This is a genomic window from Paenibacillus dokdonensis (assembly GCF_004916975.1).
GTDB lineage: Bacteria > Bacillota > Bacilli > Paenibacillales > Paenibacillaceae > Paenibacillus_AQ > Paenibacillus_AQ dokdonensis.
Window position 1 is genome coordinate 56,945 of sequence record NZ_STGQ01000004.1, and the last position, 57,671, is coordinate 114,615.

Here is a 57,671-nt window from a genome sequence, read left to right on the forward strand (position 1 = left end):
CATTCCCCAGCCGGTAACCGAAGTCACCGATTCGGCAGGCAGCAGCTCTAGCTCCTCCTCCTCGGCCTTTCTGACGATCGCTTTTGCCAAAGGATGCTCCGACAGCTGTTCCACAGAAGCGATGACAGCAAGCAGTTCCTTACGGTCGTATCCATTTGCGGCGATAATGTCTGTTACCTGCGGCTCGCCAGCAGTCAGGGTGCCTGTTTTATCAAACGCAACGACTGAGGTCAATGCCATATTTTCCATATGGGCACCGCCTTTAAACAAGATGCCGCGACGTGCCCGGTTAGAGATTGCCGACAACAAAGCAGGCATGATAGAGGCAACGAGTGCGCAAGGTGAAGCCACAACCAGAAACACCATGGCTTTATAAAAAGAGGTGCCAAAGCTCCAGCCAAGCACGAACGGAACAGCAAAGATAATGACCAAGGTAACTGCAACTACGATTTTGGCATATATCGCTTCAAAGCGCTTCATGAACCGCTCTGATTGTGGAACCTCATTCTCTGCCTCTTCTACCAAACGGATAATTTTCGCAAACACCGTAGCATCTGATGTTTGCGATACTTCGATATACAGTACACCTTCCCCATTCAATGTACCGGCAAATACTTCATCCCCCTGAGATTTGTCCATAGGCACAGACTCCCCGGTAATCGAGGATTGGTTCACGGCAGAAAATCCTTTATGAATAATCCCATCCGCCGGGATCAGTTCGCCTGGCTTAACCAGAATCAAGTCGCTGACCTTCAGTTCATCTATGGAAACCAGCGCCATTTTGCCATCTTCAATCCGGAGCGCAAGTTCTGGCTTAAGGGCCATCAAGGAGGAGATGTCTTTTTTGCTCCGCTCCATGGTATAGCTTTCAAGCGCGCCGCTCAGCGCAAAGATAAAGATCAGCATCGCCCCTTCATTCCAGTAGCCGATACTGGCAGCACCCAGCGCGGCAGCTACCATGAGCAGATTCACGTCCAGCTCCCGCTCTTTGATGAGTGTCTCCATTCCCTCCTTGGCTTTAAGCCATCCCCCAGCCGCATAGGACAGAATGTACAGCACGACCGAAATCGCGGCTGAGGCGTAGCCTGCAGCCCAGCCTCCAAGCATAAGCACACCACTCAGTATGGCTGCCTGCATTTCAGGATTGCGCAGCATCCCCTGGATATCGAAACGTCTCTTGCGATTAGGATTCGGTTCTTTTAGACTGCCGGAAGCAGGACCTTGTTTTGCGATTTGGGCTGAGATCTTTTGAATATTTTCCATATGGTTCACCTTCCTAATTGAGAATGAAAAGCATTATTAGTACCCTTAAAACAGCACATGCTGCTCCAGATTAGCCGGAGCAGCATGTTTTAATGAAGGACGTGTCCACGTCCAATTGAGAATGATAATCATTTTTGCATCAATACAATTGTTTTTCCTTAGTGCAACTTTATGCTAATATTATATGCCGGGCTGCATGAATTGTAAACTTGTTTTTTACGCTTACACACAAAAAAACCTGAATACGAAAGATGCAGTTCAAGGCATCCCTCATATTCAGGCAATTGAACACCAACAAATGAAGTCCGGTGCATAACTCATGTTCAGGTCTATGTAAAATTCTATCCTTCACAATAATATCTATTCGCTCCGTCCGCTTCTTCCTGCAGCTCCAACTGCGCCGCGGCCAAGCGGAATGCGGCTATACCCTCGGATAGCATGCTGACCTCATTCACATCCATTCGGTACAGTTCCGGCAGATCAGCCGCATTTTGCAATCCTGATAAACGAAGCGGGATATGCGGCCTAACTTTTCGTATGGATTCTACCTTTGTTTCTAAGCTCCCGATCATACTCTCAGACCATGAATGGCCGGAATGGCTGAGTGGACTGCTGTCCAATACGATCAGATCTGCGTACCGGGCCAGGTCCGTGGCCACTCCCTCACTAACATCGGCTCTCATCAATGCACCGATCCTATAAGTTACCGCCCGGCGCTGATGACATAATGTTTCCTCGGCTACCCGCTCAATCAATTCATATGCATGAGTCCATTCCTCTGTATCCGCAGGATACGGGATCAGAATTTCCAAACGGTTCTCCATTCCCTGACGATAACAAGCCAGTGCCGCACGGAATAAAGCTTCAAGCTGAATATCACGCAAATCCAGAAGATACACTTCTTCCAGTGGATTTTCTGGAGTCAGATCAGCACCAGACACCAAAGCAACACCCAGCACCCCTTCATCAAGATGATGAAGCATCGTTTCGATATGCCCTTTCCACCGGTATAACAACCGTTCCCTCAATACTATACTTGGATGCTGCACGCCGCTGTGATCGGAAGAGTACTGCAGAGCCCATTCTTCAAAGATTTCTTTGAGATGTCCGTTTCTGAGCCAATGATCCTCACGAAGCAGCAGCAAGCCTGTCGTCCCTGTCAAGCAGTCTGATTGTTCCAGCGGATAAGCCACATTTTCGGCAAAAATCTTCAAACTGCGCACCTCATCGCTCCATTTCAATAAGCGCTCCGGCGCTCCCCGATCCATTTGTTCCCTTGAAAAAGGTCCGGACTCCCGCAAAATGGCACCGATTGAAAAGGGATCCGCCGCGAGAATCGCCTCTTCCTTTGTCATGGATCCAATCAGGGTCAGCTCCACAAGCGAAGCGATTTCCGGCAAGGAGCATGCCCGTGCCTGCCCTTCATCCTGCAACGACTTCCTCTCATCCCGCTGATTTACCGGATAAAACGTTTCCACAAAAGCAGACATAGAGCAGGAGCCGCTTTGGCAGCAGTTCTTCTGACACCGATCACTCTTCATTTTTGGCTGTCCACCCTCTTTTCCCGGAAAAAGTGAGCCCGTTGGCATCGAGCCCTACCATACAGAATATTAGCTCCAGGTGAGAAATATACAGAATTTGCGCGGTAGTTGGCCTTTTTCTCTTAAATTCAGACCTTACGTACACCGCGAACAAATCGAAATAAGAGTTCCCGTGAACCTGCTTATCTACTAAAAAGAAAAAAACCGCTCAACAGAGCGGTTCCTTGGCTTCACTTATTTATATATTATTGCTGGCTGGCTGTAATCGCCTGCTCCAGATCATACAAAATATCATCGATAGCTTCCGTACCGATGGACAAGCGCAGCATTTCCGGATTGACACCGGCTGCAATCTGCTCTTCTTCGGACAGCTGTTGATGCGTTGTGCTCGCCGGGTGGATGATGAGAGACTTGGAATCGCCTACGTTGGCGAGGTGGGAGAACAGCTTAACATTCTCGATGACTTTGCGTCCCGCTTCTTTTCCGCCCTTGATACCAAACGTCAAGATCGCACCCTGTCCCTTAGGCAGATATTTCTGTGCCAGCTCATAAGATGGATGACTCGGAAGCCCTGCATAGCTTACCCATTCGACCGCATCGTGGCTTTCCAGATACTGCGCAACCTTAAGGGCATTTGAACTGTGACGATCCATGCGTAGATGCAATGTTTCAAGACCCTGCAGCAGCATCCATGAGTTGAATGGAGAAATCGTGGCACCCATGTCACGAAGCAGCTGTACGCGTGCTTTGATAATATAAGCCATTGGTCCAACAGCTTCCGTATATACGACGCCATGGTAGCTTGGATCCGGTTCAGTCAGTCCCGGGAATTTACCGCTCTTTGCCCAGTCAAATTTACCGCCGTCCACAATCACGCCGCCAATGGATGTACCATGGCCGCCGATGAATTTGGTAGCCGAATGCACGACAACATCCGCGCCATGCTCAATCGGACGCAGCAGATACGGGCTTGGGAAGGTATTATCCAGGATCAGCGGAACACCATGCTCATGAGCTATATTGGCAACAGCCTCAATATCCAGCACATCCCCTTTAGGGTTACCAATCGTTTCGGCATACAGCGCTTTGGTATTCTCGTTGATTGCTGCGCGGAAGTTCTCCGGATCGCTTGCATCGACGAAATGCACTTTAATGCCGAGCTTTGCCAGTGTTGTAGAGAACAGGTTATACGTGCCGCCATACAGTGTGGAGGATGATACGATCTCATCACCTGCACCAGCGATATTCAGTACGGAGAAGGTGATCGCCGCCTGTCCGGATGAAGTCGCCAATGCGCCAACCCCGCCTTCCAGTGCAGCCACGCGCTGCTCAAACACATCGGTTGTCGGATTCATCAAGCGTGTATAAATATTGCCGAATTCCTTAAGCGCAAACAAATTGGCTGCATGATCAGTATCTTTGAAGCCGTATGAAGTCGTTTGATACAGCGGCACTGCGCGTGAAAGCGTCGTTGGATCAATTTCCTGACCCGCATGCACGGCTAAGGTTTCAAATGATAATGGGCGTTCGTTGGACATGGGTAAATCCTCCCTTTTCTCGCATGTAAAAATAGTCGCTAGCGCGCGATTTTTTTCATATTTTCTCATACTTCCCAGCGTTTGAAAAGGTAAAAAATGATAATTCCTATTAATTTAATATGATTTAGGCAGTCAGCCAATTCCCAGCAGGTCGGATACCAGTGATAACACCAGCAGTCCAGCCATAATTATACTCGTCCAAAGGGCACGGCCTGATCGTGAATTCCCCGCTGCGCTGCCCAAACCAGCTTTAGCCCGTATCTGTAAAGAGCGGTAGTACATCACAGCGCCCGCGGCAATGAGAAGAATCTCTAGCAATATACTGATATAAGGCCATTTCCATAGTCCGAAACCCAGTAACGGCAAATGCCCAAGGTTCCCCGGTAATATGGGTAGATCACTGCGGTGTACCAAGAAATCAAGCAGCCAATGGCTAAACACCAGCGTGCCCATCACAACCCCACTCCGTTTACCCCAGAACTTCCAGGCGAACACACTGGCAAGAAGGGAAATAAGCAATGCTCCGGCCAAGGAATGCGTATAATCCGCATGAATAACCGATGCGCCGTATCCTCCTTCCCCCACGGGAACGATCGTTTCAACTCCGGTCAGAAGCAGAGGCACAAAAATGACATCCAGCAGCTGCGTACCAAGCATTAAAGCCCACAGCGGTGTCTCAGGCTGTCTGGATTTCACGGCAGCGGCGAGACCAAAATGTCCTGCAAACATCGTTATTCCCCCTCTTTCCGGATTGCCTGTGGAATTCGCGAATCAAGCCAACCACAGACTCCCGAGAATAAAATCACCAGTACGATAAAGCTCATATGGAGCAACTCCTTTACGGATCCGTTATCCGATTGATTTTTTCTCCCGAAAACCAAGCAGCAGAACCTCAAATGCTTCATCAAAGGTATCAGCCAGACGCCGCAACAGCTCCTCTGCCGTCTCCTCGGAATATTGATAGGTTCCCACAACACCGTGAAGCATGTAAAAATAAATACGGGTGCTGGCAAGCAGGCGCTCACTTCCATCCTGTAAGCCCGTGCAATTCCTTACTGCCTGCATCAACTGAGCGAACAGCAAATTTCTGATCTGGTTAATCTCCATTTCCGGAGCGGCTTCATCCACACGAACGGATTTAATCTCAAAAAATATTCTGTACATATTTCGGTTCAGCAGACAAAACCGGATAAACAGCTGACTGATGTGTTTTAAAATCGAATCCGGTTCCCCTTCTTCCAGCAGCAGATCCCCGATCGTCTGTTTTAATTCCAGTAATGAAGGCATGGAAAGCTGGTTCAGCAGGGCCTCCTTATCCTCAAAATAAATGTAAATCGTCGTGTGGGAACAATTTGCCTCCTTGGCAATCTCGCGCATGGTTACTGCATCATATCCTCTGGCTGCAAACAGCTGGCCGGCAGCGTTCAATATATCCCGCTTGGTGTCCTCCGAACGAACATGTTTTTTTCTAGGCATTAGGTCAGAAATTCCTTTCTTGTTCGTCGCTTATTTTAAATAACCACTGGTTACTTATGATTATGGATATAATATAACCAATGGTTATTTATTAGTCAATACCTTTTCAGCCTAAAATTGTAAATGATTTTCGCGCAAAAAAAACAGCCGCATAAACGGCTGCCCTAAAAAAGAATCCTGAGAGTATTGAGAGAGTTGCTGATGCCGAATTATACAAAAATTTGCATAATTCTATCAATTGATAAGTAGTAGCTTAATTTATATAAGCTAACCTTTCAAAAGTGCAGAGAAAAGCATAGCTCTTTCTTCCTAACATTGTCAAGCGCGCGCTCGTACAAACGAAGGAAAAAAACTTATTTTACCGCTTCACGCAACGAATAGCAGCGTTTATCGTATACTATTATTGACGATCGATTGTTTACCAACTACCATGTCACTATACGAGGCTTATTTGAATTAATGGGTTACTTTACGTTAACAATCATTCCGTTATATGCAGGAGGGTGATTTAGCTTGCATTCTTCATCCAAAGAACTAGCTAACCGATATTGTGAACTTATGGATAGGCTGCCGCGTCTTATTGACTATACGGGTATTGTCCGGCAGATGAAGCTAAGCACTACTGAAGCGTTCATTCTGCAATATCTGCAAAATAACGGCAGTCAGCGCGGCACCGACATCGTGAAGGTGACGGGTCTAACAACAAGCGCTATAACGCAAATTTGCGACAAACTGGTACAAGAAGAACTGATTGAACGCAACCGCTCTGAAGCAGACCGGCGCTATGTGAACATTACGATTACGGGTAAAGGCTCGCATGTTCTTAAACAATTGTCCGATATGAGCTCGGAACGTATTGTTGAAACGGTGGATCAATTTACAAATGAAGAGACGGACGAGCTGCTTGAGACCATTCGCCAATTGGGCGAATTGATCGAATACCAGCGGAAACACCGCGAATAAATCCCGTACCGCCCTCTCATCCGCTCAGCGGACATTGTTCTCGGATTTCCGAATATACGGCTACCCGGCAGCGGGAGCGCTAAATCATGAAAAAGAACAACATTGTAGCCAGCCTTTAGGGCAGCAACAAGGTTGTTCTTTTTGTCATATATCAGAGGATCCGGCTGCCGAATAAGGAGCCGATTAGCTCCACAGCCAGCTTCGACGTCTGATTATTCCGGTCCAGGAGCGGATTCACCTCTACAAACTCGGCAGAAGTAATCCGTCCGGATTCACTCAGGAGCTCAAGTGAAAGATGTGCCTCTCGATAGCTGAGTCCGCCTCTGACAGGCGTCCCCGTACCTGGTGCCTCAATCGGATCAACGCTGTCGATGTCAAAGCTGAGATGTACCCCATCGGTACCGTTACCAGCGATTCGAAGTGCTTCAAGCACCACCTTCTCAATACCGAGACGGTCAATTTCATGCATAGTAAAGCAGGTCAGCCCGGTGGAACGGATCAGTGCTTTCTCATCCCGATCCAAATCCCTGGCTCCAATAATCACACAGTTTTCCGGTTTTAGGGGTATTGCACCTTCCACGATCTGCCTGAGCTTGATATGGGAAAGTCCCAAACCGACCGCAAGGGAAATGCCATGCATGTTCCCTGATGGACTTGTCAATTCCGTATTCAAATCCGAGTGCGCATCGACCCAAATCACGCCCATATTGCTGTAATGCCGCGTTAATCCGGCCAAAGACCCCATCGCAATACTGTGATCTCCACCCAGAACCAGCGGAATATGTCCGGCAGCCACGGTCTCGTAGACAGCCTCTCCAAGCTGGCCGGACACAGCCAATACTTCCTCGAAATGCTTCATTTTGGTTCCTGCCGGGGAATGGACACCATCTGGAAGGCGGATGCATTGATCCGCCTCAACTTCATATCCAAGACCCTGCAGCTTTTTCACCAGGCCGAATTTCAACATGCTATCCGGACCGTTCTCGCTTCCGGGCCGCCCTGCGCCTAACCCAAACGGTACCCGGATGATTGAAATGGATTGCTGAACCATTCTTCTTCAAGCCTCCCCTTGACTGGCAAACACCTCTTCAATCCGGCTCAGAGCAAAGTCCAGCTCTTCTTCCGTGATGACCAGAGGCGGCGCCAGCCGAATGGTCGTCTCATGCGTTTCCTTACACAGAAGTCCGATCCTTGCCAGTGCTTCGCAGTATGGCCTTGCGGGCACGGAGAGCTGGATCCCGATCAACAGGCCGCGTCCACGGACTGAAACAATATCGGGATGCGTGATGGATGTAAGCTTTTTCATAAAATAACGTCCAAGCTCCTCGGACCGCTCCACCAGTCTTTCCTCTTCCATGACATCCAGTGCCGCCAGCGCCACTGCACAGGCCAACGGATTACCCCCGAAGGTGGAGCCATGCGAGCCTGGTTCGAAAACATTCATGATTGCATCATCCGCGGCAACCGCCGAAATTGGAATCACACCGCCTCCAAGCGCCTTGCCCAGGATGTACACATCCGGCACCACAGCCTCCCAATCACAGGCGAATTTTTTGCCCGTACGTCCGAAGCCCGTCTGGATCTCATCAGCAATAAACAGCACGCCCTGCTGGCGGCAAAGCTCATATGCCTCGGATAAAAATCGCTCCGGAGGTATGATAATCCCTGCTTCTCCCTGCACCGGCTCCACCAGAAAAGCAGCCGTATCCGGCGTAATTGCGGCCCGGAGTGCTTCAAGATCACCATATGGAACACTTTTGAATCCCGGCGTAAACGGACCGAAATCCTGTTTGTATGCCGCTTCCGTTGAGAAAGACGTAATGGTTAATGTCCGTCCATGAAAATTGCCATCGCAGACAATGATCTCCGCTCGATTCTCCTCCACTCCTTTGATCCGGTAAGCCCAGCGTCTCGCCATTTTCAGTGCAGTTTCCACCGCTTCCGCCCCGGAATTCATCGCAAGAATTTTGTCTTTTCCGGCAAATTCCGCAAGCCTTCGCACAAACTGTGCAAGCGTCTCACTATGAAACGCTCTTGAGGTCAGCGTCACTTTCTCCGCCTGCTCTTTCAGCGCCTGTATGATCTTGGGGTGCCGGTGACCGTGATTCAACGCGGAATATGCGCTCAGCATATCAAGATAACGACGGCCTCCCGCATCCTCGACCCATACCCCTTCAGCCCTCTCGATGACAATCGGGAGCGGAAGGTAATTACTCGCGCTGTACCTCTCCATCATTTGCAGGACTTGTTCCGTTGTGGCCATAGCTGCACATCCCATCATGTAAACTTTTCACCCTGCTACGTTCCTATCTTATTGGCGAAAACCTCATTTCATGATTTGTGAATTTTTGTACATAAAAAACAGCAAAAAAAACACCGTCTTCCTCCGCTTGCCGCATGAAGAAGATCGGTGCTCTTTGATTCAAACACTACAAACGGGAATTCACCCCGCCAATAGATTATTTTTTGGACTCCAGCGTTTCCAGATACTCGGATATCTCTGACGGTGTCTTCGCGAATTTGCTGTGCAGATGGGCCAGCTTCTCACCGTTCTTGTATACCAGAAGACTCGGAATTCCGCGCACATCGTTTTTGCTGGTGATATCCTCGAACTGCTCCACATCCATGGCATAGAATTCTTTATCCGAATGCTTCGCCATGATGTCTGGCAGAAATTTGTCCAGCGTCTTGCAGTCCGGACACCAGGTTGCGTCATATTTAATGACGGTTAGTCCGTCTCGGTTGATCAAATCCTCGTATTGCTTTTCCGTTTGAATACGTTCCATCTCTGTTATCCCCTTTACCCGTCGTCTTTGGCGGCTTCCTAGAGAAGCTTGGGTTTCGGGATGCAATGACATGCATCACACCCGAACCGTTATCTTATTTTAGCCGTTTATGACATGGTTTGCAAAAGGATTACATGGAATGCATTTCATGACCGGAAGATGGCGGTTCGCCTGCGGAAGGACTGTGGCCCAACCAGGCGGCAACGCACAAGATGACTACCGGAAGCACTATATAAATCATCCAGAAGGATGTACGGACAGGTGCCGCTGGTAAAGCGCTCCTTTTTTCTTTGACTGAGCTCACAGCCGCCACCGGCTCCCCTTCCCGATGCTTGCGATCATGTATCAGGTAGATGACCAGCGCAGTTACCGCAATAAACATGGCATCCATGATGAACAGCATGACATCCCACTGCCGCTTCGGGATCATCTCTCCCAGCATCGCGCCATGCACGCCACCCATGATTCCTCCACCAATCCCTTCTACAACGGCCAGCAGACTCAAGGGTCTGCCGATCAGATAGCCGATCAGGAAGCAAAAGAGGATTGATATCCCAGTGGACACCACCAGGCTCTGCGCAAACAGCATGCCGAGAATGACGCCAATCGTCAAATTCGACATGAGCCCTGTCGTCATCGCCACTACCATACCTGTCATATTCGTCAAAATATGACGGTTAAGTTGAACGAACATAATGCATAGCACCGTATAAATGAAGACAATCAATATACTTATGTTCAACAGCATTCGCATGGCCCCTTTCGCCCGGGTGCTGCAGTTAAACCTCCAAGACTGCTTTCCATAACTGTCTGCTGCAACTGCGGCGCCTTCCCTTCCGCTCTCTGAAGCTTATTCAGCAGATCTTATCTTTATGCTGATAACTCGTAAAAGCATAAAAGGAAAGCCCCGCTTTTTTATGCGGCCGCTCTCCTCATTTCATACGTTACGGATATATTTTCTCCCCGTTTTCGAGCATGCGGATGAACTCATCCACTTTTCTTTTGCGGGTCTCAGGCTTCTTCGCGTTTTTGATCCGGAACGTGATCGCAAATTTGTTTTGGCTGTTCAAGGTCTCATAAAATGCCTTCGCGTCCGGATGCTCGGCAAAGGCGGCCTCCAATTCCTCCGGCAGCGTGCTACGGCTTTGAGATTCATACGCCGCTTCCCAGCGACCGTTGTTTCTGGCCGTCTCGACCGCCTGAAGGCCCGCAGGCTTCATCCGCCCTTCCTCCGTCAAACGCTGGACCTTTTCCCGGTTCACCTGTGACCAGATACTGTCTTTCCCTCGGGGTCCAAAGCGCTGAATCCAGCTTTTTTCATCCAGCTTTTCCTTGCGGCTGTCAATCCAGCCGTAGCAAATCGCGCTGTCCAGCGCTTCGTCATAGCTCACGGAATCAAACCCCGAATTCTTCTTGGCAATCTGCAGCCTGACCCCCTTCGAAAGATGATGGTTCTGATCCAGCCAAGCCTCCCAGTCAGACTGACTCTCACATAACAGCAGCGGCCATTCCGCTTGTCCTTCTGCTTTCTTCATCCTCACACGACTCCCTTCCTTATGTACAGTTCTACCTTTTTCCGCTCCCATCCATACTAATTACCATTTTAATCCGTATATATTATCGCCTTCAAGACTTTTAAGGATAAAAACAAAGAAAAGAGCCTCCGCCACTCGATCCGAATAGCGGGACTCTCTTTTGAATGTTCGCCCGTTGCCAGCGAAAAATCTATTTTTCAAAAACGATGCTGTAGAACGCTTCCGTCCACGGCTGCCGACTTAGCACCTTAAAACCCATTCCCTCCAAAACACGCGTCATTTCGCTGGAGGAAATACGATGGTTCTGTGGCGGTCCACTCTCGGTTTCCCATTCGATGCACAGCGCACGACCACCCTTTTTCAAGACACGCTGGATTTCCCGGAGTCCTTGCTCCGGCGGATCCACTTCATGAAGCACCATGGAACAGATGACGGCATCCACCTTCTCATCCTCCATCGGGATATGCTCCGCTTCGCCCTCGATGATCTCGATACGGCTGTTCTTCTGCTCTTCCATGCGGCTTTTTAAATATTCCAGCATTGCGGACTGGGCATCCAGCGCGTACACGATGCCGCTGGTTCTCTCCACAGCCGGAAAGGTAAAGTATCCTCCGCCTGCTCCCACATCCAGAATATCCTCACTACCTGTTAAACCGAGCAGATCCAGAAGCTGCTCCGGCGGAAGATTTTTTCTTCGCTCGGGGTTGTCCAGCTTGGCAATCCGTGCCGGGTCAAAACGTTTATCGTTCATCGATTCTTCCTCCTCATCGGTACATGCTGTGCAGACCATTTCATTCTAGCATTCCTGCTAAAAGGGGGGCAAACCAGCGAGCAATTATCCATTAGTCATCAGCTCGTTGTATAGCCTTACGGTCTCCACTTCCGGTTTTGTTTCCAGCTCAGTCCCGATGAGAGTAACAAAGCTCTGGTACTCGCTGGCGACCGCCGCTTGATTCCCCTGCGCATGATAAACCTTCATAATGCTCTGGCATATTTCATCCGAGTAAGGCTCTTTCATCTTTAATGAAACCAGCCGCTGCAATGCCTGGCGTTCTCTTCCTATCTGCGTCTCATAAGCCGCCGCTGCGATTGAGCAGCGGATATATCTGCGCAGCAGTTCTTCCCGCACGGGCTTGGCCCAAAAATAATCATGCTCCTCCAGGTAATCCCCCTGATATAGGTTCAACGTCTGTTCCAGCCGCTGCCACTCCTGTTCCGTGGTTACCTGTTCGATTTGGCTGCTGTGCATGAACAGGTCCACGTCTGTTGTAAATCCGTTCCGCAGCAAGCGGTAGCTGTCATGTGCGAATTCAATTAGAGCCTTAACGCCCCATTGTTTCAGCATCTTCCGTACCTGATAAACAGAGGTATGCAGCTGTGTCGTTGCCTTATCCAGTTTAAGCTGAGGCCACAGCGTTTCCAGAATAACATCCTTCGTTACCCACCGGTCCTGCTGGTGAAGTAAAAAAGCGAACAATTCCTGCGCTTTTTGCGTTCTCCATTTCAGCAAGCTGCCTGCCGCAACGTTGTCGTCAAGCAATAAACGCTTGAAACATATGACCATCGATTCTACAGGGACCTGCACACCCGCCTGCTCCTGCGTTATTTTCAGCTGTGATTCGATACGGCTTACCGTCTTGGCGAATCTCGCCGGATCGACGGGTTTTAACAAATAATCCAGGGCATTAAGCTCAAAAGCCTCAATTGCATAATGGTTGTATGCCGTCACGAACACGATCTGAAGATCCGGAATCATCGCCATCAGCTTTTCTCCTGCTTCCAAACCGTTCATGCCCGGCATTTCAATATCCAAGAAAACGACATCTGTCTGGTTCTCCGCCACATGCTCCAGACCCGATCCAATACGAGTGAATTTACCGCTTATCTCCAGCCGTCCATCCGCATGAATCAACCTTTCCAGCTGAAGAAGTGCCGGGTTTTCATCGTCAATCAGAACAGCCTTCAATACGTTTTGCACCCCTTCATAATGATTTGCCTCCAAGCTCCCCTTTTGGTACGTCAAAGCGAACTGTTGTCCCTCTGCCAGGGCTGCTCTCAACGATCAAACCTTTTCCGTACAACGTAAGCATCCGCGTGTGTATATTACGGAGACCGACACCGCTTTCCGGTGAATCTGCTGCAAGCAGCTTCCATGCCAGCTCCTGATCCATGCCCACACCATTATCCGACACGGAAATGCATATCTTGCTATCGTCCTCCTGTATAGAAATCCGTACTGTTCCTCCCGCTTCCTGCTGCATGATACCATGCCGTACCGCATTCTCGACGATCGGTTGTATGCTTAGCTGAGGAATGAATCCGCTCAGTTCCGCCTCAATCTCATAAACAATCTCCAGTCTTTCATCAAAGCGCGCCTTTTCGAGGGTCAGGTAGGAATGAACCAATGCAAGCTCCTTATATATGGTCGTCAGCTGCTCCCGATTCTGAAAGTCAAAGCTGCTCCGCAAATAATGACTGAGCTCAAGGAGCAGGCTGGTCGTTTTTTCCGGATCATCGGGAAGCAGGGAAATAATCGTATTCATCGCATTAAACAGAAAATGCGGCTTGATTTGCGCCTGCAAAAACGCCATTTCAGCCGAAATGGTCCGGCGCACCGATTTGCGAAGCTCAATCAAATTCCGAACCCGGGCCCGCAGCTCGTCTGCATCGACCGGCTTTCGCAGAAAATCATTGGCTCCTGCCTGAAGGCCAATCCGTACATCCTCCGGCAATCCGCGCGCCGTCAGAATCAGAACGGGCATTTCAAACGGCGAAAATTGCTGCCTCACGGCTCTGCACAGCTCGATTCCGGACATTCCCGGCATCATCCAGTCCGTAATCACCAGATCTATGGACTGGCCGGAACGAATCTGTTCCAGGGCATCAGCGCCATTATCTACAAAGATCAGCCTGCAGTTCTCCACGGATAGAAGCCCCCGCAACGCCTGTAAATTGACCGGATCGTCATCCACCAGCAGCACGGTTGTGCTCGTTTCTTGCTTCAGATCATCCGCATTAACGTATTCTTCATCTATTCCATTATCGGATAATTCCTTCCGAATACTTACACCCGGCTCTCTCTCTCCGCTACTAACAGTATCCGAAACAGGGAGCGTAAAGTGGAACGCTGAGCCGCTTCCCGGCTCGGATTCCACCCAAATCGACCCACCGCCAAGCTCTACCAGCTTCTTGGATATGCTGAGGCCAAGTCCCGTGCCGTTGTACTCTCTCTCAGAAGTTGCACCGACCTGCTCATATGATTTGAATATATCCTGCAGTCGCTCAGATGCAATCCCAATGCCCGTGTCGGTCACTGTCACCTGAACGATGTTTCCGCTGCCAAGCGTCTTGGCATCAATTCGGATGACACCCGCAGACGTGAACTTCACAGCATTTCCAAGCAAATTATATAGAATTTGCCGCAGACGCTCTTCATCCATGTCCAGCAAAGGAAGATCCTCCGGCCAATGCTCCTCGAACCGGATAGGTTTGTTCCCCGCGATATGCAGCGTAATTTCCATCACCGACCGGGTGACGGCTTTGAGATCCACCGGTTGGCGGTTGAGCTGAATTTCTCCGTTTTTTAGCTTGCTGAAGTCCAGAATGTCGTTGATCAGAACGGACAGTCGCCTTCCTGTAGCCACGATCATGGACAAATCTTTGGCCTGCTTCCTGTTTAGCTGTCCCGAGGCGCCTTCCACCAATGATTGAGCAATATTCACAATTCCGTGCAGCGGCGTCCGAAGCTCATGCGAGGTATTGGCCATGAATTCGTCCTTTAGACCATCCAACGTCTGCAGCTTATGCGACAGCGCCTCCACCTCCGTGAACGCCCTGGAAAAACGGCGTGATAGCAGCATCGCTTGGGTGAGAACGAACAGAATCAATTCGTACGGCACAAGATTGAGACTGGTATACAAGCCCATCAGGGAAAGCACGTTGACCACGATAACGAGGATGATACTCAGCATTCCGACCAGCATCAGTCCCGCATCCTCGGACCCCCTCTTCATCCCCCGGATCATGGCAAATGCGATATAGCCGACTGCCGTCAGCGAGTATACGATTAAAATCGGGCTTATCTTTGAAAAAATAAGCGGCGGAAGGAAAACCGACATAAGAACGGCGATGAGCGTAGCGGCGTCGCAGATGCGCAGAACCAGCCGCGGGATGCTTCCCGGCACCGCCAAGGCGACATATCGGAGCAAAAAGAAATAAATGAGCGCCGAAGAAAACAACTGCGTTTTCAAAAACCATTCATAGTCCATCGAAGGCCATAAGTTGCCGAGCAGCTTTTCCCCGTGCATCAATACGTATATCAGGGCAGACAGGCAAAAAAGTCCGAGATACAGCATGGAAGGTTCTTTTTTGTGAAGCCTGTTTAATACCAGCAGGTACAGCGCCGGGATCAAAAAGCCTGCGCCAGACATCAAATCGACGAACATATCCAGCTCCCGGCTCCTCATGATCGATGCCTTATCGCCGAACACGATCGGGGTGAAAATGCCTCCGGATGCGTACGAATGATTGGAGACCTGGACGATGATTTCCGCTTCATTTCCGGTCACGCTCGCAAATCCGGCATAGGGGATGTTGTCGGGCTCTTCTTGGCCGGCGCTTGCGCCAGGGTTTCCGCTTGCACCGGCCTCCTGTCCGTTCAAAAATATCCGGTTGGCCGTCCGGATATTGCCGGAGCGGATTCCGTAGATGGCATTCTCCCCATCCTTCAAACGGATCCGCAGGCGGAACGTGGCATACCCTTCAGCGGTATCCCGCTGGTCTTCATTGATATAGTCATTCCAGCTTCCCGGCAAATCCACCATTTCCGTCATTTGCGGAAGCTGCCATTCGGCCGAAGTGCCAGACGGATGAAAGTCCTCGGGAGTCAGCAGCTGGCTACGGTAAAACTCCCATTCTCCGGTCAGTTGAACGGTTCCATTTTGGGCAAAGTCCCAGGCACTCAGGTCCATTTGGCCTTGGATCGCATCCGGTTCCTCACCAAAGTTAAGAAACCATCGAGTCATCACATAGATCGGCACAATGATCACGAGGAAAATTCCCGTCAGGATGATCAGACCTTGTTTTTTCATATATAACCCCTTTAATTAAGCCATTTACGGCATAAATGGTTAGTAGCATAAAATGGTAAGCACTTGCTGTTATATAATGGAACCATGCGCGTGTCAATACAGTAATAAAAAAAGACCCTCAGAGGGTCCCTTTCATTCGAGAGTTGAAGGCTGATGATGACGTTATGACTGCTTGGCTGGTGCTCTTACGATTACATCTCGGAATCCTGATTCTCCTGCTGCTCCTGGCAATCAAAGCATTCAAGCGTCTGATCCTCCTGCACAGTCCCGTTCAAAAACCCGTTCTCACAATAAATCGTTTTGCCGCAGCTGCGGCAGCTGCCAATATACTCCTGCATGACATGCCTCCTGTTCATTTTCGAGGTAAGTACATAGTTATGAGTCAACTCTATGGTAACAGGATCATATGGAAGCACAAGTAAAAAACGGGTAGTCTCCCAAATTGGAAAACCACCCGTTTTTCAGCCTGTTCCATTATTCAGTATGCATGCAGACTATCGTCTTCTGACTCGTCCGAAAATAAGCGATACGATGAACAGAATAAGGAAAATAAAGAACAGTACCTTAGCAATTCCGACTGCAGCGGACACGATTCCAAAGAATCCGAAAATCCCCGCCACGACAGCGATAATCAAAAATAATATGGCCCAACCTAACATATTAATCACCCTTCTCTTCACGTCGTATTGTTTGATACTTACTTGTAACCGATCTGCTGCCGCTTGAACCTCGATTGAAAAAATTGCAAAAAAGTTTCATGACGGAGCATCAAACTACTTATGTGCTATTTTATTTTAAATATATCCGTACCTCAGATCTTCATTCTTGTAAATACTTCCATTTCATCTTATTGTGAATATATGGAGGGATGATGCATGAATGTAAATACCAGACCCGCGGCCCCGACAGGTGAAAATCCTTATACTGCCGCCGAAATGGAACATACGGAACTGAAGCCGAATTACCGTGTTGATCTTCGTTCGCACACTTCCCGGGAATACCAGAAGTTTATTTCCTTGAATCCGGTGAATGACTGGTCTCTTCTATCCTGGAAGGATGTCGGCAAGCCCTATGAAGTCAAACGCATAGCTCATGACCGTAAAATATGGGAGCAGGAGCATGATGCCACCATGGATACCCATACGGCTTGGACACACTTCAATCAGTCCTTTCACCAGTGGTTTATCAAAGACGTACCCGCCGAGATGGACAAAGAAAAGGATGAATTTTTCAAGGGATTGAAAGCGTTTAACTTCCATCAAATTCGTGAGGGACTGGGTGATGTCGTCCGCATTCATCTATGGAACTATGTGCACCGCATTCAAGATGGTGTATGGGATCCGCGGGGCAAACGGGCTTTATTCGAGGGGCTGGATGTACAAAAGCCGCGGATTTTATTCCTTGGCGCAGCCGAGGGCTATGAAGCGATGCAGCTTGCAGCCATGTATCCGGGAGCGGAAGTGGTTATGGTGGACTATGATGAATACTGTCTTACCACACGCTTCGCAGAATTCCCGGAAGCTTATCCCTTTCTCGGGGAAAATCCTCGAACCAACAGCCCGCAAGTATACTACAAACAAGATTTCAACATTGAGTATGTGGTCAGTGATATTCGCAAGCTCCCATATGGCCGGGAATTCGATATTGTTCTGTCCGTCGGGCTGCTGGAGCATTTTCCCGATGAAATCAAACCCGAGGTTGTCGACTGGCATCGGCGTTTTCTGAAACCCGGAGGCTATGCCATCATGACGACTCCAAGAAACCAGCTGAGATCCCGGCTTTTCTACCAAATCATGGCCGATGTGATGAACCATACGTACCGCGAATTGATGACGGTTCAGCAGATGGGGCTGTACATTTACGAGAACGGTTTTGATATCCACAGGCATGGATACATCAAGGTTCATAACGGCGTCGTGGCTAGGTTGCGTTGAGTTTAGACTTATTACAGCAGCGGCCCTTACATCGACTGTCCGGCATCCACCGTGATGATTTGCCCGGTTAGGGCCTCCTGCTCCAATACGCTACAAATCATATGGGCAATATCTGCAGGTAATGCGGTCTCTCCCAGCAAAAGGCTGCCCGCCAGCTGCTCCATCTGCTGCTCACGTCCTTCCCACCAGCGGGTCAGCACCGCTCCGGGGGCAACGCAGTTGACACGGATATGCGGCGCGAGGGATCTCGCCAGGGAACGGGTCAGCCCGTGGACGGCCGCTTTGGAAACTGCATACGGCAGCGATGAGCCGGAGCCCGTGATTCCGGCAATGCTGCCGATGTTAACAATTGCTCCTTGCTTTTGCTTGAGCATATAAGGTGCGACGGCTCTTGCAGCATAAAACATGCCCTTAACATTCGTTTGAAACAGTTCATCCCAAGCGTCATCCGTAATGGCATCCAGATCATCCATCGGAATATGGCGGGTTACACTGGCATTGTTGACCAGCAGATCGATGCTTCCCCATTCGCGCGCAATTGTATCTACCATGGTCAGCACCTCCTGCTCCCGGGATACATTCGCTTGAATTGCAAGCGAATGTCCGCCTTGGATTTGAATCATCCGGACCGTTTCCTCGGCCTCATCCACCGATCGTGAATAATTAACGGCAACTGCCGCCCCACGCTCTGCTAAAGCCAGCGATACCGCCCTACCTATTCCTGTGCCTCCGCCTGTAACCAACACTCTTTTATCCCGCAATTCCATATGCAATTTCTCTCCTCTTCTATTTTCGGGTTTGGCAAAGTCCTATCATTTGAGTTCTCTTTCCTCCGCAGCCAGCTGCGCAATCCCGTTGCCAAAGGACCAGTTTTCCTGCATGTTTTCCATCAAAATGATCATGACATCCTGGGGCCGGACACCTGCCTTCTCTTCAAGCAGCTCCGCGATTCGGGCATATAACGCCTTTTTTTTCCGCGTGGTGCGTCCTTCCTTCATCGTGATTTGAATAAATATTTGCTGCTCCGTTCTGAATATATTCATGTATTTCTTATCGTATAAAAGCTCTCCAGATGCATGCGTGGTGATCACCTGAAAATAATCGTCCTCAGGCACATCTATGGTTTCCACCATAGCCTGGTGAATGGAACGGCTGAGAATAGACAGTTCTTCCTGCGACTTTCCATGATGCAGATCTATACGTACAAATGGCATCGGGCATAACGCCTCCCTGTTTTTTTTGCCGGCAATGCCATTGTATCTGGTCTATGTCTATCTGTATAATTGAATTATCTGAATGCTTTATTCACATTTATTGAACCACAGGAGGATACATGGATCTTAAAGCGGTCAAAACCTTTCACCGGATCGTTGCCCTCGGAGGCTTCAACCGGGCAGCGGAAGAGCTCAACTACGCACAGTCTACCGTCACTATGCAGGTACAGAAGCTTGAAACTGAGCTTGGCATGCGCCTGATCGAGCGGGAAAAAACCTTTCAACTGACGGAAGCTGGACGCCTTTTCCTTGAACAGAGCGCCCATATCGTCAGAGATATTGAACAACTGCAGGACACCATGACAGAGCTTGCAGCCGGGGAAGCCGGGCATATCCGTCTTGGCGTTGTCGAACCGATCGCCAGCTACCGGCTGCCGGCCATCCTCGCCGATTTCCTGCGTGTTTACCCCAATATCCGTGTATCTATTAGCATTGCGAGTTCCCCTGTATTGATTCAACAGCTTCAGCATGGTGAACTCGATATGGCCATTTGCTCCCCGCCGCTGCTGGGAACGGGATTATACTTTGAACCGCTGCTTACAGAGCATTTTGCCGTGCTGCTGCCTGAGAGTCATCCTTTGACCCGTAAGACAACCATTACCATTCAGGATTTACGGAGTCACCGGCTGCTTATCACGGCGGCAGACTGCCCGTACCGCCGGAAGCTGGAGATGATTCTGCAGGAGCCAGGCGGGTCTCCACTAGATACCCTGGAGATCGGCAGCATGTCTGCTTTAAAATTCTATGTCCAGAGCGGAGTAGGCTCGGCTCTCGTTCCATTGTCGGTCCTTCGGCCTGAACCAGTTGGTACCGTCATCCGCCCTTTAGCAGGTAATGAGGTCGATATGACCTGCGGCTTATTGTGCAGAGAACCCGATTACCCGCCCAGACTTGCGGCAGGCAAGCTGTATGCCATTTTAAAAGAGAATCTGCCGGACTGCAGCCAGCATACGGCTGGCACCATGTAGATACAATACGAAGAAGCCCAAGGCCAATACGGCCTCGGGCTCTTTATTTTCCCTATTCCTACGCAGTCTGCAAACAGAACTCAAAAAAATGGAATGTGATGGAAAACCCCGATTCAAAGCAAAAAAACCGGATGTGGCTTGCCACTCCGGCGGATTCATTTTATTTGATCTCACGAATAACCTGCTCGATTCCTTTGCGGATGTCCGGTTCTTTCACACTGGATACCGTCAATCGCAGGATATGGTCCCTCTCAAAATGCGGCAGGTAGCAAGCATTCGCCGTTTCAATCCGGATGTGTTTTTTCTCCAGCCGTTTGATGATTGATCCCGCATTCACGCCATCATGCAGTTTCAAAAACGTATGCACGCCAAGCTGACCCGAAGCCTGGTAGATAAAAGGCTTGTCTGCTGCGTCATCCCTATTCTTTACGATGCATTCATGCAGCAGTGCGGATCTCTCACCATAGCAGGAACGCAGCCTTTTGCGGTGACGCTCAAACATGCCGCTTTTCAAATACAGCTCCAGCGCAGCCTGGGACAGCATCGAGCTGTCAATGTCCATCAGTCTTTTGAACTGGAGGAATGTCTCCCGCAGGACATCCGGCAGGACAGCCACCCCGACCCGGAGACCCGGGAATATAATTTTGGAATAGCTTTTCAGGTATATCACATGGCCGGAGCGATCATAAGCATATATCGGATCTTCCTTTGCATCCTGCTCCAGATCAGCCATATAATCATCCTCCACGATGTACACATCATACTTAGCCGCGAGTAAGGCAATGGCCTTTTTCTGAGAGCGGTCGAGAGAAGTTCCCAAGGGATTATGGAATCGGGGTACCGTGTAGAACCACTTGATCTCCCCTGTTTTGAAAATCCGCTCCAGCTCCTCCAAATCTATGCCGTCAGCCGTGCGGTGAAGTCCTTCTGCTTCAATGCCGTACACCTTCAAATAATCCACCAAAAGATGATATCCCGGCTGCTCGATTAATACACGCTGCCTGCCGTTTGGAAAAGGAATCTGGGCTAACACGCTGAGCGCCTGCTGCACACCCGAAGTAATAAAGATCTGCCGGGAATCTGCAAAAACCTGGTATGATGCCAGCTGCCGCTGCATTTCGCGTATGAGTGACGGAAGGCCCTGCGGCGTACCGTAGATAAACAGATCGTTGCGGTACATATCGATCGCTTTATTGATACAATGCTGAAAATCCAGATACGGAAAAATATCCGGATCCGGCGCGGATACGGTGAAATCGATCCAGTGAGCACCCTCTTCTTGGCGCTGGACGCTCCGCTTCATAACATAATATCCGCTTTTCGGCGATGCATAGATCAGATGCTTCTCCTTAAGGTCCTCCAACGCCCGGATGACGGTGCTTTTGCTGCAATCATACCGGGACGCCAAAGCCCTGATGGATGGCAGTTTGTCTCCCTCCCGGCAGCTTTCGCCAGCAATCTGCATTTCCAAGTCATTGATGATATCGTCATACTTAAACATGCCCTCATACGCCTCCTTCCGCTTCATCTGTACCGGTACAGATCAACATTCCTTTTATTGTAGCACAGATGCTTCCGGCTTAGAATAAAGAAAACGTTGCTCGATGCATGTTCAAAAAACAAGCTCTAATAGCAGAAATTTTTCTTGCGATGATAGGACCGGTCCTTCCACAGCGCGCAAACTTAGGGAGGTCATTGTATGAAATTCACACTTAATCAAAAAGCCATTACGGCAGTGGTCATCAATGCGATCATCGTTGGCTTTTCACCGATATTCGTCAAACAGTCGCTCATCTTTGCCGATCCGCTGGATTCACTGGCTCACCGCTTTACGTTTTCCTTTCTCGCAGCTTCCTTGTTTGCCTTTCCGGGATGGGCCCATCTGAAGGCCATGCGAAAAGAAATCTTCACCGTCATTCCGCTGGCACTCCTGAATCCATCGCTCTTTTTCACTCTGCAGGCATTCGGTCTGCTGCATGCCTCCTCAGCGGTTGCAGGTATTGTACAGGCAACGGTTCCCGTCTTCACGATGATTCTCGCAGCTCTTTTCCTGAAGGAGAACGCCAGCATGGGTCAGCGGCTCTTCACCCTTCTGTCCGTATCTGGAGTCATATTGGTATTCGCCGTTCCCGGCGTAGGCTCTTCGTCCACCAGCTTACTGGGTGTCACGCTGATTCTCCTATCCGCCTTGTCTCTGGCTGGATACACAACCTTGGCCCGTAAGCTCACGCGGATTATGCGTCCCAAGGATTTGACCTATATGATGATTCTATTCGGTTTTGTCGTCTTCAACATCATAGCACTCTGCAAGCATGGCTATACGGGCACGGTTGGCTCCTATTTCACGCCTCTGCAAGAGCCTGCTTTTATCATGGATATGGTCTTTCTGGGTGTGCTATCCTTCCTGTTGACCTCCTTTTTATCCAATTATGCACTGTCGATCCTCGAAGCCTCGAAGGTCAGCGTATTTGCAGGTTTGTCCACTGTGGTAACCATTGCCGGCGGCGTGCTGCTGCTGAATGAACAGCTGGGCTGGTACCACTGGGCCGGAGCAGCCATGATTGCGGCCGGGGTCACAGGCGTTAATCTTTCAAGCAAAAAGCTCCCGGCGGTCAAAACGCAGGAGTCTGTGAAAGCTTGATAAACATGGAAGCACAAATAAAGCCCCGGTGCCTACCGGGGCTTCTTGGTTTCAAGTTATCGTCTTTTAACGAAGCACTTCCTCTTCCTCTTCCTCTTCAGCAGCTTCACCCCATGAATTTCAAGATGAACAGAGGCATTCGCGTCATCCAGCATAATCCTCTACTCCCGGCTGCTGAAATTCACCAGAAACACATATACGTTCTCTCCATCCGTACGCCTTTGTGCCGTCGCTCCTTGGTATCCCAAACTCCTTGTACTCCAGCCTCCTGAATCCATTGTCCGTTAAAATCCAGGTAGAGCGGCTCCTTCGCCCGGGCAGCCAAATAGTACGCTTTGCCTCTGCCCAGATTATGGAGCGTAAGCGCAGCGGGTCCCGCATAAAAATCATCCGTTTTCGGCTCTTCTTTTACAACAGCTCTCCTTTTCTCTTCAAAAAAACATACAGCAGCAAGCTGGTGAAGGCGCATATGATCGCGCACAGCCCGATAAACGCATACCCTGCCTGCAGACCGCGTAACAAGCCCAGCTGGGAATCTGCCATGTAAAATCTTTTGACTCCGTCGGTAATAACACCGATCAGATAGTTTCCGATGACACTGCCTATTCCCATCATGGTAACGATAAAGGTGATGGCCGTATCGCTTTCATTGGGATACCGTTTTGCAATGACAGCCATAACCGTCGGATAGATTGGCGCGATTCCAATCCCTGCCAGTGCGAAGAAAATAGCTCCCTGTTCTCCGGATACAATCGCAATGCCCGTGCAAATGCCTGAAAATCCCGACAGGATGATCAGGGAGAGCGTAAAGCCAATTCTATCCGTAATCGGCCCAAGCAGCAGCCGTGCAAGCGAAAAGCATAAAAAGAAAATGGACAGCATCCCTGAAGCTGCGGTCGTATTCCAGTGGTAAGCCTTCTCCAGGAAATTGACCAGCCATCCGCCTACCGACATCTCCGATACAACGCCAAAAGACAGAATCAGGACAATCAGCCACAAGCCGCGGTCCCGGATCAGGGAAGACAGCGGTGCCCGATGTTCAGCTGCTGTCTCATCTCCGGCAAATCGGCTGAAGAACGCCGGGAACATCGGTATCACCGCCAAGGCGAGCATAATCAGATACATCTCGCGCCAATCCACCGTGTGACCGAATAAGGTAACGCTCATTAGTCCCGAGGCGATAATCGGGGCCACGGTTGAGCTGAGTCCGTAGAAAAAATGTGCCAGATTCATCATCGTTCCCGTGTTCCTCACGAATATCCGGGCGCCCAGAATCGCGAGCGCGATCTCCAGCATCCCGTTACCGATATACATCAAAAAGTAAGAGGCCGAAAACAGCGAATAGCTCTTCGATAGATAGATCAATATTCCGGAAATCACCATACCGCCAAAAGCCATCAGACTGACGCTTTTAATGCCGAGCTTGCGGGTCAGAAAGGCGGTGAAGGAGCAGGCGAGGAGATAACCCAGGGAGTTCAGGGACAGCAGTGTCCCGAGCTGCATCTCATCGATGCCAAAATCCGCCTGGATCCTTGGAATGGCCGGGCCCTTAATATTTTCCGAGAAACCGAAAATGATGAATCCAATGAAAACCGTTGCCAATTGTAAAGCGTAATTGCGGTTTAATCTTCTTTTAGGCTGCACTTGAAGGCTCATCTCATGGTCCCCTTGCTATGTAATTACAGCACCGCCACAGCCCGGTCGCAGCCGCAGTAAACCTACCGCCAAACCAAACAGCAGTGGAGGTACTGATTGTCCTTTATCTCCTATACGTATTCCGAGCTGGGAAGGATTATCCAACCCACTCACTACGCAAGGTAAAGAGATCTTTCAAAGCATCTGTCGACAGTTCCGTAATCCAGCTCTCCGAGCTCGAGATAACGTTATCGCTGAGCTGCTGCTTGCTCTCCAGCATTTCATCAATGCGCTCCTCGAGGGTACCTAGGGATATGAACTTATGCACCTGAACGTCTTTGGTCTGACCCATACGGTAAGCGCGGTCTGTCGCCTGGTTCTCCACGGCCGGATTCCACCAGCGGTCGAAGTGAAAGACATGGTTAGCAGCAGTCAGGTTCAGACCGACACCTCCGGCCTTAATCGACAATATAAACACGTTAGGCTGCTCGGCGGGAGTCAGTGTTTGGGACTGGAACTGATCAATCATCCGGTCGCGAGCGGACTTGGAGGTACTTCCGTTCAGATACAATACAGGCTCCTGAAGCTCCTGCCGGAGCACATGCTGCAGCATCTCCCCCATGCCGATATACTGCGTGAAAATAAGGCAGCGCTCCCCTTCTTCACGCAGCTCTCTCACCATCGCCAGCAGCCGTTCAAGCTTGGAAGATCGGTTGATCAATGTTTCGATATCCATGGATTCATCGGGATCCTCATGATTCACGAAGGGCTCTCTTGTTAAGAGCAGCGGATGGTCGCAAAGCTGCTTTAGATGGGTCAGCGCAGCCAAAATGGCTCCCTTACGTTCTATGCCTTCAAGCTTTTGCACCCGGTTCATCAAATCGTTCACGGTCTGATCATAGAGAGCGCCCTGTTCGGTTGTAAGATGAATATAGGTTTTCATCTCGTTTTTATCCGGCAGGTCGAGCTGGATGGCCGGGTCCTTCTTCTTGCGGCGCAGCATAAACGGCTTGACCAGCTTCTGCAGATGAACCGTACGCTGTTCATCATGCTCTTTCTCAATCGCCTGGATGAAACGGATGTTAAAGGTTCGCAAGCTCCCCAAATATCCCGGGTTCATGAAATCATAGAGGGACCACAGCTCCGAAAGCCGATTCTCTATAGGCGTTCCTGTAAGTGTGATACGATGTCTCGCAGGGAAGCTCCGGACGGCAGACGATTGCTTCGTCTGGGCGTTTTTAATATTTTGGGCTTCATCCAGACACAGTGATTCCCATGTGAACTCTTTCAGCAAGTCCTGGTCCAGCGTAGCCGTGGCGTAAGAGGTTAGGATGACATCCGCCTGCCGGATTTCTTCACGAAAGGCTTTTTCACTGGAACGTCTGCTTCCGTAATGCAGCATTACATTCAAAGATGGAGCAAAGCGGCTCAGCTCCTTCTGCCAGTTCCCTAGAACCGATGTAGGACAAATCAGCAATGAAGGCTGCCTGTGAGCCGCATCTGTAGAGGATTCCTTCAAATGCAGTAAATAGGTGATGAACTGCACAGTCTTCCCGAGCCCCATGTCATCGGCCAGACAAGCTCCTAACCCAAACCGCCGTAAAAAGGCCAGCCAGGAATAACCATCGTATTGATAAGGACGCAGTTCAGCTTTCAGTCCGGCTGGAACTGGCAGCTTCGGCCATTCCGACTGCTGGCCGAGCTGACTGATGAGCTTCACAAGATGCTCATTCAGTTCAACCTCGAGCTCAATTCGCGTTGAAGCATCCTGCGGCTGATCCGGCTCTCCATCGCGATCAGGCTCGTCGGCTCTCCCCTGAAGGTGGAGATGGAGGACATCCTGAAAGGATAACCCCTCTGTGCTGTCGACCCCTGCCATCATTTGTCCAATCTGCTTAAGCAAAGCAGGATCGAGCGAAATCCATTCTCCCCGGAAACGAACTAACCGTTCATTGCGGGCGACCAGCTCGTTAAATTCACTTTCTGTGAGCTGGGTCTCTCCGATCGCAATGCGCCAGTCGAACTGGATGATGGAATCAAGGCCGAACATCGAACCGCCGCTGCTCTTGCTGTTCTCGCTCCCCTCGCCGGAGCGGACCTTAGCGCGAAGCTTCGGCTTCTTGCGGCTGGCGGCTTCCCACCAAGCCGGCAGCAGTACTTGCCAACCGGCCTCGAGCAAACGGCGGCTGTCCGTCGTCAAAAACTGCCATGCGGCTGCGTCCGTCAGCGGCTTGCTGAGCATATCATCGCTGCGCTCAGCCAAGCTTGCCCCCGGTAAGCTAGCCCGCAAATGTTCCGCCCACCCGGCTGAGCGATCATGCACATGAGACGACCATGTATCCGGCCATACGCCGGATGCCTGTCCGTCTTCGCCAAGCCGGATTGGAACCAATGCAGCGGGATCCAGCTTATCCTGCAGGACAAGCTTGAGGCGCCACACAGGCTCGTCGTCATCCGGCTCCAATAGCTGCAGAAGCGGACGGAAAGGCGCTGTGTCTGCCTTCCAGCCAATAGAAATGAGCCATGCCTGCTCATTGAACCCGGCCATGGCACTGTCTTTAGCGAAGAGCATGGGATATTCTCTCCGCAAATCAGACGCCGTCACCTCCATTCCATAACACTCGTGAAATACGGTAGATGAGAAGGCAGCACGTAACCCCTCAGTAAATTCAGGGCCGCTGCGGCTGATTTCCTTCCTTGCTTGGGCGTCCAATACCGATTCATCCCAAGTCCACTGTAATCTTCCTGCTTGGAAGGCGGAGAAGCTCGGGATGAATCTCTTCTCATCCGTACAAGCAGCAAGAACCGGGGCGAGACGCAGCAGTGATTCCGCCCCTTCATCCCATTGCCACTCGATATGGTCCAGCAGCTTCCGCTCTGCAAAGAATGGAATGACCTGCTCGGCAGGCAGCACCACAAGCTGGGTCTCTTGCACTTGCTGGATCTCAAGCTCCGTTCCATAGAAGGATGCTTCATGCCATGCGAACAACCGTTGTTTCAAATCCAGTCCGGTTACATCATGCTGCGCCAGGGTCGATCCGTAAATAAGCGCATCCCCATATGCGCTCAAACGGATGTGGATCGTAATGGTATCTGTGTATGGGCTCATATGATCAGTTTTCCCTTCCGAAGCTCCTCCTGCAATGCTCGCAGCCGGCTGTGACGGCTGGCAAACACGGTGATAAACTGCTCCCACCGTTCTTCCCGCTTCATTTTTTTGTATAATTTGGATAAACGCTTGAGCAATTTAACGGCTGCTTTATAGCTCGATCTATTTTTCAGAAGAATATACCGTTCTACCGCCTGATGATAGAAGGGCAGCAGCAGCTCAGGTGCATTCTTCTCGATAGGCTGAAGTACGCTGACACGAAATTCCAAAGGTTCTTTTCCGGTGCTGAGCTGAACATCCATCCATTGCTGCCATTTTCCATAGCTAAGCAGCGTCTCTTCATAAATATCCTTGGAATAGGGCAGCATGCCGGCAAGCGTCTCCCACATCTGTTCCTCGGACTGCGGAAGCTGCTGAACAGCCGTTGTCCAGTATTCCATATAATCGTGGAAAATGCCCTTTCGGTGACTGGTTAACATCGGACCGATATGGACAAGCCATTCCTGAAGCCGGGACCATTCTCCCGCAACTGACAGAGTCTCTAAGTATGAAATGAGATAACCCGGAGGGATGATCGAGGCTTTGTCGGCCGTCTTCAACCATGACCAGGCCTGCTCGTCTTCCGCCATAAGAAAATAGATCCTGCTCTGGGCTAACATCCAGGGAAGCTTGGACAAGGTGTCTCCCAGCTCCTCCTCGGCAGATTGCAGCTTCCTTATTTCCTCTGTGTACATCCCGGTATCCTTCAGGTTCGGGTGAATCCATTTTAGCCAGAGCTGATCATAGGCCTCCGATAAATAACTGAAATTCTTCGGTTCCGTCAGCATCTGCCTGCGCAGATAGGTTAACGTCTTAGTGACACGCGGCCAAAGCTCGGGTTCTGTTGTGATATTAAGTCCGCTTTCAAATATATGTCGCATAGCTTCCTTTAGCTCATCTGCAGCAACCTGGGTGTGATATCCCATATACGTGTTGTTGGAATGTACAGAATGCTGTGCCGGTTTGACCAGCTTAATGATCATAAACAGGTGAGCATGAAGATCATACAACTGCTCCATGACAGGGGAAAGCGGAGGCTTTACAGCATATATGGCAGCTATAGCTTTCTTGGCATATTGTGAATTTGGACTGCTGAATTCGAGCGGAGTGATGCACAGCTTAAACAGACCATGCCATTCGGCAATGCTAAGAGAGGGAATCTGGCTTGCCTTTTCTTGTAATGCGTTGGCAGCTTCTCCTCTGTGCTCAGAAACTGCGGAATCCTGGCTTATCGTTTTCGCAGGCTGCTTAAGCATGGCTGTAGCATGAGCATTCACAATCGCATGTACGAATCGTCCCTGCTTGCTGACGTGATCGAGCAAGACGGCGATCATATGCTTGCAATGGCTTTTCACCGGGCAAGTGCAGTGGCTTTCAGATAAACGATCGAGCTTGAGAGCAACCCGATAGTCTTCACTGCCTTCGACTAAAGCTTCGATAAGCGTATCTGTCATCTTGATGGGATGGACAAACCCCTGCTTATAATATTGAAATCCGCGTTTAATCGTCAGATCGCTGAATTGTTCTCCAACGGTCTGTATAAGCTGCTGCCACTCTATATCATCTATCATATCGTTTGGATTCATTATTCTATCGTCTCCTAGTGGAGTGAAGTTTAGTAGTTGTCTATCTAATCTATCATATCCGATTTCACGAATAAATAATAAGAACGCATGAAAACGAAAAGGAATAGCCTCATGAAAAAGAACCCCTGTATGTACCCTTTTTAAGGGCGGGGCTCTTTTACCTGTTTCATCGATATCACTTAGATTAGATACTTTTAATCTCCAGACTTTACCTCATGCCATGCCTTCTTGGGTCTTGTCTCCGGATATCCATGCTCCTTACGGTATTCTTTTCGGGCATCCGTAAAATCAAACCAGCTCTTCTTGCTGTCCGGATGATTCGCATGATGAACCATACACCAGAGGGCGTCCTCCAGGCAGGGATCTTCCCAGAAACCAAAATGGGTCTCCAATTGTTCAAGCAGATCCGGACCGTTCAATGGCTTCAGTTCATCAAGTGAACCATATCCCAAAGCAGCTACCCGTTCCGCAATCCGCGGCCCAATGGAAGGAATCGCTTGGAACTGGGCTAATGCATGCAAATATCCCGCACGCTCCGCTGACGATCCAAGAATGCCCGCCAAATCGGCAGTGTCCAGCTCCGCGACCGTATTCAGCTTGATTTTATAAGACCGCAAATTCATCTTCTCTTCCGAGGATAGGGGAAGCTTGGGGGCTGGCCGTTTGCTCATCTTACATCCCTCCGGAAATAGTCTTCGAAAACCCCTATTCAAAATAGGAAAAGCCAGAGAAACAGCATCATGTCATGATGCCGGTCTTCCTCCAGCTCTAGCTTGGCCTTACTTGCTTCACTTTTAAACCCGGGCAGCGCTTATAGCGAATGCTTCAGAAACCAGTCGTACAGTTCTTTGTTGTCGTACGTTTCAGTCCATGAATTATGATTGGCTTCCGGGTACACCGTCAGCAGCACATCTCCGCCGGCTGCCTGAATAGCCTCAACCATGTCTTCCGATTCCGATAACGGCACAACATCATCCTTGGCCCCATGAAAAGCCCAGATAGGCGTTTCCTTCAATGCATCGGCATTCTTCGGATTACCGCCCCCGCATACAGGTACCGCAGCCGCAAATCGGCCCGGATACTCGGCAGCCAGCTGCCAAGTGCCATAACCCCCCATGCTTAATCCCGTTAAATAAACACGGGCCGGATCGGTATTGTAACCTGCCATAACCTCATCAAGTGCAGCCATTACAGCATCCTTCTCCCCGTTCCAGTCCGAATGATCGGGACATTGAGGAGATATGGCGATGAATGGAAATGCAGGATCATGCTCCGCTATATGGGGAACACCGTGGACCTTTACCAGCTCCACGTTGCTGCCGCGCTCTCCTGAACCATGAAGGAACAGGATTACAGGCCATTTTTGATCTAAATTCTGATCATATCCTTCCGGAAGATGGAGCAGATAGTCCAGCGTTACCTTTTTTGTGATTTCCTTGTCCAGCTTGCAGGCTTGTTGACTCAATGGGATTCCCCGCTTTCATTATCAAATGTACACGCGCACCTGACCGGCAGCCCGTCTTTATATCCAATCGATCTTCCACTTATTACGCCAATGGATGGCCCATTTCCTGCTTGGCGGCAGCATTTTATGAACCGGAAGTTCGGAATAACTAAGGCCACCCAGGTGGGTGGCCTCTTCTACACTTGCAGCTTATGCTTTTAATTTAAATACACGAACTTCCTTCTCCAAATCATCAGCCATGCTTTGCAGCATCGTAGCAGATCCGGCAATTTCCTGCATGGAAGCCATCTGTTCCTCGGATGAAGCGGCCACGCTTTGGGAATGGCCCGATGCGTTTCTGCCGATCCGGGCAAGCTCATCAAGGGAAGCCGCGATCTGCTCACTTCCTGCGGACATCTGCTCGGCTGAGGCGGATACCTCATGTACCTGCTCATTCACATTTTGCAGGGAGACGACGATTTCGCCGAATGCTTCCCCAGCTTTTTGAACCGATTCGGAGCCCTGTGCGACCTGATGCATACTCGCATTCATGGCGGTCGAGGCACGGCTTACATAAGAGGCGATTTCATTCAGCATGCTGGAAATTTGCTCTGATGATTCCCCTGACAGCTCAGCCAGCTTCCGTACTTCCTGGGCTACGACCGCAAATCCTCTGCCATGCTCGCCAACTCTGGCCGCCTCGATGGAAGCATTGAGTGCTAACAGATTGGTCTGACCAGCGATATTTGAAATGATGGCTACGATTTTCTCGATTTCCTGGGAACGATTCTCCAATTCTTCCAGAATACTCACGGTATCTGATACCGTCGAATGAATGCTCTCCATTTCCTCTACAGACTGACGCACGACATGATTGCCTGCCTCCGCATTTTTGGCAACCTCTTGGGCATGCTCGGACAGACGCGAGGAATATTCTGCGATCCGCTGTATGCCAACCGTCATCTCCTCCATCGCCACCTGACTTTCAACCGCAGACTGCATTTGTGTCTCTGAGCCTTGGGCAACCTCTTGAATCGAACGGGTAATTTCTTCTGTCGCTCTTGAGGTCTGATCTGCGCTCGCTGCCAGCGCCTTGGAGGATTGCGTCACCTTATCGGAGGTCTGCTGGACATTCTCGATTAAATGACGAATATTTGCAATCATCGTATTGAAATTGGCTGACAAAATACCGACCTCATCCTTACTTTTAACAGGAGCCTCTACGGAAAGATCCCCTTCTGCAACCTTGATACTTAATTGGGTTAAATGAGCAATTGGACGTAAAGTGAACCGAACCATAAAGATAATAAGCAGGATGAATATTATCACAACTCCCGAGCCGATAATACTGGTTCTAAGGATCATAGGGCCCCTCTGCTCAAGAATTTTGGAATAATCGTAATCCACACCAAAAATAGCGACTGCTTTTCCATTGCTATCCTTGATCATGCTGACTATGCTTATCCATTTCCCGTAATCATCCGTATAAACCTTCGAGGTTGCATAACCGCTCTTCACCATTTCTGCCAGCGCGTCCGCGAAGGCTCCCTTAGCTTCATAGAGGCTACCTGGATTCCGTCCCGAATCATACAGCTCTTGGTTGCCGAGAATAAGTTTCAATTTTGTGATGTCTTCGTCGGTCTCCATATCAGGTTTATAAATGTAACTGTTCGTAATGTTTTGATTATTATTCATGCTATCGAGCTTGTTCTGCACCTGCTGAATCCGCTCATCCTTCATTTCATCACCTGAACCAAGCAGAGCTTTTGCCTTTTCAATGGAAGGAATGTCATCGACAATGATGGTATGCAGCATCCATTCCGTATTAGAAAGCTCCTCTAGCTGCTGTTTTTTCATCTCCGACTGATTCAGCATCGTCACGATGCACTCCAATAAGAAAAACATCCCCGCCAAGATAATGCTTGTCTTGAAGATTAAACTGTTTCTTCTTTTCATGATAACCACCCTATACTTTATAAAGTTCATTGCCGTTATTTCAGGGCGCTTTTTGTGTTCACAAACTTGTACATTGACAAATCAGCGGTTTCTGATATTCCAGCACTGTTATGAAAGATATATCGACATTTTAGGTCTTTTGTATGAGATTAATTATTTGAGCATTTTGCATAATTCCGTTTTTGTTAGAAAGGCAGCAAAATCTAATTGCATCCGGGGAATTGTAGTGGCTCAATTCTAAAAATGGGCAGACCTGCAGAATTTCAGCGTTTGCAAATTTTTAAGCTGCGTTTTGGTTCTTTCTAGTGGTAGCAGAAAGAGCGGATACAAGCAGGACGATGGCATTCAGATACTGGTGAGTCGTTACTTTCTGAATGCCCCAGACATGCATGTCATCTGCAGTAAGATAGGTTTTCATTCTGGAGTTGCATCGTTCCACGCTGGTACGTTCGTTGTAAAGCTCCTTCCAGCGTTTGGTATCCCGATGCGGGCTGCTAGATCGCCGAAGATCGTCCTTTGCATCTACTTTGACGACCATGCCATAGTTGGAAGGCGAACAGGCGGACATTCCTAACGGGCAATCAACTTTACCCGTGGCGTGAGGACATCGGAACTTCAAGTAATCACCGTCAGCACCCCAATAAGTCATCGCGAATCCCATCGAGCAACAAGGCGTTCCGTTTGATGTCATCCCAGCAGGAGGTTCTTTCTCTCCTCGGGGGTTGAGGGGAATAATGGCTTGCGCCTTCACGTTTCGAGCGGCTTCGTAAACTTTCATTTGGTCGTAGCCCGCATCGAGCATAAAGAATCGCGCCTTTGTTTTGACAGCCGCCTTTTCAATCAAACCCGGTGCCATTTCCCCGTCATTGACATGCGCTGGCGTGACTTCCAGTGCGAGCGGCAATTCGCTTTTTGTATCCACAGCCAAATGGAGCTTGTAACCGAACCAAGTCACCTTGTTTCCGAAGGAGTCAAATTTCGCACCCCAATTCGCATTGCCGGTCTGCTCGCTTTTTCGTTTGGGCTGCTTCTTTTCGAAAGCATGGATGACGGCGCTATCGATTGCAACGTGGCTGCCATCAATAATGCCGTCTTGCTGACAGCGTTTGACCAGATCTTCGAAGAGTTGCTTAGCCAGGTTTTTCTTAGTCAGCTCGCTGAAGACTCGGCTTAACGTCGAGATGGAAGGGACTTCGCGATCTAGCGGAAGTCCACACTGATAGCGAAATCGAAGATCGGTATCCAAACGATGATGCAAGCCCGTAAAAGTTTGAATATGCTCAAGTGGTGCGGCTAAGAGTGCACGTAAAATCCCTTCTCTACAATGACCATCAGCACCTCGGGGTGAACAACTTCTCAGTTGTTTGGCGTAAGGACGAAGATCCAAGACGCCAAAGAAGATTGGCAATCGATCTTTTGAATTCATTTTTAGCATATCTTCAAAGGAAAATAGACTTTCTTGTAGAATATACAAGGTGACTTCCTCCGTTCTTGGGGTTTTTGGTTTGGTCACCGAAAAACTTCTCCAAGTTGGGGTGAAGTCCCTTTTTTATGCTTAGAAATCCTTGTGTATCAAGGGATCAAGTTTATGCAAAACACTCATTTACAAAATGCGCAAAAAAAAGCCGAACCCCATGTAAAAGACTACATATCAGGTCCACCCTTTATTAAAAAGCATTATAATAATCCGTCACTCTCAAAACGGAACACCTTCGCGTCGCCAAAATGCGGCAAATCCTCATCCGTTTCCTTATAGCGGCTTAATGCATATCTCTCCAGCGTCTTTCTCCAGAACATCTGTGTGCGAGCATTGTCCTCTGTCGTGAACAGCATCCATTTGCCCGGGAACCGGTTAAAAATAGCCGCAGCCGCCTTTTCTCCCACTCCCTTGTTTCGAAAGGGCCTCGTAATAAAAAATTCATTCAGCATGTACTCGCTGTCATCCACCAGATAAGGCGGAGTAGCGACCAGACCAAATCCTGCCGGCAGGCCGTCCACCCGGATCAAGAAAGGAAATAGAATGTTTTCTTTTTGCCACCATATATCGAATAGAGTCTGCTGGTCCTGCAATGTCCGGTAATCGTCAGAATCTTCAAAAACGCCAAGCTTATTCGGAAGCATCTTCCGTATTTCAGCCAGATCATATAAATATAATGGATATAGATTATAGATGATGAATTTGTCATCTAATGCGCATAATTCGACGGTTATGTTCATGGTTACTCTCCCTTTAATCTATCCTGATTATAGAAGTATGGGACCCGTGAGGGATATACCTGAAACACTACCTAATCGAACACTGCACTAGAAAAACCCGCAAGATCTTCAAGATCTGCGGGCCGCGGTTTTATCCTTTTGAATACACAATTTTCTTGATCGTATCATATGCCAAACCAAACTGGGAAGTGAGCTGCTCGATCGACTGTCCACTGGCGAATTGCAGGCGGATATCGGCATTTCTGCTCCGCAATGCATCCCGGCTACCGGAGAGCTCTCCCCAAGCTTTTCGTGAGCCTTTCATGGTGGGGATATAAATCCAGTCACCTTGCACATACTGCTGTAGTTCGTTCAACAGCCGCTTTGGAAAAACAGCTTCAGCATTCATATATTTCACTTTGCCCTGCTCCTTAAACATATAATGAAGAATTTAAGGCAGCAAAGTCTCTATGATACAACGCGTTCTAGCCTTGCATTGCAGGAAGGGGCGGTTCGTGAGTTGCTGGACTCCATACAAGTAACCGCCGCTGTCTGTCATACAGACTTTGCATGGAGCTTCCCCTGAAACTGTTCGCATATTGCATGCTATGATCCCTCCCGCTTCATTAAGATTAATTACAATGTACTATATAAAAGAATTTCCTTCCAGCTTCCGGTACCATGGCAAACGGCTTAGCGGAGCGTCGACATCCAGTGTGCATGGACCTTCAGCGATGCTGTCATCATCACCCTTCCATACACCCGGCGGAATGATGATACTGCGGTTTACGGCTCCCTTTTGCAGGACAGGCGCGACCAAGATATGCTCACCCAGCATAAATTGATCATTCATATGCTCATAGCCCATATCCGGAAATGAATAGGCTAGATGCCGCATCATCGGCTCTCCATCCTCCGCGGCCTGTTTGGCAAGATCCAGGATTTCACTTCCTAACCGGCTGTGCAGATTGGCGGCATCAACGCAGTAACGCAGATGCTCTGCATCCAGCACGCGCCACGGTGCAGCCGAGAATTGCATCATCGGGAACAGCGCCGCACATTGTGCCGAACGGACGAACAACTCCTGGTCCAGGGCATCCGAATGCTGCTGAAAATGCATATATTCCCCGCCACCGATCATATCGGGACATGTAAACGGATGTCCGAGCAATCCTTGAGCAAGGGCATCCGGGATTAACGATGACAAGCCGTTGCCGTCCCATGCATGCAGCTTGTCCTTAAGCCGCTGGGCCAGCGCCTGCCCACCCAGCTTCCAGCAGGCCCGGTACTCATTCAGCGTATAATTCAAGCCGATACGCGCCCATGCTTCGCATTGTCCATGGGGACTGGAAGGAGCAGCGGTCTGGTCGCCGTCTTGATAAAATTCAATATCCCCAGCATCCAGCTTGAAGCCGTCCACGCCGTATTCCGTTCGAAGAAAATCCAGCTGTTCGCCAAACCATCTGACGGTCCCCTCATGGGTGCCATCCAGCACAGCGCTGTATCCGTTCCACCAGGGACGGATGGCTATTTCCCCATGCTTGTCTTTCAGCAGATATCCCTTGCCGGAAAGCTCGCGAAAGGTTCTGGAATCCGGGCTGACAAATGGGCATACCCACAGCATGACCTTGAAGCCCATTTCATGCAGCTGATCAACCATGCCCTTCGGATCCGGAAATCTGCCTGAATGAAAACGCCAGGTTCCATACGGCTCATGCCAGTTATCATCAATCATGATTACCCCCGGAGGCATGCCCTGATCCAGAACAGCCTTGGCATAAGCCAGCACCTTCTCCGCCGTTGGTTCATACAGAAGCTCGATCCATAAATTATATTGGGGCGCCGTGAACAGCAGCTCATCCGGATAGGCTCTCGATGCCGGAAAGTGACGGCTGGCAGCCTGCCGGAAAGCTTCGCGAAGATTTTCAAAGCCCTCTGCCACTGTAACTTTTGATTTACCATTTGATATGGCCAAATCCTCTGCCGAGAATGAAAAAGCAAACGGTTCTTCCGACCACACATATCTGCCTTTACTGGACAGCAGCAGCGGTGCAGCCTGATTCATGCCCAGCGTCTCGATTAGATCTGCTTCAAAAGCGTCCATTCCGTAAGGCATGCTCATGCCGTCCGCGGCACGGCCACCCCACCAGCGCTCACCCGACAGCAGCGGGATGACATATTTGTCTTCCATGTTTCTCTCTCCTTCACAGGTACACTTTATGCTAATATTATCCTTTTACAGATCCGGCCGCTATGCCTTTGATAATATATTTCTGCATGATGATATAGAAAATAAGCAAAGGTGCAACACCCAGCACCATCATCGGGAAGAAGGCAGTCCAATTCGTGGAAAACTGTCCGATATTCCGGTACACCTCCTGCAGAATGACGGCCTTATCCCTCGTTTGCAGGAACAAGAGCGGCCCCATAAAATCATTCCAGAAGGTTAAAGAATTGAGAATGGCCGCAGAAGCAATGACAGGCTGCATCAGCGGAAGCACGATCCGGAAGAAGGATCCGATGACGCCCGCCCCGTCGATAGAAGCCGACTCCTCCACCTCCAACGGCAGCGACTTCACAAAGTTAATAAATAAGAAGACATTAAATGGGATCGTGACCGATATATTCACAACAATGACCGCCCACAGCGTATTCATCAGATGGAGTGTACTGATGAGCTTATACAAGGGAATGAGCGCAATTTGAAAAGGAACCACTAAACCGGCAATGATCGCCAAGAACAGAAGCTTACTTAGCCAATTCCTAGATCGGGCAAAACCATACGCCGCCATGCAGGGCAGCAGCGTGCACCCGATCAGAGAGAAGAAAGTGATGATAAAATTATTCATGAACACTTTTGGGTAACGCATCATGTTCCATGCTTCCGCATAATTGCCGAAGGTCCAGTGATGCGGTAGACCCAGCGGGCTTGCTACCGCTTCCTCCGGTGTTTTCAAGGTGGTAACCAGCAAATAATAAATAGGAAGAGCCACAATAACAGCAATGATGATCAGGCACAATTCCAGCATATAAGGTGTTTTGTCTTTTTTCGCAGCCACCTTAAGACACCTCCCATCGCTTCATCAGACGCAGCTGCAGAAACGTTACCACCATAACAAATAACGAGAATAGCACGCCAAGGGCAGATGCATAACCAAGCTGGCTGTCTGTAAATGCGCGTTGGAGCAGTACGGTGACAATGCTTTCTGTTGCATGACCTGGACCTCCTGAAGTCATAGAGAAAATGATATCAAATACCTTCAGACCACCAATCATACTCAGCACCGTGTTAATGGTAATGGAAGGTACAAGCAGCGGCAGAGTAATGTTCCAGAATGTTTTCCATCCATTTGCACCGTCGATATGAGCAGCCTCGAACAGCTCTTTGGAAATGCCCTGCAAATTCGCAAGGTAGATAACCATCGCCCATCCGGTCCACTGCCATACTTGGGTAAGGATCACGGAGTATAGTGCAAGCTTGGGTTCCCCAAGCCAATTGACGGACCCAAGGCCAATCTGAGTCAGCATTTGGTTGAGCGGTCCGTAATCCAGAGATGACATAATATATGACCACAAGAAGCCAACCACCAAAGGACTAAGCACTGCCGGAGCAAAAAATACCATTCGCAGCAGATTTTTCGAACGCAGGTTTTTGTCGAGCGCCACGGCAAGTGGCACCGCCAGGGCATTTTGTACAATCGTCATAATTACGGCATAAATAATAGAGTTTTTAATCCCTGTCAGGACTACGTCGTCATGGAAAAGCTGTTTGTAATTTTCCAGACCAATAAAGTGAACGCTGCGCTTAAGGAGCGACCAATCCGTAAAGCTGTGTGCGAAGGTAGATACCACTGGGTACAGATAGAAGATCAGATAAAACAGCAGCGCAGGCACGATCAGAAGTAAAAAGGCAAATTCCCGTTTTCGTATCATGTTGTTTTCATTCCTTTCTCGTGTAAAAAAATAAGGGATATCCCGGAGCTTATTTCCCGAGATATCCCCGCCTTCATCGGTTTAGTTGCCCTTCAAGGACTTGCGCTGCTGCTCTGCTTTATCATCCAGCACCTTCAGTGCATCATCGACCGATTTCGCTCCGGTCAGCACTTCCTGAAGCGATTTGCCATAATCCTCGGCAATAGCTCCGAACGGCCATGTAATCCATGGCGCATAGACATGCCCTTCCTTGAAAGCTGCTGCGGAATCCTCATACTCTGGCGGCAGCTGGACATCGACACCCTTCAGGAAGGAGCTTCCGAAATTGTCCTTAATTAAGGCCTGCTGCGCCTCCGGTGTGGCAGTCAGCTCCAGAATCTGCATTGCTACATCCTTATGCTTGGACTGCTTGTTGACCGCGAAGGCACTTCCCGGTCCACCGATCAGCCAGCCTGTGCCTTCCGTGAGACCCGGTATCGGAAACATGCCCATATTCAGGTTTGGATTCTTTTGCTTGAGCGCTTCTGCCGCCCATGGTCCGGATTCCCACATGGCCGCTTTCCCGGTTGCAAATTCATCCTGCGCCTGGTCATAGTCAATACCGAGCATGTCCTTCGTAATATTGCCCTTCTGGATTGTTTCGGTCCATTTGCTTACGACCTCATTCCAATTTCCGCTGACCTTCTTCGTTCCTTCCGAGAAAGCAGCGTCAAAGTCCTTATTCTCAGGTTTCGTATAAAATTCATTCAACAGCATGCCCATGGACTGCTTCATCATTGGCTCCCAAGATTTCGCCCCCATCGCTTGTGGTTTAACGCCTGCCTGACGCAGCTTCTCGTGTATCGTCATCCATTCATCCCAAGTTTTCGGAGGAGTCAGCCCCTGCTTTTCAAAAATATCCTTGTTGTACCAGATACCCTCAAACCAGGACTGCAGCGGAATCGTATACACTTTCCCTTGGTAGCGCATTAGACCCGTATCATTGTATTTGCTGGTAAATGAGGCGTCCGTCAAATCCTCTACATAACCCGCGTTCGCGTATACCGCTCCACTGCCGCTCGTTTCGAAGATATCGGGACCCTCCCCTGCAGCCAGCTGCGTACGCAGCATATTCTCGAAGGATTTCAAATCCACAAACTGAAATTCGATATCCACATTCGGCAGCTTCTCCTTCAAGTAATCCAGATATGATTTCCGCGTTTCCTCTTTGTTGTAGCCCATAATGCGAATCTTGACCTTTTTCTCTGATTGAGCCGCACCCGATGCATTTTCCTTGGACCCCGCCTCGTCCGTCTTGCCGCATCCCGCCAGCATCAGCGATGAAAGCAAAAACAAGCTTGCGATCACGGTAAATACTTTTTTCATGATACTCCTCCTACAATCAAGCAATGGTTTTTTTAAAGATATCGCTTACCGCTTACATCTCTATCGTACTCTGGGGACGTCCCCAGTCTGAAGTGTTGAAACTACATTTTCTGCAACAATACTACGCACTCTTTCAGAGGCAACCGCAAAGCGAATGTTTTGTCTCTTATGTATTCTTCGCATTAAAAAAGACCGCGTCATTCGCGGCCTATGCCTAACCGGCACCCATTTTCAGATCGCGATAGTCCTGCGGCATCATTCCCGTACTCTTTTTGAATACCTTTGTAAAATAGCTCGGGTTTTCATATCCTACCTCGTACGCGATTTCATAATTCCTCATCGCGGTCGTCCGGAGCAGGTATTTCGCTGTTTCCATGCGGATGTACGTCAAGTATCCCCAAATATTCACACCGGTTTCCTTTTTGAATAGATTCGAGAGGTAGTTCTTACTTACGCCGGTTTCAGTGCATATCTCTTCCATCGTCAGATTACGCTTATAATGCTTTTCGATGAAATACTTCACCTTCTGCACATGGTAATTCTCCGACTGCTCTAAATTATATTTAGGGTTATCCTCTTGGTGTAAATCCCTGGTCTGCTCCTTCCGAATTTGCGCCACTGCTCGCCCCACCAATGTGCGTAGCTTTTCATCATCAAGCGGCTTCAGCAGATACCCGAATACACCCCATTCGATGGCCCGCTGCGCATATTCAAATTCGCCATGTGCGCTCAGCAGGATGATTGTCATCCCAGGCATTTCGGTCTGGACGGTCTCAATCAGCTCCAGTCCATCCAGCTCAGGCATGCAAATATCGGTTATCAAGAGCTGCGGCCGCCGCTCTCGAATCATCCCAAGCGCCTGCTTGCCATCGGTTGCCGCTCCGGCAATCGTAATGCCAAACTCTTCCCACTTCAGGATTTTTCCCAGCATCTGCAGCGTCAGTACTTCGTCATCAGCCATAACAAGTTCAAGCATATTCATCCCCCATCTCCGGTAATTGTATGATCACTGTGGTGCCTTTCTGTTCCTCGGATTCGATGGTCAGGCCATAGGTATCTCCAAATTTGTAGCGAATGCGGTCATGAACATTTTTGAATCCAATATGCTCCATACCTGACGCCTCATTCTGATACAGCAAGTTTCGCAGCTCCATTAATCTCTCTGCCGTAATACCTTGACCTGTGTCTTCAATCACAATTTCAAGTCCCGCCGGAATGCGGTGGGCCGAAATCCGAACTTTCCCCTTGCGACTGCCGCTGAATCCATGAATGACTGCATTCTCGACAATGGGCTGGAGCAGCAGCTTGGGTGTTTTCATATGTAGAACCCGTTCTTCGCAGTCAAACTCATACTGCACTTTGTCCGGGTAACGGTAATTCTGAATCTGCAGGTACGCTTTGACATGCTCAAGCTCTTTATTCAGTACCACCAGTTCATTCGGGTGATAAATGGAATATCGCATCACATCGCCTAGCAGCGTGACCATAAGACTGACATCTTCGCTGCGTTCGCAAATGGCGAGCGACTTGATGGATTGCAGCGTATTGTACAGAAAATGCGGATTAATCTGCGACTGAAGCGCCGAGATTTCGGCTTCCTTGGTTTTAATGGCATAGGAAAAGACATCATGGTTCAGCTGGTTAATCCGTTTGATCATGCGCATAATCCGCGTGGTCAGCTTCTGCATCTCCACCGAGCTGTCGTCGTACAGGTCCAGATCGAAGTTTCCCTGCTGTACATCACTCATCTTCCGCATGAGCCCCGTAATAGGACGGGTAATCCTGGACGATATAAACACCGAAATGATGACAACGCTTAATATAGCCGCCCCCAGCAGCATCAGTACCAGCTTGTTGATGTTATCGTTATGAGCCAGAATTTCCTTCATCGGAATCATGGCGATAATTTTCCAGCCTGTCACCTTGGAGGTGGTATATACGCCCAGAAAAGTATCCTTTCCATTCCCCACCTGAAATCTTCCCTCTTCCTTCCCCATGCGGCCGATGATTTCCGACTGCAGCTGTTCACTAACATTGCCCTCCGAGGGTTTGAAAACAAATTCATTGGCATGGTCCATGATAAGGAAAAAACCGTTTTGCTCCAGTTTGCTTTCCTTCGTTAACTCCTGGATTTCCTCGAGCTTGAGGTTAAACATGACGCTGGTGCCGTCCTTCCTGGAAGGGTTCCAGAAGTCGAATACCGGGGCTACAGCTGAAATAACCTTCTCTAAGGCCTCAGGCGGATTGAAATAGTAATCTTGGGGGTGAATGCCAATGAAATGAACCCGGAAAAAGTATTCATTCTGAAACTTGGGAAACCAGTTTTGGCTGTAAAAGGGATAGTTGCCTCTGACCGTGCTTCCCGAATACTCGTACACAACGCCCGAAGGCTTGATTACGGCCACATCTTTAATGCTTGGATTGTAGCGTAAAATATCCCTCATACGATCTTCAATCTGGCGGCGGTGAATCAACCTTTGCTGATCATCGTCCTCAGCGTAACCGCTTACAGCATCCTGTATCACAGACTGCCCCGCCGTAATTTGAACAAGCGTTTTGATCTGGTTGAAGTATGAATCCACATTCAGCCGCGCTTCCGTCACTATTTTAGATGTATAGCTGATCACTTCGGAAGTCAGCGTCGTGCTGAACATATGATAGGTGGTGTAACCCAGCAGGCCGATGAGAAGGATAAAAATTAGAGAGAAGTAGGTCGTGATCTTTCTGCGGATTGAAGTCGGCCCGGAAAATATTTTTTGTTTCATCATAAGGTTCCACTCCTGATTGCCTATGGCTCTTGCCATCTATTGTAACGGGGAAGCCCAGCTAAACCAATCTATTTTATAACGGAATCGTAGTATAGGATCATATATCGTAGTATTTTTTCTTCCTCCAGCATTAGTAGCAATTTATTGTAAACAGTTACGACTTATACACGCAATAAGCCACCCCCATCTCGGGAGGCGGCTCTTCTTATTTCAGGTGCATTCTTAACTGCGTATCAATCTGCAAACAATCCAAATCAGCGGGTTATCTGTAGGTTCCTGGTTTATCCGCTATAGCTTCAATTCTGCTTCACTATGTAAGTTTGAATCGCTTAACGTATCATAGATATTTGTTTCTTAAAAAGAAGCATGTGGACCTGGAGGAACCGGCGGTTCGTAAAGCTGATATGTCGTTTGGCTGGAATAACCCCAGACTATCCATAAAATCATATATACCGGGGACAAAAAAATTGCGAAGAGAACATAGGCGCCATTTTTGCCGAATGCATTCAACAGCTTGATCTGCATAATAATCGAGAATACAAGATTGGCAATGGGCACCAAACCGATTAAGATCCACCACGCGCTCACCTTAATCAGCCTCAATTGCAGGATGACGTTCAGGATGGGAATGAAGGCCAACCAGGCAATATCGTCCCTGCCCGCTTTTTTCGCAAGCTGATAGTAAGCCCCGCAAACTACAAAATAAACAGCAATGTATAACAAAATCAAAAACCCTGTCATAAATATCCTCCCTGTACATGGAATTAAAGTTAAAAATGCACTTCTTAACATTCGATATCCTTCTAGGAAATCCTCTTTGATTCGACCCATTTTCGACAAATTAATCCATCTCAAGACCGTTGCTTTTTCCATGCAGTCTCTAATACCATATTGCATCCGGGAATTTTTATGACTGGGAAATGCTCGAAAACAGCAAAACCCCGGCAGCAAAAACCGCCGGGGTTGTATAAAAACGACTTATTTCAATGCCATTGCAGAAGCTTGCTGGTTGTACCATTTCACGAAGTTGTTGATGACGGAATCCAGGAAGAGTACCGTTGCCTCGTCCTTGATTTTTCCGTTTTCATCCATTTTCTCATGAACGATACCGACATACACTTCGTTTCCTGGAAGCAGCGGCGAATTGATTCCTGGCGAGAACAGGATATCACGCAGATGCTGCTGCGCGCGAACGGAACCCATAAGGCCCATGGAAGCACCCATAATTATGGATGGCTTGCCAACCATAACGCGGTCACCACGGGACAGCCAGTCGATGACGTTTTTCAGAACGCCCGGGATGGAGTAGTTATATTCTGGTGTTACCCATAGAACGGCGTCGGCTGCAGCGACTTTTTCACGAAGCTCTTTAACTGCGGCAGGAGGATCGTTTTCAATGTCCTGGTCATAAAAAGGAACGTCGCGGAGGTTTAGAATCTCCACATCCATTTGCTCCTTGTATTTGTTCTTCACATATGCGGCAAGCTTTACGTTGTAAGACTCTTTGCGGATACTTCCTACCAATGCTACAACTTTCATCTGTCATTCCTCCAATAGTTGTGTTGTTAGTATGCTTCAAAAACCAGAACGGTTATACCTGCTTCGCATTTTCACGCACTTTTCCAAGCAGCCGCCTGAGCTCTGAGGTTTCCTCTTCCGTCAACCCTTTGCTTAAAAGCTCCCGAGTCGTTGTGCTGATCGTGCTCACTGCTTCCCTCAGCTCTTTCCCCTTATCGGTCAGGTACACTTCAACTGAACGCCGATCATTCGGACATCCCACCCTCCGGATATATCCTTTGCCTTCAAGACTGAAAATCATCCGGGTAATACTGGATTTATCTTTCCCGAGCTGCTCAGCAATACAGTTCTGCGACATTCCTTCCCCATCCAGAAGCAAAGCCAGGATCAGATGCTGCTCTGGGGCCAATTGATAAGGAGCCAGCTGCTTTTTTAAATACTGTGTGATCTCCAGATCTACGGTATGAATCAGGACCCCAATATTGTCGAATACTCTAGATCCCACCAGATCACCTCATTAGTTGATATAGCAACTGTTGACTAGTCAATTATCATACGAAGGGATGTTTTTGTCAAATCCTACTTAAAAACAATCAGGGACTAATCCTTCGGTCGCCATGATAAAATGCTGTAATGAAGCAGGACCTGCCTTCGTCCGGACCTGCTGTTTATCATGAAGTTCAGGGGTTCTGAACGTGTTCACCCCATCGCCGCCATAGGTTACTCCAATGAGTCCATACAGATCTTCATATTGTTCCACACGAAGCTCTTGTCCATGACAAAACACCCATCCCGGCGGAGCAGTGTCTCCGGCAAACTTTCGGATTTCTCCCAAATACTTTTCACTCATCGTACTGCTCCTCCCATGTTATGAAAGTTATGAAGCTCAAAAGTGAATTCCCGCTGCCAGATATAAACTGTGTCTTCATTTTACATTTATGTTCTGAACAAATTCTGAACATGTCCGCCCTTTTGCTGAACGCTCATTACATAAATAAAACCGATGCTCTCACCACAATAGCCGTTAAATATAAAAATCCTCTTACCTAATGAAGTGCACCCCTTAGAATAGACATTGGAAAAACCCCTTGGTTTAACCGATGAATTCTAGGGGGTGTATTTTTTATGGCTATAAAAGGTCAAAAGTTTAAGACGTACTCTGAGGAACTCAAGATGGAGGCAATCCGTTTGCACGTAGAGGAAAAATGGACGTATCGGCAAATCAACGATCATTTGGGAATCCAAGACCAGAGTCGGATGAAGCGTTGGATGCGAAAATACCGTGAAAAGGGTGAGTTTGGTTTACTGGATCAACGAGGAAGGCGGAAGGAATATTTAGATCAAGAGCGATATGTTCAGCAGTTGAAACGGGAGAATACGATGCTAAAAAAGTGTTTGGAAATCTGGATGCAGGAGGGAAAGAACAGCGCTTCAAGCTTATCGAACAAGCAGCGAATGTCGGCCAAGTAGCCGAACACTGCAAGCTCCTTGGCGTCTCTAGAAGTGGCTATTACGCGTATTTGAAGAGGAAGAAGAATGACCGAGATGCCGAGGCTAAACGACTCCTTCGCACCGTGTATCAACGCTACGAAGGAAAGTATGGCTACCGTCAGATCCAACTTTTCTTGTGGCAGGATGAAGGTGTATGGATGAATCACAAGAAAGTACTGCGCCTAATGCAAAAGCTTGGTCTTCAAGCCAGCATTCGCCGGAAACGTCGATTTAATATGACATACCAGGCTGCCGAGCGCGTGGCTGATAATCTGCTTAAGCGAAATTTCACAGCCGAAAAACCAAACCAGAAATGGGTGACGGATGTGACTCAATACCGGATAGGCGAGCGCTGGCTGTATCTTTCGGCAGTGAAAGACCTATTCAATAACGAGATTGTGGCCTACCAACTTAGCGAACGTAACGATAATGAACTGGTACTTCAGACGTTCGCTAAAGCATTTGCTAAGCGAAAAGACGTGTCCGGATTGGTCGTTCACAGCGACCAAGGGTTCCAGTACACGTCTCATGCTTACCACGACATGCTGCCAAAGGTTAGCGCCCAAATCAGCATGTCTCGCCGGGGCAATTGCCTAGACAACGCCTCCATGGAGAGCTTCTTCTCGCATCTCAAAACGGAAGGGCTCTATCCCTATGATATCCGAAATCTGGCAGAGGCACAAAGGAGAATTGAGAAGTACATACAATTTTACAACCAAAGGCGACCGCAGCGTAAATTAAACAAACTGACGCCGGTACAGTACCGGCGCCAGTTTGCAGCCTAGGTGTTTTTTCAATGTCCACTAAATGGGGTCTTGACCATAATCGTAAGGGGATTTTCCTTTCTCGCTATTTTATCTGCCCGATCGACAGACTCACTTTATAATTGCCATAGCTTAAAATTTCATCAAGAAGCTCATTAAGATCCAGAGGCGATCCTACCCGGACCCGCATCCAGTAGCAGCCCTCGCCGCTCACCCGGTGCATCTCAACTACCTGCTCATGCTCCTGCACAAAGGATTGAAAGAGTTGATGGGCGTTGCTCGATTTGAGGAAGACGGTGACAAATGCATGCACAGACAGCCCGATTTTTTCCGGATTCCAGCGCAGCGTATAGCCTTCAATTACACCCGCATCCTGCAGCTTGCGCACACGTGCCCCTATCGCCTGCCCGGTTAAGTGAACGAGCTCGCCAAATATCCTTGTAGGAACGGGTTGAATCCTCAATCAAATGATGCAGAATCCGCAAATCCACTTCATCCAGCGTATATTGATTCACTATTCACAAAATTCCTTTCAACGTGAAAATGGCAGCCGAGGTTTCCTTTCACGGGGTTATATGCTCCCGCTTCAGCTGCACTTTAATGATAACAGATCCACAATATTTAAGATAAGAGGTGTTTTATATATGAAAATCCAGCTCATCCGCAATGCTTCACTATGGCTCGAATATGCGGGTTCTACCTTCCTGATTGATCCGATGTTCAGTGCCCAAGGAGCAAATCCTCCAGTCTTCAATACGGAAAACGACAGACGTAATCCGCTTGTATCTCTCCCTTTTCCCATCGAAAACTGGGTCAGACCGGATGCCATACTGTTAACACACCTGCACCCCGATCATTGGGATCAGGCGGCAATAGAGGCTTTGGATAAATCCCTTCCAATTCTATGCCAGCCAGGTGATGGCACAGCGGTTCGCGCAGGAGATTTTACGGACGTAACCGAACTGAATGGAAGTTTTATTTTCAAAGATACAACAATATTCCGCACGACCGGCCAGCACGGCGTAGGTGAAATCGGTAAACTCATGGGCCAGGTTGCCGGTTATGTTTTCAAAGCTGAAGGAGAGCCCACTCTATATATTGCTGGGGACACCATTTGGTGCGATGATGTCAAGCAGGCCCTGAATGAGCATCACCCGGATTTCACGTTGGTTAACGCCGGCGGAGCCAGATTTCGGGAGGGCGGTCCTATCATTATGAATGAAGAAGATGTGGTCAGCTTGTGCCGGTACGCTCCCTATACGAAGGTCGCTGCCATTCATATGGAATCGATCAATCACTGCTTCACCACAAGATCAGACTTGAATGACCGCTTACATGCTGAGCAGCTGAACGATCAAGTCCAGATCCCTCTGGATGGTGAATGGTTCTAAACATAAATTCGGAGAGTCATTATGTAACGCTGATCGCGTAGATATACTGCTCACCGAGCTCTCCTTCTCTTCTCCGCCCTGTATCCTGAAATCCCGCCTTTTTGTACAGCTTCTGCGCAGGAATATTTTTGTGATTAACTGCCAGGACCATTTCATGATAATCAGAAAAATGCTGAGCAACGAAATCCTTTAGATGGAGCATCGCCTTTTTGGCATATCCTTTCCCCTGCTCAACATGGTTAATAGATAATGCCGTTAACAGCATGGCTCCTGGGTTATCCGTGTAATCCTTGACCCTACCGCTGTTATGCAGAACAAAGAAACCCACAGGGTTTTCACCATAGATAATCACCACGGGATGTCGCCCTTCATTCGCCTCTAGAGCCTCCAACGGCAAAGCTGTAAACTTCGCTTGTTCCTCAGGCAGCTGGAATGCTGCGAGAGCTCGTTGATGTGAATCTGTATACTTTTGCAGGCTTAATTGTCCACTTGTAGTCTGCATCGTAATTCCCCCTTATATGTCGCCGAATATTTGCTTCAGATGATGCTCCAGGTGATCAACATAATCATCGATCAGCCAACCCAGTGTTACGATTTGTCCTTCGCTCAAAGGGTACCCCTTCTGCAGATGGTTCTCCTGAGTTCTCTCGATCACCGCTGCCACCTGCTTGTTCAGGCTCGCCCATAAACTCAGGACTTGATCAAAAGGAAGTTCTTGATATCCCATGAGCTTCACCCATTGCTCCTGATCGTATTTAATCACCGTTTGCGGCTGCTCCTCATATTGTGCGCGGATAAACCTTTGCAGATTGTTTTGAGCAGAGTCGCAGAGATGCCCCAATATTTCTTTTTTGGACCATTTATGAGGCTGCGGCCGTATGGACAACTCCGGCCCCGATAAGACATTAAATTTCGCGGGAACTTCCGCGATCCAATGGTTCAAGCGTTCTACAATATTCATCGGTTTCCCTCCTCTGATGGCTGTTCAGCCTGCCATCTCATATAACCCTATTTTACCTCGGCTTCGGGGCATCGGTAACCCGCCTTCACAATAGAAAAAAGCCTGCCTCCGTGTCCCGGGCAGCAAGCCATTTTGAAAATTCAACAAATCACGCGTAAGATCTGTTCATCATTTCTATTTTTATTATTGATTGATCAATTACAAATTTATATCATTTAGATGCCTTCTTTTTAAGCTTTGCTTGCCATATCCGCAATCTGTTCCAGCCATGCAGCTCTTGTGGACTCGTCGGAGTTGGGTACGGATTCAAGAAATAGATGATACATTACGTCCAGTCCGCAGTATTCAAAGATTCCCTTGTCTGATGTCAAACGGAGCGCTTGATCCATTCCATTCGCTGCATACTGGGCATGCGACTTGCCCTGCGTGTTGATAATGACAGCCTTTTTCCCTTTTAACAATCCCATTTGAACGCCATTTACATATCTGTAAGCGAAACCGTAGGAAAATACACGCTCAATGTACCCCTTCATAATAGCCGGCAATCCGGTCCACCAAATGGGATAAATAAAGGTGATGACATCAGCCCATTTCAGATATTCCTGCTCTTGAACAACGTCTTCGCCTATCCCTCCAAGGATTTCGCTGCTGCTTATGACAGGCTGAAATTCCATCGCGTACAAGTCCCGTACGATAACGTTATATCCCTTTTGCTGAAGACCTTCTACGGCTGTTTCCAAAATAGCATGATTAAAGCTCTCTTTTCTCGGGTGGGCATAAATAATAAGATGATTCATTCGGTTTGCTCCTCTCGAATTTTGGTTTCTTGAATTGCTATTAGCCCTTGCACTAAATTTAGTAAGTGATTGATCAATTACAATACAAGAAAAAAATTTCTCTATCTCTTTACCATTAGCCCTGGCATATCCATCGCCATCGATACGTTACACAGCATGCCTCTAGCCAAAAAGTCTGATGTCTTCTCTTCCACGTCTGAAATGCCCGCTTTCTGAAAAGCATTTTCCACCAATTCTTTTACTTGGCCCATGCCTTTTTTCATCGCATCACGGATTGGCGTCTCCCGGATTGTCTGTGCCTGCATTTGAAGCAAGATTTCATTATGATGCATGTTCATGATCTCCTCATAGGCACGAATGAGGCCGATTTCCAATTGCTCAGATGTTGATGTCTCAATGACTCGTTTAAAAGCCTCCAAGATTCTTAGCCACGACACTTCCAATGCTTCGACGAGCAGAGATTCCTTTGTAAAGAAACGGTAGACATAGGGCTGTGATATGGAAGCACGCTCCGCGACTTGAGCTGTTGTTGCACGATAGTAGCCAATTTCCGCAAATATTTCAATGGCTGCAGATACGATATCGGTACGGCGGTTCGCAGATGCTGTATTTCCTTTCGCCATATCCATTCATTCCCTTCGTTTTAATATTGATTGATCAATCACTAACCATGATCACATTCTATTCCATGTTTTCCTAAAGTGCAAATCATTTTTCGAAAGAATTCACGATTTCGCTTTTTTAACATCGGCCTCCAAAAGGTTCTGACATCGTACCTCGATCTATCAAAGGTTTCCTTTCATATTTTCCACAAAAAAAGAGCCTGCCTCAGTTACCTGAGAGCAAGCTCTTTTGTGAATTCTATCGATCTTAAACCATATATGGGAAGTAGGTAATCGTTGGGTCAAAATCATCATTGTCATACTCTTTGCCGCCCCAGGCGATCACAACGATTTTGTCGCGGTCCATATCTTCTTCGAGACGTTCCGCATCATTATCGGAGATCCCCATGGATCTCATCTTCGCGCGAAGCTCATCCCCGCGGGAACGGAAGATGTTGGCGATCGCCGTACCCATGCCCTCTTCATCCAAGCCGATTTGCTCGGTGCCCGTTTGGTCAGCAACACGGTCGGTTCTGTCTTTGTCATGAGCCAGGACATAAATACGATCCGTACTGTATCCCTCCGTCACAAATTTATCAACCTGCGCGTGAACATCACCTGCCGTATTTACGGTTTGAACCTTCGTCATATTCGTTACATTGGTTTCCATGATGGATTCCTCCTCTATTCATAATCATCTGCAGCGTCTGCTACAACGTTTATAACCGCAATGCGGGAGGATGAACCTTGGAAATATTTTATGACGCCGTATGATCTTCGTTTGCAACAAAAAAAACACAGGCTTCCCTCACCTGATCTTCGTTATCAGAGCTGTGGTTATTTCCGGGATTTATCCCTTCCGCCGATCAAAACCTCGACATCCAGCCTGCCCAGCACATCAATCCATTCCTGGGAACATCCAGGGTCCGTAACGATCATGGATATATGCTCGATGGGGGCGATTTGTGCAAAAGTGGTAACTCCGAATTTGGAATGATCCGCCACTAAAATAGACTCTTCGGTTCGCTGCATCATTTTACGCGACAGCAAAGCTTCTTCCAGATTGTACTCCGTAATGCCATCCGCAAGTGAGATTCCCCCTGCCGAGATAAATGCTTTGTTGACCTTAAACTGATCCAGCAGCTGATGGGCAATGGCTCCTGCCGCGGCTTGAAAACTCATATTGACTTCACCGCCGGCAAAAATCACTTTCCCCTGAAACCCTTCCAGCGCACAGGCCAATATAGGGGCAGAGCTTGTTATGACAGTAACATCAGCACGGTCCATCAGTTCGCGCATGATTTCCAGTGTTGTCGTTCCATTATCCAGAAGCACGGTTTCCCCTTCCCCAATCAGAGAGGCTGCAGCTTTACCGATTGCCTGCTTTTCACTCTGATGCATCTGGGCCCTCTTGATAAACGTCGGCTCAATCCGCTCGGAACGGGTTTGAACCGCTCCCCCGTATACTTTCCTTAGTTTGCCTTCCTTCTCCAGCCGGTCCAAGTCACGGCGTATTGTCTCTGTCGAGACATTGAACAGCCCCGCCAGGGCATGCACCTGCACTTTTCCTTCCGTGCTTAACTGGGCAAGAATGGTTTGCCGGCGCTCCTCATAGGTTAAGGACATACGAACATTCCTCCTGTTATTGACCTTTCCTATTATAACTTAATGTGTTTTGTTGTTGTTTTTATTTAGTGTATTAGTTCTTTATGATCCTTGTCAAACCTAGGAGGACATCATTAGATAGGTCTTTCCATTCCAGTATTATCTTATGTTAACAATATGTAAAAAAGGATTGACAACATTTTACCCAGAGCATACAATCAACACGAAAACAACATAAATTAACATAAATCAACATTATTACAACGCATTATTTTACAAGGGGGAAATATAATGAGCCATCAATTATCTTTTCGGCAGGACGGAACTTTTACAATCGTACAATTCACGGATTTGCATTGGAAAAATGGAGAACCCGAGGATCTGCGCACCCGCGCCTTGATGGAAATGACGCTGGATGCCGAACAACCGGACATGGTTGTCTTTACTGGAGATGTCATCTATACCGGCCACGTATCACCCGGCCATTCCGAATGTGATCAACCGGCTCAGGCTTTCCGGGATGCTGTCAGCGCTGCCGAGGAACGGGGAATCCCATGGGCTGTCGTCTTCGGCAATCATGACACGGAAAATCGTATCACCCGGGAAGAGCTCATGCAGGTTGTACTGAACCACAAGCATACCGTAGCTGAATCCGGTCCAAAAGAGATCACTGGCGAAGGTAACTATTCCGTCGAACTGATGGACGCTGGAGGAAAACCGGCGGCAAATTTATATTTTCTGGATTCTGGCAACCTCTCTCCTCTGGAACACATTCCCTACTATAACTGGGTAAGACGGGATCAGATCGACTGGCTGGTCAATGAATCGGCGCGGCTGAATCCAGTGAACCAGGCCAGTAAGCTGCCTGCCCTTGCTTTCTTCCATATACCGGTACCCGAATATCAGGAAGTTTGGGATAAAGAAACTTGTTACGGAAACAAATATGAGCCTGTGTGCTCCGCTCCCGTCAACTCGGGACTCTTCACGGCCCTGCTCGAAATGGGCGATGTTGTCGGCACCTTTTGCGGACATGATCATGTCAATGACTACTACGGCGATCTGCATGGCATCCGACTGTGCTATGGACGCTCAAGCGGCTATAACACCTATGGCAGGGAAGGATTCAAACGAGGTGCCCGCGTCATTCGCCTGACGGCTGGAGAGACCGGATTTGCCACTTGGCTTCGGCTTGAAGATGGTTCGGTTGTCAGCGAACAGCCTGTTCATCATCCCGGTGACGACGAAAATTAACAGCTAAGGGGCCATTTCAACTATGTTATTGCCAATTTTACTCGTACTCGCATCCGGTATGGCTCATGCTGTCTGGAGTATGTTTACCAAACGGAGTCTGAACAAAGGTGTATTTCTATGGTCGATCATGATGATCCCTGCCGTGATCCTGCTGCCCGTCTTGATCATGGAACTGTGGAAACATCCGCTCACCTGGGGTGCATATGGATTGCTGCTGCTTTCGGTCGCGCTTCAGGGTCTGTACTCCTGGCTGTTGTCCAAAACCTATGAGCTTGGCGATTTGTCACAGATCTATCCGATTATGCGGGGAACCAGCACATTGCTGGTCCCGATCATCGGGGTATTATTTCTCAAAGAATCCCTGTCCATATTCGGATGGTTCGGAATTATCTTGATGCTCGGCGGCTTCTTCCTGCTCAGCGGAATAGGTTTGGGGCGCAAAAACGCAAATGCGCAGCCGCAAAGCTTGAAGCCTTTTGCATTAGCGCTTTGTGTTGGTCTGTGCACCACCAGCTATGTATTCGTGGATAAACTGAATCTCGATCATGTCTCTCCGGTAGCTTTGCTCGAAGTAACTAACATCGGCTTTGTGGCAGGCTTGACCCCGCTTGTGCTGGCCTCCCGCCAGTTGAAGCAGGAGTGGCGCAAGAATCGTTCTACTATTTTCTTGGGCGCAATTTTGAATCCGGGTTCATACCTGCTCTTCCTTTTCGCAATGCAGCAGGCGCCTATGGCCCACATTAGTCCATTGCGTGAAATTGGTACGGTCTTCGCCACTTTCCTTGGAATTCTGCTACTGAAGGAACAGCAGGGTCTGAAGCGGATAACGACTTCCATTATAGTGTTCTGCGGGATTTTGTTGATCGGGATGTGGGGATGATTCGAACGATGAAAAAGTCCATCGGATGATGGACTTTTTTGCGGTTAAAAAACACACAGGAATCATGATTAGCTAATGAATTAATGATGCTCTCAAATTATTAACGCCATTTTCCAGATAACCCTTTAAACAAGTCAGCACATATACCCAGCCTTCTTTTTGTCCTATCATTTTGTTTACGATTTCGGGGTCATCTTCTTTCAAACCTGATTCGTTTACTTCAATCATGGTACTCGTATCGTCCAATACATGAAGCGTAATGGTAACAACCGTTTCTTCGCCAACTCCTCCCCACGTGAACCTGATCTTCTGATTTCCCTCGACCTCCAATACATGTATGACCACTTCTGCATTGTACTCGTCATATCTCCATGTAATCGTCTCGCCCTGTTCCACTCTTCCAGTTCCCGATGAAAACCAATAATTAGACATTTTCCCAGGGTCCACTATGGCTTCAAACACTTCATCCGTTGGCTTAAGTATTTTAAATTTCGTAGTTACTTGCGTATTCATACACCATCCACTCACTTTCCGTATTTTGAACGATCTTGATATAACTGATCTGAGCTTATCATAAGTGACATGGTATATAGTATCTCCAATTGAAACTTGCAATACCTTATCCCGCGTTTAAGCTAATGATTTTTTCTATAATCCCTATTAAAGCCCGGTTTGTGGGTATAAGGTATGATGGAGGGATCTGGAAACCCCTTATACAATATAGGGTATTATCTCAGTGTCTATAGATGACAAGCAACTATAGAATCGTACTGTTACGCCGAACACCTATGTTTTCATAGTCTTATGCTTACTTTTATTTGTATGAAATGAAGGAGGATTATCGTGAGACGAAGTGAACAAAGTCGTAATAAACTTGAACAAGTGATCCTTGAACATCAATTCGAGCATGCCTCAGCGTATCTGTTGGAAAACACTCGGCAAGGCATCCGATGCGCTAAAGCCGGAGCGGCAAACTATGATATCCCTTGTGTCTCCAGAATCGGTGGAGATCCGGATCTTCCTCCTCAGGCGGAGTGGCCAGCGACGACTGACGGTACACCTATGACTTTTTTAGTTCAATTGAATCTAAAAGATGTGGCGAGCCACGACGAATCATCGCTGCTTCCCACTGGCGGCATGCTTTATTTTTTTGTCGGAATCGATGATCCGGCCTACCATATCCAGCATCGCGTATTATTTTTGCCGGATGATCAGCTGGCTTCCGCCGAGCGCCGCTTGTCTCCTGAGGGCACTGCTTTGGAAGGACGATTTTGCGGATATCAGCTGGAAGCCCGTACATCGCTTGAGCCTCCGAATTACGCCTATGTGGACTATGAACAGATCGAGAATGAATCGGTTGGTTATGAAGAATATGAAGATTTGACCTTTTCGCTAAGTAACACGCAGCGTGATGATGCTGCCCTGCTTTTTGGTTATCCTACAGGCCAGCACGATGACAGCGAATATGAAGCCGCCTTAATGATTTTGACAGGTCAGAACTATAGCTACAGCACCACAAAGGCGTTTGAGCAGCTAACCGCTCATTTTGCAGGAAATGAAGAAAAAGCTAAGCAAGAGATCCAGGATACTCTGATGCTCCTTGAAATTGAATCTGACGATGATGTTGGATTTTGCTGGTGGGATGCCGGCGTACTGCACTTCTTTATTCGCAAGGAGGATTTGCTGGCAGGGCGTTTTGACCGTACATATTGTTCGCTGTATTCAAGCTGAAGGATCAGAGACGGTGACCGATTCGATATATTCATGAACTGTTAAAAGGAGACGAGACGGACTATGAACGACGTGCTTGAGGAAGAAAAGGACTTTGGATTTGCGCGGGTCTATGCGGTTGAATTGAAGTACCGTCAGCAGCCCCATCTGGATCGAAATGCGCTTTTTGAAAAAATGGAGCGTTATACAGGAAAAGTAGCACCACCTGATCAACAGAAAACAGAGGAAGCAGAACTTGCCGTGTGGGAAGCGGATGAACAAGCCGATAAGGATATGCTGCACTTTTTCCATTTGAATTACATGGTTTCCTATTCGGAAGGAGAAATGCCTGCCCAAACCAGCTTGATGGATATGGAGAATCGTCCGGCTGCGGACTACGTAACGGCCATTCAGCAATCCTGGCATTGGCAGGAAGCCGCTCAGACACTTGAAGAATGCAATCATTCGCTGCTTTTGGTAGATATGATGGCATCCGGACTTGATCCTCAATCAAGATTGCAGCTGTTCACCGGCGTACTTCGGGCTATATTGGAGACGGCTCCTTGCGATGCAATCTATTTCCGGGAGAGTGACAAGCTGGTGGAGCCCGGTGCGTACCTCGCTGCAATTGAAGAAGACGCCCTTTTATATGGTGCAATGAATATACGTTTCTATAATGTCGAAGGGACTGAGAGCGGACGGGCCGAGGGTTTGATGGATTCCATCGGGCTTGCCGCGCTTGGCATTCCGGATGTCCAGTGCCATTTCTATGATCTTGAGCCTGATGAGGTCGCGGGACATTTGACGAATATCGGATATTATCTATTTAAGCAAGGTGATGTGATCGCTGACGGGGAGACGATCGGCTTCACTGAGGATATGCGCTGGCGCTGTGAGCACCAATATGCACTTGCCGCACCACACCGTGTCGTGATCGACATGGATCCGGGAGAGGGTTATTATGCGGGGAGACAGGAATCTAACAGATAAAGCGTTACTGCTAGTTTAAATAACATTCATGTTCTAGCGAATGCTTCGAAGGGGCTGTCCCAAAAGCCATGCAATGGCTGCTTGGGATAGCCCTCTGTTTTTAAGTAGGATCAACGTGAGCAATTAGGTGGACGCTACGCAAACGGACCGTTGTTCCAATCGCTGTTGTACCCAGATTTTATTTATTTTCCTTAGCGGTAAAAATCCGGATACAAAGGCGACCGCTGCCGCTTTTCCACAATCCGTCCGTCCTCTCCGCTGTTTAAGTGGAAATTGTTACGAAAATCTTTAAAAAACACAAAAAAGAAACCGTCCTTTGGTAAAATGGAGTTACCACACAACCATTTCAAAGGAGCGGTTTCTTTTGTACATTCAATATACCATGGACCAACTTTGCTTGCCAATGGATCTGGAAGAAGATATTCCAGAAAACCACCTCGTTCGTATCGTGAATGCCGCTGTCCATCGGCTGGATGATACCATCTTTGACGCTGCTTATCCCGGCGGCGGCCGCGACAACTACCACCCTAAGATGCTTACCAAAGTCATTATCTACGCATACACCCAGCGAATGTATTCATCCCGCCAAATCGCCAAAGCGGTACGGGAGAACATTCCCTTTATGTGGCTGGCCGGACAGCAGCGACCAGACTTCCGCACCCTTAATCGCT

56 protein-coding genes and 3 pseudogenes (2 of these 59 running past the window's edge) are annotated in these 57,671 nt (G+C 48.6%); 12 read left to right on the plus strand and 47 right to left on the minus strand.

The genetic code is table 11. The features are described 5' to 3' along the window. The 5 genes from E6W40_RS28525 to E6W40_RS28545 all read right to left on the minus strand — a co-directional run. On the minus strand, nt 1-1,263 hold the 5' portion of the coding sequence (locus tag E6W40_RS28525) for a heavy metal translocating P-type ATPase (protein ID WP_136609007.1). 705 nt of this gene lie to the left of the window's left edge; only the first 1,263 of its 1,968 coding nucleotides appear in the window; the start codon lies at nt 1,261-1,263; its stop codon lies off the left edge, out of view. A gap of 341 nt (nt 1,264-1,604) precedes the next feature. Then, nucleotides 1,605-2,804 (minus strand): hypothetical protein, encoded by a 1,200-nt coding sequence (locus E6W40_RS28530; protein ID WP_136609008.1) that lies wholly within the window; start codon nt 2,802-2,804, stop codon nt 1,605-1,607. 245 nt (nt 2,805-3,049) lie between these two features. Continuing rightward, nucleotides 3,050-4,342 (minus strand): homocysteine synthase, encoded by a 1,293-nt coding sequence (locus E6W40_RS28535; RefSeq protein WP_136609009.1) that lies wholly within the window; start codon nt 4,340-4,342, stop codon nt 3,050-3,052. 132 nt (nt 4,343-4,474) lie between these two features. Next, nucleotides 4,475-5,071 carry a permease gene (locus E6W40_RS28540; protein WP_136609010.1) on the minus strand — a complete coding sequence of 199 codons (597 nt, stop codon included), beginning with the start codon at nt 5,069-5,071 and terminating at the stop codon, nt 4,475-4,477. Nucleotides 5,072-5,191: 120 nt separating this feature from the next. Next, nucleotides 5,192-5,818, minus strand: a complete 627-nt coding sequence (locus tag E6W40_RS28545; RefSeq protein ID WP_136609011.1) for a TetR/AcrR family transcriptional regulator — start codon at nt 5,816-5,818, stop codon at nt 5,192-5,194. 513 nt (nt 5,819-6,331) lie between these two features. Here E6W40_RS28545 and E6W40_RS28550 point away from each other — a divergent pair. Beyond that, a complete protein-coding gene (locus E6W40_RS28550) occupies nt 6,332-6,781 on the plus strand; it encodes a MarR family winged helix-turn-helix transcriptional regulator (RefSeq protein ID WP_136609012.1) in 450 nt (149 codons plus the stop codon). A gap of 151 nt (nt 6,782-6,932) precedes the next feature. On the opposite strand, the gene rocF is transcribed toward E6W40_RS28550, so the two are convergent. The 10 genes from rocF to E6W40_RS28595 all read right to left on the minus strand — a co-directional run bounded on the left by rocF (nt 6,933) and on the right by E6W40_RS28595 (nt 16,851). Beyond that, on the minus strand, nt 6,933-7,832 hold the full coding sequence (gene rocF, locus E6W40_RS28555) for an arginase (protein WP_136609013.1): 900 nt from the start codon (nt 7,830-7,832) through the stop codon (nt 6,933-6,935). A gap of 6 nt (nt 7,833-7,838) precedes the next feature. Further along, on the minus strand, nt 7,839-9,044 hold the full coding sequence (locus tag E6W40_RS28560; protein ID WP_136609014.1) for an ornithine--oxo-acid transaminase: 1,206 nt from the start codon (nt 9,042-9,044) through the stop codon (nt 7,839-7,841). Between the two features lie 196 nt (nt 9,045-9,240). Continuing rightward, entirely contained in the window at nt 9,241-9,567 is a 327-nt protein-coding gene (locus E6W40_RS28565) for a thioredoxin family protein (protein WP_136609015.1), read from the minus strand. Nucleotides 9,568-9,697: 130 nt separating this feature from the next. Beyond that, a complete protein-coding gene (locus E6W40_RS28570; RefSeq protein WP_136609016.1) occupies nt 9,698-10,315 on the minus strand; it encodes a hypothetical protein in 618 nt (205 codons plus the stop codon). A 196-nt stretch (nt 10,316-10,511) separates the two neighbouring features. Then, nucleotides 10,512-11,102 carry a YdeI/OmpD-associated family protein gene (locus tag E6W40_RS28575; protein WP_136609017.1) on the minus strand — a complete coding sequence of 197 codons (591 nt, stop codon included), beginning with the start codon at nt 11,100-11,102 and terminating at the stop codon, nt 10,512-10,514. Nucleotides 11,103-11,292: 190 nt separating this feature from the next. After that, a complete protein-coding gene (locus E6W40_RS28580) occupies nt 11,293-11,853 on the minus strand; it encodes a class I SAM-dependent methyltransferase (protein ID WP_136609018.1) in 561 nt (186 codons plus the stop codon). A gap of 84 nt (nt 11,854-11,937) precedes the next feature. Next, on the minus strand, nt 11,938-13,104 hold the full coding sequence (locus E6W40_RS28585) for a response regulator (protein ID WP_246073242.1): 1,167 nt from the start codon (nt 13,102-13,104) through the stop codon (nt 11,938-11,940). Next, entirely contained in the window at nt 13,085-16,192 is a 3,108-nt protein-coding gene (locus E6W40_RS28590) for a hybrid sensor histidine kinase/response regulator (protein WP_136609019.1), read from the minus strand. The genes E6W40_RS28585 and E6W40_RS28590 overlap by 20 nt, the downstream gene beginning before the upstream one ends. 191 nt (nt 16,193-16,383) lie before the next feature. After that, nucleotides 16,384-16,530: a hypothetical protein gene (locus E6W40_RS29675; RefSeq protein ID WP_168929090.1), complete on the minus strand. Its 147-nt coding sequence runs from the start codon at nt 16,528-16,530 to the stop codon at nt 16,384-16,386. A gap of 156 nt (nt 16,531-16,686) precedes the next feature. Continuing rightward, the gene (locus tag E6W40_RS28595) at nt 16,687-16,851 is read right to left on the minus strand and encodes a DUF1328 domain-containing protein (protein WP_136609071.1); all 165 of its coding nucleotides are present in this window, start codon (nt 16,849-16,851) and stop codon (nt 16,687-16,689) included. Nucleotides 16,852-17,067: 216 nt separating this feature from the next. Here E6W40_RS28595 and E6W40_RS28600 point away from each other — a divergent pair, with 216 nt between their 5' ends. Continuing rightward, a complete protein-coding gene (locus E6W40_RS28600; RefSeq protein WP_136609020.1) occupies nt 17,068-18,126 on the plus strand; it encodes a class I SAM-dependent methyltransferase in 1,059 nt (352 codons plus the stop codon). Between the two features lie 26 nt (nt 18,127-18,152). On the opposite strand, the gene E6W40_RS28605 is transcribed toward E6W40_RS28600, so the two are convergent. Both E6W40_RS28605 and E6W40_RS28610 read right to left on the minus strand, forming a co-directional pair. Next, nucleotides 18,153-18,893 carry an SDR family NAD(P)-dependent oxidoreductase gene (locus E6W40_RS28605; RefSeq protein ID WP_136609021.1) on the minus strand — a complete coding sequence of 247 codons (741 nt, stop codon included), beginning with the start codon at nt 18,891-18,893 and terminating at the stop codon, nt 18,153-18,155. Between the two features lie 45 nt (nt 18,894-18,938). Next, complete coding sequence (locus E6W40_RS28610; RefSeq protein WP_136609022.1) at nt 18,939-19,340, minus strand: tautomerase family protein; 402 nt, start codon at nt 19,338-19,340, stop codon at nt 18,939-18,941. 119 nt (nt 19,341-19,459) lie between these two features. Between E6W40_RS28610 and E6W40_RS28615 the strand changes: the two genes are divergently transcribed. Then, on the plus strand, nt 19,460-20,368 hold the full coding sequence (locus tag E6W40_RS28615; RefSeq protein ID WP_136609023.1) for a LysR family transcriptional regulator: 909 nt from the start codon (nt 19,460-19,462) through the stop codon (nt 20,366-20,368). 160 nt (nt 20,369-20,528) lie between these two features. On the opposite strand, the gene E6W40_RS28620 is transcribed toward E6W40_RS28615, so the two are convergent. Then, the gene (locus E6W40_RS28620; RefSeq protein ID WP_136609024.1) at nt 20,529-21,869 is read right to left on the minus strand and encodes an aminotransferase-like domain-containing protein; all 1,341 of its coding nucleotides are present in this window, start codon (nt 21,867-21,869) and stop codon (nt 20,529-20,531) included. A gap of 198 nt (nt 21,870-22,067) precedes the next feature. Here E6W40_RS28620 and E6W40_RS28625 point away from each other — a divergent pair, with 198 nt between their 5' ends. Continuing rightward, complete coding sequence (locus E6W40_RS28625) at nt 22,068-23,009, plus strand: DMT family transporter (RefSeq protein WP_136609025.1); 942 nt, start codon at nt 22,068-22,070, stop codon at nt 23,007-23,009. Nucleotides 23,010-23,170: 161 nt separating this feature from the next. Here the strand turns inward: E6W40_RS28625 and E6W40_RS30595 are convergent, their stop codons facing one another. From E6W40_RS30595 to E6W40_RS28725, 21 genes and pseudogenes are all read right to left on the minus strand, one after another. After that, on the minus strand, nt 23,171-23,287 hold the full coding sequence (locus E6W40_RS30595) for a Beta-galactosidase C-terminal domain (RefSeq protein WP_425464969.1): 117 nt from the start codon (nt 23,285-23,287) through the stop codon (nt 23,171-23,173). Beyond that, nucleotides 23,278-23,478 (minus strand): annotated as a pseudogene (locus E6W40_RS28630) (beta-galactosidase trimerization domain-containing protein); the annotation flags it as partial. The gene E6W40_RS30595 and the pseudogene E6W40_RS28630, both read right to left, overlap by 10 nt. Continuing rightward, nucleotides 23,418-24,665, minus strand: a complete 1,248-nt coding sequence (locus E6W40_RS28635; protein ID WP_136609027.1) for an MFS transporter — start codon at nt 24,663-24,665, stop codon at nt 23,418-23,420. The gene E6W40_RS28635 and the pseudogene E6W40_RS28630, both read right to left, overlap by 61 nt. A 136-nt stretch (nt 24,666-24,801) precedes the next feature. Continuing rightward, nucleotides 24,802-27,753, minus strand: coding sequence for a DEAD/DEAH box helicase (locus E6W40_RS28640; RefSeq protein ID WP_136609028.1), 2,952 nt, complete (start codon nt 27,751-27,753; stop codon nt 24,802-24,804). Continuing rightward, a complete protein-coding gene (locus E6W40_RS28645) occupies nt 27,750-29,378 on the minus strand; it encodes an SWIM zinc finger family protein (RefSeq protein ID WP_136609029.1) in 1,629 nt (542 codons plus the stop codon). The genes E6W40_RS28640 and E6W40_RS28645 overlap by 4 nt, the downstream gene beginning before the upstream one ends. Before the next feature lie 194 nt (nt 29,379-29,572). Beyond that, on the minus strand, nt 29,573-30,049 hold the full coding sequence (locus tag E6W40_RS28650) for a helix-hairpin-helix domain-containing protein (protein ID WP_136609030.1): 477 nt from the start codon (nt 30,047-30,049) through the stop codon (nt 29,573-29,575). Between the two features lie 140 nt (nt 30,050-30,189). Next, nucleotides 30,190-30,843 (minus strand): carboxylesterase family protein, encoded by a 654-nt coding sequence (locus tag E6W40_RS28655; RefSeq protein WP_136609031.1) that lies wholly within the window; start codon nt 30,841-30,843, stop codon nt 30,190-30,192. Between the two features lie 189 nt (nt 30,844-31,032). Next, nucleotides 31,033-32,778 carry a methyl-accepting chemotaxis protein gene (locus E6W40_RS28660; protein ID WP_168929092.1) on the minus strand — a complete coding sequence of 582 codons (1,746 nt, stop codon included), beginning with the start codon at nt 32,776-32,778 and terminating at the stop codon, nt 31,033-31,035. 280 nt (nt 32,779-33,058) lie between these two features. Then, the gene (locus E6W40_RS28665) at nt 33,059-34,252 is read right to left on the minus strand and encodes a transposase (protein ID WP_136609072.1); all 1,194 of its coding nucleotides are present in this window, start codon (nt 34,250-34,252) and stop codon (nt 33,059-33,061) included. A gap of 203 nt (nt 34,253-34,455) precedes the next feature. After that, nucleotides 34,456-34,995 carry a GNAT family N-acetyltransferase gene (locus E6W40_RS28670; RefSeq protein ID WP_136609033.1) on the minus strand — a complete coding sequence of 180 codons (540 nt, stop codon included), beginning with the start codon at nt 34,993-34,995 and terminating at the stop codon, nt 34,456-34,458. A gap of 130 nt (nt 34,996-35,125) precedes the next feature. Next, entirely contained in the window at nt 35,126-35,383 is a 258-nt protein-coding gene (locus tag E6W40_RS28675; protein ID WP_342774748.1) for a CD3324 family protein, read from the minus strand. Between the two features lie 237 nt (nt 35,384-35,620). Then, nucleotides 35,621-37,165, minus strand: a complete 1,545-nt coding sequence (locus E6W40_RS28680) for a glycoside hydrolase family 31 protein (RefSeq protein WP_136609035.1) — start codon at nt 37,163-37,165, stop codon at nt 35,621-35,623. A gap of 37 nt (nt 37,166-37,202) precedes the next feature. Next, nucleotides 37,203-38,033, minus strand: a complete 831-nt coding sequence (locus E6W40_RS28685; RefSeq protein ID WP_246073243.1) for a carbohydrate ABC transporter permease — start codon at nt 38,031-38,033, stop codon at nt 37,203-37,205. A 1-nt stretch (nt 38,034) separates the two neighbouring features. Next, the gene (locus tag E6W40_RS28690) at nt 38,035-38,907 is read right to left on the minus strand and encodes a carbohydrate ABC transporter permease (protein ID WP_136609036.1); all 873 of its coding nucleotides are present in this window, start codon (nt 38,905-38,907) and stop codon (nt 38,035-38,037) included. Between the two features lie 81 nt (nt 38,908-38,988). After that, nucleotides 38,989-40,272, minus strand: coding sequence for an ABC transporter substrate-binding protein (locus E6W40_RS28695; protein ID WP_136609037.1), 1,284 nt, complete (start codon nt 40,270-40,272; stop codon nt 38,989-38,991). 214 nt (nt 40,273-40,486) lie between these two features. Then, on the minus strand, nt 40,487-41,254 hold the full coding sequence (locus E6W40_RS28700) for a response regulator transcription factor (protein WP_136609038.1): 768 nt from the start codon (nt 41,252-41,254) through the stop codon (nt 40,487-40,489). Next, nucleotides 41,241-43,040, minus strand: coding sequence for a cache domain-containing sensor histidine kinase (locus E6W40_RS28705; RefSeq protein ID WP_168929093.1), 1,800 nt, complete (start codon nt 43,038-43,040; stop codon nt 41,241-41,243). The genes E6W40_RS28700 and E6W40_RS28705 overlap by 14 nt, the downstream gene beginning before the upstream one ends. Nucleotides 43,041-43,394: 354 nt before the next feature. Then, nucleotides 43,395-43,781: a DUF5684 domain-containing protein gene (locus E6W40_RS28710; protein ID WP_136609074.1), complete on the minus strand. Its 387-nt coding sequence runs from the start codon at nt 43,779-43,781 to the stop codon at nt 43,395-43,397. 237 nt (nt 43,782-44,018) lie between these two features. Continuing rightward, nucleotides 44,019-44,579: an NADPH-dependent FMN reductase gene (locus tag E6W40_RS28715; protein ID WP_136609040.1), complete on the minus strand. Its 561-nt coding sequence runs from the start codon at nt 44,577-44,579 to the stop codon at nt 44,019-44,021. 52 nt (nt 44,580-44,631) lie between these two features. Next, nucleotides 44,632-45,063, minus strand: a complete 432-nt coding sequence (locus E6W40_RS28720; RefSeq protein ID WP_136609041.1) for a MarR family winged helix-turn-helix transcriptional regulator — start codon at nt 45,061-45,063, stop codon at nt 44,632-44,634. A gap of 78 nt (nt 45,064-45,141) precedes the next feature. Continuing rightward, entirely contained in the window at nt 45,142-45,408 is a 267-nt protein-coding gene (locus E6W40_RS28725; protein WP_136609042.1) for a phage tail protein, read from the minus strand. 275 nt (nt 45,409-45,683) lie between these two features. Between E6W40_RS28725 and E6W40_RS28730 the strand changes: the two genes are divergently transcribed. Next, nucleotides 45,684-46,028: a helix-turn-helix domain-containing protein gene (locus tag E6W40_RS28730; RefSeq protein WP_246072784.1), complete on the plus strand. Its 345-nt coding sequence runs from the start codon at nt 45,684-45,686 to the stop codon at nt 46,026-46,028. Continuing rightward, nucleotides 45,950-46,834, plus strand: coding sequence for an IS3 family transposase (locus tag E6W40_RS28735; protein WP_168928788.1), 885 nt, complete (start codon nt 45,950-45,952; stop codon nt 46,832-46,834). Before E6W40_RS28730 ends, E6W40_RS28735 begins: the two co-directional genes overlap by 79 nt. A 64-nt stretch (nt 46,835-46,898) precedes the next feature. Here the strand turns inward: E6W40_RS28735 and E6W40_RS28740 are convergent. Beyond that, nucleotides 46,899-47,328, minus strand: a pseudogene (locus E6W40_RS28740) (Lrp/AsnC family transcriptional regulator). 129 nt (nt 47,329-47,457) lie between these two features. Here E6W40_RS28740 and E6W40_RS28745 point away from each other — a divergent pair. Then, the gene (locus tag E6W40_RS28745) at nt 47,458-48,204 is read left to right on the plus strand and encodes an MBL fold metallo-hydrolase (protein WP_136609043.1); all 747 of its coding nucleotides are present in this window, start codon (nt 47,458-47,460) and stop codon (nt 48,202-48,204) included. A 19-nt stretch (nt 48,205-48,223) separates the two neighbouring features. On the opposite strand, the gene E6W40_RS28750 is transcribed toward E6W40_RS28745, so the two are convergent. The 6 genes from E6W40_RS28750 to E6W40_RS28775 form a co-directional block, all read right to left on the minus strand. Further along, nucleotides 48,224-48,706: a GNAT family N-acetyltransferase gene (locus E6W40_RS28750; protein WP_136609044.1), complete on the minus strand. Its 483-nt coding sequence runs from the start codon at nt 48,704-48,706 to the stop codon at nt 48,224-48,226. A gap of 12 nt (nt 48,707-48,718) precedes the next feature. Then, nucleotides 48,719-49,165: a DinB family protein gene (locus E6W40_RS28755; RefSeq protein WP_136609045.1), complete on the minus strand. Its 447-nt coding sequence runs from the start codon at nt 49,163-49,165 to the stop codon at nt 48,719-48,721. Nucleotides 49,166-49,395: 230 nt separating this feature from the next. Next, entirely contained in the window at nt 49,396-49,962 is a 567-nt protein-coding gene (locus E6W40_RS28760; RefSeq protein ID WP_136609046.1) for an NAD(P)H-dependent oxidoreductase, read from the minus strand. A 101-nt stretch (nt 49,963-50,063) separates the two neighbouring features. Beyond that, on the minus strand, nt 50,064-50,585 hold the full coding sequence (locus tag E6W40_RS28765; protein WP_136609047.1) for a TetR/AcrR family transcriptional regulator: 522 nt from the start codon (nt 50,583-50,585) through the stop codon (nt 50,064-50,066). Nucleotides 50,586-50,832: 247 nt separating this feature from the next. Continuing rightward, nucleotides 50,833-51,234 (minus strand): YflT domain-containing protein, encoded by a 402-nt coding sequence (locus tag E6W40_RS28770; RefSeq protein WP_246073244.1) that lies wholly within the window; start codon nt 51,232-51,234, stop codon nt 50,833-50,835. Nucleotides 51,235-51,401: 167 nt separating this feature from the next. Beyond that, entirely contained in the window at nt 51,402-52,190 is a 789-nt protein-coding gene (locus tag E6W40_RS28775; RefSeq protein ID WP_136609048.1) for a DeoR/GlpR family DNA-binding transcription regulator, read from the minus strand. A 270-nt stretch (nt 52,191-52,460) separates the two neighbouring features. Between E6W40_RS28775 and E6W40_RS28780 the strand changes: the two genes are divergently transcribed. Together E6W40_RS28780 and E6W40_RS28785 are read left to right on the plus strand one after the other, a co-directional pair. Continuing rightward, the gene (locus tag E6W40_RS28780) at nt 52,461-53,420 is read left to right on the plus strand and encodes a metallophosphoesterase family protein (RefSeq protein WP_136609049.1); all 960 of its coding nucleotides are present in this window, start codon (nt 52,461-52,463) and stop codon (nt 53,418-53,420) included. Nucleotides 53,421-53,442: 22 nt separating this feature from the next. Further along, a complete protein-coding gene (locus tag E6W40_RS28785; RefSeq protein WP_136609050.1) occupies nt 53,443-54,300 on the plus strand; it encodes a DMT family transporter in 858 nt (285 codons plus the stop codon). Between the two features lie 72 nt (nt 54,301-54,372). Here the strand turns inward: E6W40_RS28785 and E6W40_RS28790 are convergent, their stop codons facing one another. Further along, nucleotides 54,373-54,813 (minus strand): SRPBCC family protein, encoded by a 441-nt coding sequence (locus E6W40_RS28790; protein WP_136609051.1) that lies wholly within the window; start codon nt 54,811-54,813, stop codon nt 54,373-54,375. A 330-nt stretch (nt 54,814-55,143) separates the two neighbouring features. Between E6W40_RS28790 and E6W40_RS28795 the strand changes: the two genes are divergently transcribed. The 3 genes and pseudogenes from E6W40_RS28795 to E6W40_RS28805 all read left to right on the plus strand — a co-directional run. Then, nucleotides 55,144-56,031, plus strand: a complete 888-nt coding sequence (locus E6W40_RS28795; protein WP_136609052.1) for a YwqG family protein — start codon at nt 55,144-55,146, stop codon at nt 56,029-56,031. A gap of 63 nt (nt 56,032-56,094) precedes the next feature. Continuing rightward, the gene (locus E6W40_RS28800) at nt 56,095-57,000 is read left to right on the plus strand and encodes a DUF4261 domain-containing protein (protein WP_136609053.1); all 906 of its coding nucleotides are present in this window, start codon (nt 56,095-56,097) and stop codon (nt 56,998-57,000) included. Nucleotides 57,001-57,364: 364 nt separating this feature from the next. Beyond that, nucleotides 57,365-57,671, plus strand: a pseudogene (locus E6W40_RS28805) (IS1182 family transposase); it runs 1,254 nt beyond the window's last position.

Coding starts and splice junctions, on each gene's coding strand:
- E6W40_RS28530 (WP_136609008.1), bottom strand. CDS start 2,804: ATGAAGAGTGATCGGTGTCAGAAGAACTGCTGCCAAAGCGGCTCCTGC.
- E6W40_RS28535 (WP_136609009.1), bottom strand. CDS start 4,342: ATGTCCAACGAACGCCCATTATCATTTGAAACCTTAGCCGTGCATGCG.
- E6W40_RS28540 (WP_136609010.1), bottom strand. CDS start 5,071: ATGTTTGCAGGACATTTTGGTCTCGCCGCTGCCGTGAAATCCAGACAG.
- E6W40_RS28545 (WP_136609011.1), bottom strand. CDS start 5,818: ATGCCTAGAAAAAAACATGTTCGTTCGGAGGACACCAAGCGGGATATA.
- rocF (WP_136609013.1), bottom strand. CDS start 7,832: ATGGTTCAGCAATCCATTTCAATCATCCGGGTACCGTTTGGGTTAGGC.
- E6W40_RS28560 (WP_136609014.1), bottom strand. CDS start 9,044: ATGGCCACAACGGAACAAGTCCTGCAAATGATGGAGAGGTACAGCGCG.
- E6W40_RS28565 (WP_136609015.1), bottom strand. CDS start 9,567: ATGGAACGTATTCAAACGGAAAAGCAATACGAGGATTTGATCAACCGA.
- E6W40_RS28570 (WP_136609016.1), bottom strand. CDS start 10,315: ATGCTGTTGAACATAAGTATATTGATTGTCTTCATTTATACGGTGCTA.
- E6W40_RS28575 (WP_136609017.1), bottom strand. CDS start 11,102: ATGAAGAAAGCAGAAGGACAAGCGGAATGGCCGCTGCTGTTATGTGAG.
- E6W40_RS28580 (WP_136609018.1), bottom strand. CDS start 11,853: ATGAACGATAAACGTTTTGACCCGGCACGGATTGCCAAGCTGGACAAC.
- E6W40_RS28590 (WP_136609019.1), bottom strand. CDS start 16,192: ATGAAAAAACAAGGTCTGATCATCCTGACGGGAATTTTCCTCGTGATC.
- E6W40_RS29675 (WP_168929090.1), bottom strand. CDS start 16,530: ATGCAGGAGTATATTGGCAGCTGCCGCAGCTGCGGCAAAACGATTTAT.
- E6W40_RS28595 (WP_136609071.1), bottom strand. CDS start 16,851: ATGTTAGGTTGGGCCATATTATTTTTGATTATCGCTGTCGTGGCGGGG.
- E6W40_RS28600 (WP_136609020.1), top strand. CDS start 17,068: ATGAATGTAAATACCAGACCCGCGGCCCCGACAGGTGAAAATCCTTAT.
- E6W40_RS28605 (WP_136609021.1), bottom strand. CDS start 18,893: ATGGAATTGCGGGATAAAAGAGTGTTGGTTACAGGCGGAGGCACAGGA.
- E6W40_RS28610 (WP_136609022.1), bottom strand. CDS start 19,340: ATGCCATTTGTACGTATAGATCTGCATCATGGAAAGTCGCAGGAAGAA.
- E6W40_RS28615 (WP_136609023.1), top strand. CDS start 19,460: ATGGATCTTAAAGCGGTCAAAACCTTTCACCGGATCGTTGCCCTCGGA.
- E6W40_RS28620 (WP_136609024.1), bottom strand. CDS start 21,869: ATGTTTAAGTATGACGATATCATCAATGACTTGGAAATGCAGATTGCT.
- E6W40_RS28625 (WP_136609025.1), top strand. CDS start 22,068: ATGAAATTCACACTTAATCAAAAAGCCATTACGGCAGTGGTCATCAAT.
- E6W40_RS30595 (WP_425464969.1), bottom strand. CDS start 23,287: ATGGATTCAGGAGGCTGGAGTACAAGGAGTTTGGGATACCAAGGAGCG.
- E6W40_RS28635 (WP_136609027.1), bottom strand. CDS start 24,665: ATGAGCCTTCAAGTGCAGCCTAAAAGAAGATTAAACCGCAATTACGCT.
- E6W40_RS28640 (WP_136609028.1), bottom strand. CDS start 27,753: ATGAGCCCATACACAGATACCATTACGATCCACATCCGTTTGAGCGCA.
- E6W40_RS28645 (WP_136609029.1), bottom strand. CDS start 29,378: ATGAATCCAAACGATATGATAGATGATATAGAGTGGCAGCAGCTTATA.
- E6W40_RS28650 (WP_136609030.1), bottom strand. CDS start 30,049: ATGAGCAAACGGCCAGCCCCCAAGCTTCCCCTATCCTCGGAAGAGAAG.
- E6W40_RS28660 (WP_168929092.1), bottom strand. CDS start 32,778: ATGAAAAGAAGAAACAGTTTAATCTTCAAGACAAGCATTATCTTGGCG.
- E6W40_RS28670 (WP_136609033.1), bottom strand. CDS start 34,995: ATGAACATAACCGTCGAATTATGCGCATTAGATGACAAATTCATCATC.
- E6W40_RS28675 (WP_342774748.1), bottom strand. CDS start 35,383: ATGAATGCTGAAGCTGTTTTTCCAAAGCGGCTGTTGAACGAACTACAG.
- E6W40_RS28680 (WP_136609035.1), bottom strand. CDS start 37,165: ATGGAAGACAAATATGTCATCCCGCTGCTGTCGGGTGAGCGCTGGTGG.
- E6W40_RS28690 (WP_136609036.1), bottom strand. CDS start 38,907: ATGATACGAAAACGGGAATTTGCCTTTTTACTTCTGATCGTGCCTGCG.
- E6W40_RS28695 (WP_136609037.1), bottom strand. CDS start 40,272: ATGAAAAAAGTATTTACCGTGATCGCAAGCTTGTTTTTGCTTTCATCG.
- E6W40_RS28700 (WP_136609038.1), bottom strand. CDS start 41,254: ATGAATATGCTTGAACTTGTTATGGCTGATGACGAAGTACTGACGCTG.
- E6W40_RS28705 (WP_168929093.1), bottom strand. CDS start 43,040: ATGATGAAACAAAAAATATTTTCCGGGCCGACTTCAATCCGCAGAAAG.
- E6W40_RS28710 (WP_136609074.1), bottom strand. CDS start 43,781: ATGACAGGGTTTTTGATTTTGTTATACATTGCTGTTTATTTTGTAGTT.
- E6W40_RS28715 (WP_136609040.1), bottom strand. CDS start 44,579: ATGAAAGTTGTAGCATTGGTAGGAAGTATCCGCAAAGAGTCTTACAAC.
- E6W40_RS28725 (WP_136609042.1), bottom strand. CDS start 45,408: ATGAGTGAAAAGTATTTGGGAGAAATCCGAAAGTTTGCCGGAGACACT.
- E6W40_RS28730 (WP_246072784.1), top strand. CDS start 45,684: ATGGCTATAAAAGGTCAAAAGTTTAAGACGTACTCTGAGGAACTCAAG.
- E6W40_RS28745 (WP_136609043.1), top strand. CDS start 47,458: ATGAAAATCCAGCTCATCCGCAATGCTTCACTATGGCTCGAATATGCG.
- E6W40_RS28750 (WP_136609044.1), bottom strand. CDS start 48,706: ATGCAGACTACAAGTGGACAATTAAGCCTGCAAAAGTATACAGATTCA.
- E6W40_RS28755 (WP_136609045.1), bottom strand. CDS start 49,165: ATGAATATTGTAGAACGCTTGAACCATTGGATCGCGGAAGTTCCCGCG.
- E6W40_RS28760 (WP_136609046.1), bottom strand. CDS start 49,962: ATGAATCATCTTATTATTTATGCCCACCCGAGAAAAGAGAGCTTTAAT.
- E6W40_RS28765 (WP_136609047.1), bottom strand. CDS start 50,585: ATGGCGAAAGGAAATACAGCATCTGCGAACCGCCGTACCGATATCGTA.
- E6W40_RS28770 (WP_246073244.1), bottom strand. CDS start 51,234: ATGGAAACCAATGTAACGAATATGACGAAGGTTCAAACCGTAAATACG.
- E6W40_RS28775 (WP_136609048.1), bottom strand. CDS start 52,190: ATGTCCTTAACCTATGAGGAGCGCCGGCAAACCATTCTTGCCCAGTTA.
- E6W40_RS28780 (WP_136609049.1), top strand. CDS start 52,461: ATGAGCCATCAATTATCTTTTCGGCAGGACGGAACTTTTACAATCGTA.
- E6W40_RS28785 (WP_136609050.1), top strand. CDS start 53,443: ATGTTATTGCCAATTTTACTCGTACTCGCATCCGGTATGGCTCATGCT.
- E6W40_RS28790 (WP_136609051.1), bottom strand. CDS start 54,813: ATGAATACGCAAGTAACTACGAAATTTAAAATACTTAAGCCAACGGAT.
- E6W40_RS28800 (WP_136609053.1), top strand. CDS start 56,095: ATGAACGACGTGCTTGAGGAAGAAAAGGACTTTGGATTTGCGCGGGTC.